This window comes from Allofrancisella heilbronnii, assembly GCF_000710735.2.
Taxonomy (GTDB): domain Bacteria; phylum Pseudomonadota; class Gammaproteobacteria; order Francisellales; family Francisellaceae; genus Francisella; species Francisella frigidaquae.
The window spans coordinates 115,343-173,013 of the sequence record NZ_CP144673.1 but is presented as its reverse complement, the minus strand read 5'-3'; the positions used below and the strand labels follow the sequence as shown (position 1 = coordinate 173,013).

Genomic DNA, 57,671 nt, shown 5'->3' with positions numbered 1-57,671 from the left:
AGCCTCTAAACCTTTACCAGATTCACGATAAATGGCAATTAAAGCATATAATGGCAATGACAATAATTCCAAACCAATATAAATAGTTATCAGATTATGTGCTGCAGTTAGAACCATTGATCCTAAAATAGCTAACATTAGCAATGTATAAAAATCGCCATCGGAAATTTTTCTATCTTTAACATACTCACGTGAGTATAAGGCAACAAACAAAGATAAAACCAAGATTACCAGCTGTAATGTATAGGCAAAACCATTAAAGACTACTCGTCCTTCAAAGGCACTTCCTGCTTGTAAGATATACTCTTTAGCAAAAGTAGCTATTAGTGCTAAGCTTACAAATACCTGAAAAAAGATATAATTAATATTTTTAATTTTACCATGTAAAAATAGCCCAGAGAACATTACAATCAAAACACCTACTGCTAACAATATTTCTGGTAAGATAAAAAGAACAGATAAATTCATAACACCACCTTATAGAGATAAACCAACAATATGCGCCGAAGCTGCTGCTGAAAGCTTAAGTATCGGCTCTGGATATAAACCAAACAATAATGTTGGTATCGCTAATAATATAAATACTAAAATTTCCATTTTATTTAAATCTTGTAAATTAGCTACTTGTGCTGAAACTACTTCACCAAAAAAAACTCGCTTATACATCCACAGTGTGTAGATTGGAGCAATAATCAAAGTTAGACCAGCTATCAAAGCCACAAGTGGAGAGTACTGAAAAACTGCCAACAATATCATAAATTCACCCACAAAACCACTAGTACCTGGTAAACCAACGTTAGCCATACAGAATAGTAAAAAGAACGTTGCAAATATTGGCATAGTTTTTGCCACTCCTGAAAATGATGAAATTTCTCTTGTATGCATTCTTAGATACAAGTAACCAATACCTATAAACATACCACCAGAAGAAAACGCATGAGCTATCATCTGAAACACTGCTCCTTGTATAGCAAGTTGCGCATGAGTTGCTCCTAAATTAGGGTCTATATTTTTTAGTATAAATATAGAAAATAATCCTAAAGTTACTAAACCCATATGGGAAATAGATGAGTAAGCTATAAGCCGCTTAACATCTGTTTGTGCAACAGCCACTATCCCGACATAAACAATTGCTATTAAAGATAAAATCACCAATACATATTCTAATGAGGTAGTAACCTCTGGTAACATTGGGATTGCAAACCTTAAAAAACCATATGCTCCTAACTTAAGCATAAGTGCTGCTAATATTACCGAACCTCCGGCAGGTGCTTCAGAATGGGCATCTGGTAACCATGAATGGAAAGGCCACATCGGAATTTTTACAGCAAATGCTAAGAAAAAAGCTCCAAACACTAGCCACTGTGCTGTAAGTGTAAACTTAACGGTATCAACTAAACCTTGTGACTGTGTGGCCCACGCTATAAAGTTTTGAATAGAGTAAGTATCAGCATTGATTAAAATATCTGTAGAAGAATTAGCTACTCTAGTCTGTAAATACAATATAGCCGCTAGTAAAAACACTGAACCAAAAAATGTATACATAAAATATTTAACAGCCGCATAAGCTTTACGCTTACCGCCCCAGATACCTATACCTAAACAAGTTGGAATAAGTAAAGCTTCCCAAAATACATAAAATAAAATTGAATCTGTTGCAGCAAAAACACCATTAGTTAAACCACAAGTTATCAAAAAGATAGCCATATACTGTCTAACTTTGACTTTAATAGAGGTCCAAGCAGCTAACACTATTACTAAAGTAGTAAAAGATGTTAATACAATAAATAAAACTGAAAAGCCATCAACACCTAAACTATAGTAAACATCGTGTAAACCAAATACTTTGAACCATTTTACACTTTCTTTGAATTGCATCGCTGAACTAGAAGGATCAAACGCGCCCACTAAAGAAATACATAAAGCTAGTGTTAAGCTACTAAAAACTAGTGCAACCCAACGTGCAGCATCTCCGTGCAACTCTTTTGTTCTAGTAGCTAAAACTACAAAACCGCCTACAATAGGTAGCCAAATTATCAAGCTTAATAAGTAATTTCCTAAATTCATAGTATAAATCTATCCCCTAACTGCCTAAACTATTATTAGCAACATCATAAATAACAATACACCTATAATCATGATAAACGCATAATCATACACATAACCACGTTGCACTTTTCTAAAGTTATCACCTGTTTGGTATATTAAATTAGATGTACCATGTACAATCGTTTTATCTATGATAAATATATCTACAACCTTCCATAAAAAGGCGCTGATACATAAAAATACTCTCACAAAAACCACATCATACAAAAAGTCTATAAAATACTTTCTAACCAAAATATAGTATATAACTCCTACACCTGAACTAGTTTTTGATAAAAACTCTGGTATACGAGGAAACCAAACGTATAAAACATAAGCTAATACTAATGCGCTTAACGCTAACCAAAAAGGCAAGGTATCTATAGAGTGCTCCATAAAAGCAAAAGCAGCAGTAGTAAACGGTTCACTAGCTAAATGTGCAGTTACAGATACACCATGTAAACCAGCTTGGCTATATGCACTTATTGTATCTCCAAACAACCCATGATTTTGAGATAAAATACTATCAAAAAAGTATTCACCAATAAAAGCTGATGGAATAGCTAGCAATATTAAAGGAATTAATATACTAATCGGAGATTCTTTAAGATGCGATTTTTCATCTTCAGACATTCTTTCTTTACCATGAAACACTAGAAAAAATGTTCTAAACATGTAAAACGAAGTTACAAAAGCGCATGCTAGAACCATGTAGTAAGCGAACTGATGACCAAATACAGTTGTACTTTGAGCAGCTTCGATAATTAAATCTTTTGAGAAAAATCCTGAAAATGGCGGTAATGCAGCTAAAGACCATGTTCCTATAAACATACATATATAAGTTACTGGCATATACTTTCTTAATCCACCCATTCTGCGAATATCTTGCTCATGATGCATTGCCACGATTACAGATCCTGCTGCTAAAAATAACAGTGCCTTAAACATCGCATGTGTCATAAGGTGGAACATCCCTATAGAAAAAGCTCCAGCACCTTGTGCTACCATCATATAACCTAATTGTGATAAGGTACAATAAGCAATAACCCTTTTTATATCTGTTTGAACTATTGCTATAAAACCCATAAACAAGCAAGTAATTGCTCCAATTATAAGCACAAAACTCAAAGCTGCTTCTGATAATACAAACATCGGTGATAATCTAGCAACCATAAATACACCGGCTGTAACCATCGTAGCAGCATGTATCAATGCTGAAATAGGAGTAGGACCTTCCATAGATCCCTCTAGCCATGAATGTAATGGAAATTGAGCTGATTTACCCATAGCCCCGATAAATAAAAGTACGCATATAAGCGTAACTGGACTAAAGCTCAAACCTAAGAAATGAACAACTTGAGTATTATCAATATTAGGCAAAGCTGCAAAGACGGTACTATAATCTACTGAACCTGTATATAAAATTACCGCACCAATACCTAATAAGAACCCTAAATCACCGACCCTGTTTACAATAAAAGCTCTCAAGCTAGCAACATTTGCTTTCTCTCTATTAAAATAAAAACCTATCAATAAGTAAGAGAAGAGTCCTACTCCTTCCCAACCAAAAAATAACAATAGGAAATTATTACCCATTACTAAGCATAACATGGTAAAAGTAAAACCGGAGATGTAAGCAAAAAATCTTGCATATCCATCTTCACCTTTCATATAGCCTATAGAATAAACATGCACCAAAGTAGATACAAATGTAACTATAAGCATCATGTAAACAGTTATTCTATTTACAGTAAACCCAACATCCAGAGAAAACTCTTTAGATATAGGTGCCCACCTATAAAAGCTTATATCATATACATGACCGTTAAAAACCCCATATGCTAAAACTGCGCTAAGCACAAAAGAGAGTCCACATAAACAAATGGTAAAAAAGCTAACTCCTTCATTTTTGACAGATCTACCAAAAAAACCTGCAATAACAGCACCTAATAAAGGTGATAAAACTATAACTGCAATTAATACGGCTGCTATTTGATTATTTATTATCATTATTGCCTAGCCTCTCAAAGTATTAAGTTTACTCAAATCAATTGTCTTGCGCTTTCTAAATATTGCAACAACTATCGCTAAACCTATAGCTGTTTCAGCTGCCGCTACTGCCATGATAAAAAACACAAAAACTCCACCTACTGCTTGTTGGTGCATATTAGCAAATATTAAAAAATTAGTATTAACAGCTAAAAGCATTAACTCTATAGACATTAGTAAAATTAAGATATTTCTTCTGTTTATAATGACCCCAGCAATACTTATAACAAATAAAATCGTACTAAAAATCAAACCATTTGTTACTGAAACTGATATTAAGTTACTCATTTGTCTTACCTTTATTACTTGGTATTTTTACCATTGTTAAACGATCTTTTGCTCTAACTTTAACTTGTTTAGCTGGATCAACAGATTTGTTATTTTTACGTTTAGACCTTAAAGTTAAAGTCACCGCTGCTACCATAGCTGCTAATAAAATAAAGTCAACTAGCTCAAAGACGTACAAATTGTTATCATTAAACATAGTAAAGCCTATAATTTTTAGACCACCCACACCAGCTTGCATCTGACTACCAGCAAACACATGTATAGCGGCATAACTTATAATAGTAGCAAATATAGTACAAACGATTATGGCGGCTAAAGCATAAAAAAACCTACCTACTCTACCTTGTTCTTCAACGTGTAAATCCAACATAAATACCACAAATAAAAACATTACAAGCACTGCACCAACATACACCACAATCAACAGTAAAGCTAAATATACTTGTTGTAATACAATCCATACACATGCTGTAAATATAAATGTAAAAATCATAGCTATCACAGAATTAACAGGGTTATTAGCCAACACTAATACCAAAGCAGAAACAATAGCCAACGACGCAAAAATATAAAATAAAATGTCTGTTAAAAACATATTTCTACCTAAAATCCTTATCTTGTAGTCTATCTGCTGCTATTTGAGATTCATACTTATCGCCTATTGCTAAAAGTTTAGCTTTAGTCATGATATTTTCACCACGCTCTTCAAAATGGTATTCTAATATATTTGTTTCTACTATAGAGTCAACTGGACAAGATTCTTCACAGAAACCACAGAAAATACATTTAAACAAGTCTATCTCATAGCTAGATGTTCTGCGCGAACCGTCTTCTCTTTCTGTGGACTGTATAGTAATAGCCAAAGCTGGACAAACTACTTCACAAAGCTTACATGCTATACACCTTTCTTCACCATTTTCATAGCGTCTAAGAGCATGTAAGCCCCTAAATCTACTTGATATTGGCGTTTTTTCATCCGGGTATTGTACTGTAACTTTACGGGTAAAGAAGTGCTTACCAGTAACCTTAAGACCTTTTAATAGCTCCCACAACAAAAAGGTCTTTAAAAAAGTCGTTATATTTCTCATAATACTATCCTTTTTACCACCAAGGTCCCACACCAAATCTGACCATGCATGCTACCACCACTACCCAAATAAATGTTAGTGGAATAAATATTTTCCATCCAAGACGCATGATTTGGTCATACCTATATCTAGGATATGTCGCTCTTATCCATAAGAACATAAACATAAATATACCAGTTTTACCGAATAACCAAACTGTTGCTGGGACAATGTCAAAGTAGCTTTCTAACGAAGTTCCTTGGAAAGGTGAATTCCAACCACCTAAAAACATAATTGCCGTTAGGATACTTATTAATATCATATTTGCGTATTCTGCCAAGAAAAATAACGCAAACCTAGATCCTGTATATTCTATATGGTGTCCAGCTACAATTTCAGATTCACCCTCCACAACATCAAAAGGCGCTCTATTAGTTTCTGCAATTCCTGATATAAAATAAACTATAAATAGCGGAAATAACGGAATAAAATACCAATGTAAAATACCACCTTGCTGGGACTCTATAATACCAGTTATCCCCATTGAACCTGATGCTATTACAACACCAACTATTGCAAAACCCATAGCTAATTCATATGAAATAACCTGAGCCCCTGCTCTTAAAGCACCAAATAAAGAATATTTACTATTTGAAGCCCAACCAGCTATCACAATCCCATAGATTGAAAAAGAAGTCATTGCTAAGATATATAATAACCCAAGATTCATATCTGATAGTACAACACCTTTTGCAAATGGTATAACTGCCCAAGCAGCATAAGCTGGTGCAAAAGCTAAAATAGGTGCTATAAAAAATAGATATCTATTAGAATTTGTTGGAATAATTATCTCTTTTAGAAAAAGTTTTAAAGCATCCATTATCGGTTGTAACAATCCAAAAGATCCAACCCTATTTGGACCTATTCTATCTTGCATATAGCCAATAACTTTTCTCTCAGCATAAGTATAATATGCAACCACTAAAATCAAAGGGACTATGATAAGCAAAACATAAAGTGAAGTCCAAAGAATATACTTTAACATGCCTATTCCCCTCCTTGAGCAACAATTTTAATATTTATATTATCGTTATGGATGAAAGCTTTATTTAAGCTTCTTGGTAGCATAAAGTTTTTAGAATGAAGACTTTTATCAATTATTACATCTAACTGCAACTCATTATTTATATCATAGATTTTTATACTTGCCTGAGTGTCTTGTAAACCTAGCTCACTTGCTAGAGCCTGAGATATTCTAACACCCTTGAATCTTTGTGCGTCTTGGGTCTGTTGGAGTGGCTTAGCTCTTCTAAGTAAGCTTGAAGAATCATACATAGAGTTAGAGGCTACAAAAGCTACGCTTTTTTCATAATCAAGGTCAGTATTAAGAATTTGTCTCACATGATTTGGAGTAACACGCGCTCGAAAACTATAAGTATCATCTGAAATTTCTGTAATAGTATTATACTCAAAACCTTCTAAACCTAATAAATTACCCAAGACTCTTAAGATTCTCCAAAGTTCTTTATTATCGGCATATGGTTTGACAGCTTGCTTGAACTCTTTTTTATTACCGAAAATATCAATAAAACTACCTTCAGTCTCGTAATGAGTAGCTACTGGAATGATTATATCTGAAACATCCTTAGTAAATTTGTCTGCAAAAGAGGTAAAGCTTACAACAACATCTATCTCATCTAGAGCCTGCTTAAGCTTATCTTCACCATATAAAGCATCCTTGGAAAGCTCTGTATGAGTAGTAAGTAGAAGCTTTGTCTTTGTTTGTCCATTCAAGCACTTATAAGTACTAAAATCAGCTTTAGATGAACTTAGAATTCTATCAGCTGCTACAGAGTTAACGTTACTAGCTAAAAAGCCTCCTCTTACATGTGTAACTTTTTCAAGTATCGCAAATATACTAAACACTGTTTCAAAACAGTTATTATTTACTATATCTTGGCCAATTATAACCTTAGGATTATTTGCAGCAATTATCCTATCTGCAACATCTCTAACCTCACCTGCGGGATCGACTTTCCTCAAAATATCATCTAGCTCACCATAAGCAATATTTGCTCTAACAAAGATAGCCTTTAAAAGAGATAAAGTTATATAGCGAATGTGATCAGCTGCTAATTTAACCTGATTTACGCTATAATTAAAATCATAATCACAAATATTCCATGCAACGGCTTTAGCCGAATTCTTCTCAACAGCTTCCTTGATAGCAATATTTATTAGTGGGTATTCTTTTCTAACATTAGAGCCCAAAACAAGAATAAAATCACTATTTTTAATATCATCATATGAGCAGCTAAGCCCTTTACCAGAACTAACTCCCGCAGAATTAGTAAACTGTCTAATCCTAGCATCTATATTAGAAGAGCCTAAAGCTTGAATTAGCTTTTTCATCAAAAACATTTCTTCAGATGTGGATGTTTCTGAGACAATAGCAGATATACTATCAGCTGTATATTTTTCTCTTGTATGTTCGATAGCAACTTTCACAAAGTCCAGAGCTTCTTCCCAAGAAACTTCAACCCAGCTACCAGATTTCTTAATCATTGGTTGCTGAATTCTATCTTCACTATATAATCCTGCATACTCAAATCTATCTCTATCAGCTATCCATGTACCTGTTATCTGATTCTCTGCTGGTACAACTCGTATGAGCCTATTTTGGTACACATGTGCATTAATGTCTATGGCTAAACCATCTCCAGCGGATACTGTTGGAAACTGTTTTAATTCCCAAGCTCTTGCCTTAAACCTAAATGGCTTGGATGTAAGAGCTCCAACTGGACAAAGGTCTATAACGTTACCAGAAACTTCTGAATTAACCATATCTCCAGATATGTAGGTACTGATTTCAGAATGATCTGCTCGGCCGATAACGCCTAATTCTTTAACCCCTGCAACCTCTTCACCGAAACGTACACAACGCGTACATAATATACACCTAGTCATGTCAGTCGCTATAAGTGGCCCAAGATTTGGATTAGCAACAGCTCTTTTAGATTCTTTATAATCAGAGGTTGTTTTACCATAACCCATGGCTATATCTTGTAGTTCACATTCACCACCTTGGTCACATATCGGGCAATCAAGAGGGTGGTTTATGAGTAGAAACTCCATCACATCTTTTTGCATCTTAAGAGCCGTTTCAGAACGAGTTTTAATTTTCATCCCATCGGCAACTGGTGTAGCACATGCTGGAGATGAACGTCTTGCGCCCTCTACATCAACCAAGCACATACGACAATTTGCTGCTACCGATAATTTTTTATGATAACAAAATCTAGGAATATAAATCCCGTTAGCATCAGCTATCTCAATTATAGATTGATTAGGTAAAGCTTCATAACTTTTACCATCAATCTCTATATTTATTTTTTTGGACTCTTTATTGTCTGACACAAAACCACTCCAATCAACTATTGATCCACAATACTTTTACCATTATTTTCAATCATATAAACAAATTCTTCTCTGAATTTGCGTATATAGCTCTGTACTGGCCATGCTGCTGCATCACCTAAACCACAGATAGTATTACCCTCTATATTTGTAGCTACCCTTACTAAAGTATCTATATCTTCAGGCTTTCCTTCGCCAGACATTATTCTATGTAATGTGCGTGACAACCACCCTGTACCTTCACGACATGGTGTACATTGACCACAAGACTCTTCATAATAAAAGTCTGCTAACCTAGCTAAGGTTTTAACCATACAAACAGTTTCATCCAATACCACTACTGCTCCTGATCCCAACATTGATCCAGCTGCAGAAATTGACTCATAGTCCATATTCACTTTCATCATTTCTTCACCAGTTAATATCTGAGATGAACTTCCTCCAGGAATCACTGCTTTTAGTTTCTTGCCATTTCGCACACCACCACACATATCCAAAAGTTCACTAAACGGTGTACCTAAGCCAATTTCAACAACTCTTTGTTGTTTCACATGCCCAGAAACACAAAAAAGCTTGGTACCACCACTTTTTTCTGTTCCTAAATTCTTAAACCACTCTCCTCCGTGCTGTAGTATAGCCGGTACTGAGGCATAGGTTTCGGTATTATTGATATTTGTTGGTTTACCATATAACCCTTTAAATGCTGGAAATGGTGGCTTAAACCTTGGACGCCCTTTTTTTCCTTCAAGCGACTCTAAAAGCGCTGTTTCTTCACCACAAATATATGCTCCTGCACCAACTGCTGAATAAAGATCAAAAGAAATACCTGAAGATTTAATATTAGAGCCTAACAAACCAGCCTGATACGCCTCTATAAGAGCGTCCTCAAATCTTGCGATAGGTTCATAAAACTCTCCTCGTGTGTAATTGTAACCTACTGTTGCACCTACAACATACCCAGCTATAGCCATTCCTTCTATAAGTTGGTGAGGATTATTTCTAAGTATCTCTCTATCCTTACAAGTACCTGGCTCACCTTCGTCAGAATTACAAACCACATACTTTTGACCTGGTAAACTACGAGGCATAAAGCTCCATTTTAAGCCAGTTGGGAATCCTGCACCACCCCTACCTCTTAATCCAGAGATCTTTAACTGTTCTATAATTTGTTCTGGCGGAATCTTTTCGGTTAAGATCTTGTTCCAATAAGAGTATCCTCCCACGGATAAGTAAGACTCCAAACTGTATGGCTTATCTAAATGCAGGGTACGAAAACAAACTTCATTAGCCATTTTTACTCCAAAGAATCAATTATCTGATTCACTTTATCTATAGTTAGATTTTCATAAAAAACCTTATCCACCTCTAGCATAGGTGAACCACAGCAAGCTCCTTGGCACTCAACTTCTTTTAGAGTTATCCTACCATCATTTGTTGTTTGACCAGGCTTAATTCCCAACCTTTTTTCAATATGAGCCAAAATATCATAAGCTCCATTTAACATACATGATACATTGGTGCATAAATTAAGCTTATGTCTACCAACTGGTTCTAGATCATACATACAATAAAATGTAGCAACCTCATAAACATCCACTTTACTAACTTGCAAATATTCTGCCAAAGCAGTCTGCAAATCATCAGTTAGGTAGCCACCATTACTATCTTGCAATATATGTAAACCTTCTAAAATAGCAGATCTTCTTTGATCTACAGGAAATTTACTTAAAACTCTTTCTAATTCTTCTCTCGCTTGTGGCGGTATTAGTTCTATTAAAGACATTATTTTCTACCTATCTACATCACCAAACACAACATCTATTGTCGAAATGATAGCTGGAGTATCAGCTAACATATGCCCAGACAACATTTCATCCATAGCACTAATATGAGCAAAACCAGGTGCTCTCATCTTTAGTCTGTATGGCTTATTTGCACCATCTGATTTAATATATACGCCAAATTCACCTTTTGGATGCTCAGTTCCAACATATACCTCACCCTCCGGAGTACAGTAACCTTCAGAAAAAAGCTTAAAATGATGGATTAACTCTTCCATACCATTTTTCATAGCGTTTCTGCTTGGGGGAGCAATCTTATGATTGTCGGATAAAACTGGACCTGAATTAGCTCTTAACCAATCTATACACTGTTTTATAATTTTGTTAGACTCTCGCATCTCTGCCATTCTGACTAGATACCTGTCGTAGCAGTCACCATTTTTTCCTATAGGAATATCAAAATCAAGCTGATCGTAAACTTCATATGGTTGCGATTTTCTAAGGTCCCAAGCCACACCACTACCTCTTAGCATCGGTCCTGTAAACCCAAGAGCTTTTGCTCTGTCTGCAGTTACAACACCTATATCAACGGTTCTTTGCTTCCAAAGCCTATTATCAGTAAGTAAAGTATCAATTTCATCAAGAGATTTCTCAAAATCCACAACAAAGTAGTCTAGAAAATCTAGCATGCTTCCTTGTCTTGGCTTGTTCATTTTTTTAGTTTTTCTTTTGCTAGAGAATCGACTTTTTTTATACTGTGGCATTTGGTTAGGTAAATCTCTTGCTACCCCACCAGGCCTAAAATAAGTTGCGTGCATTCTAGCACCTGAAACTGCCTCATAACAGTCAAAAAGATCCTCTCTGACTCTAAAAGCATACAGAAATACTGTCATTGCTCCTAAATCAATTCCACAGGCAGCAACCCATAAAAGATGATTTAAAATTCTTGTCATTTCAGCAAACATTACTCTGATATACTTTGCTCTTTCTGGAATTTCTAAAGTAAGTAATTTTTCTATAGCCATGACATAAGCATGCTCATTACACATCATCGATACATAATCTAACCTATCCATATAGCCTATACTGTGGTTATATGGTTTAAATTCGGCTAGTTTTTCCGTACCTCTATGTAATAGCCCCACATGTGGGTCAGCTCTAACTACAGTTTCACCATCAAGTTCTAATATAAGTCTTAATACACCATGTGCTGCAGGGTGAACAGGTCCGAAATTTAACGTATAGTTTTTATATTCTGCCATTATCACGAATCCATAAATTATTTGTCACGAATGACTCTAGGAGTATTAACCCTATCGTCAATCTCTACAGGTTCATAAACCACTTTACCAAGGTTTTCATCATATCGCATTTCAACGTAACCAGTTTGTGGAAAGTCTTTTCTTAATGGATGCCCCACAAAACCATAATCAGTAAGCACTCGTCTTAGATCTGGGTGGTTATTAAAGTAAATACCAAACATGTCGTAAACTTCTCTTTCAGCCCAGTTTGCTGAAGGCCATAAATCATTCACAGAATCCACAATGATAATTTGCGCATCTTTTAGTTTACATTTAACTCTAACACGCACATTATTTGTCATACTCAAAAGCTGGTAAATAACTTCAAACCTGTTATCAAAACCACTTTCCACAAATTCCTGTTGGCGGCCACGAGAAAACCCTGTTTGAGAAACTTCTTTTCCAACCTGCCAATCAGTTTGACCATATGTCAGATAATCCACAGCGGTTATGTCGCTTAACTGCTCGAAAGCGTACTCTTTTTTTAGTACTTGCAATACTTGATATATATCTTTTTGATGTTTTATAGCTACATTTATTTCTTTGTAAGCAATACAACAATAAGCATCAAATCCTTCTAGAACCTTTTTAATATTCTCTAAATGAGGATGTAAAGAAATACTCACACCTATTTCCTCGCTATAGTATTTGTTCTAATAATTTTATTCTGTAACTGAATAATCCCATAAACTAAAGCTTCAGCAGTAGGCGGGCAACCTGGAACATAAATATCAACTGGTACAATCCTATCACATCCCCTAACAACAGAATATGAGTAGTGGTAGTAGCCACCACCATTTGCACAAGAACCCATAGATATTACCCACTTAGGGTCTGGCATCTGGTCATAAACTTGTCTTAGTGCCGGAGCCATCTTATTACAGAGGGTACCAGCCACTATAAGAACATCTGATTGCCTTGGCGATGGTCTAAAAACAACCCCAAATCTATCTAAGTCATATCTAGCAGCACCAGCGTGCATCATCTCTACCGCACAACAAGCCAGACCTGTAGTTACTGGCCACATAGAACCTGTACGCACCCAATTTATAAGAGCATCTGCACTAGCGGTAATAAAACCTTTATTTTCGTTACTTATTCCCATTCTAAAGCCCCTTTCTTCCAACCATAAATCAAGCCTAAAAATAGCACTACTAAAAATATAATCATTGCAAAAAATGCATGGTTAGATATTGCTGGTGCTATAGCTGTTGCTCTTAGGTTTATTCCCCACGGAATAATAAAAGCTAACTCCAAATCAAAAACCAAAAATAATACTGCAACCAAGTAAAATCGGACGTCTAGCTTTTCTCTAGCATCCCCAAAAGTTGGAAAGCCACACTCAAACGTCTCATTTTTACTCTTACTTGGATTATTTGCACCCACAATAATAGAGATAACCTTACCAGCTATCGCAAAAGCAGCACCTACAGCAAAGGCTATAATCAAAAATATTAATATCGGAGCAAATTCTAAGTAAACATTTGTAGTCATAGAAAGAATTTTCATAAATAGATTAATCCCAATATAATACCACAATTGGAAATTAAGTACAAAATAACAGCAGCTGGATAAAGGGGAATATAAACATCAATCAATGAGAAGTCTAATAACAATTACGTTATACCATTTGCTTTATCTTAGATTGTACTCTCAATGTAATATTGATTTCGAAATATACCCGATTAAGAGTTAAATAATTTAAACATTTTGGGGTATATTATTTAAGATAAAGCTGAAATTAAGTCGGTGAATCTCATAATAAATCAAACATATTTGTATGAAAATCGCTAATAGGTTTTATAATACTTTTATAGTTATTATAAGCAGTTTCGCAGGACAGATTATAGATTGGAAAATCTATTAATTTTTCGCAAAGTTCTATAGTAATTTCCTCATTACATAATCGCCAATACAATAACTCAAGATCGCGCTGAGTGACATTCCTTAGTTGAGCTTCTTTTTCTATATTTACCTTATGATTTATGTATTCTTTATGTTCAGTATCAACTTGTCGATGAGTTTTAAGATATGAAAATTTTTTATCCAAATTTAAACTATTTTCCCAGTAATTATCTTCCCTAACCTTATTCCAAGCTCCCTCCTTATTAAATAGTAAAGTAGTTCCAGAATTACGGCGAACAAGCCCAAATTCAGGCCCTTGAACCTTTATATCAAACCTCAACTCAGATCTATCTTTTTTATGATTTGCAAAAGCAAGATTTCTAGTTTCATCGTATGATGGATGTGAATGAGCAATAATTTGACGGCTCCAAAAATGATTGCTTAAAAATCCTGATGTATTTATGGTTGCACCTAGATTTTGATTTTTATCTGCATCTTTATTACTTTGAACTTTCAGTCCCATAGTGGGAATAAGCATCTTTCTAGTTAAAGAATCAGGACGAAATGCTGGCGGGTATTTACCATTAAAAATTGATACGTGGTTACCAATATTATTGACAAGCTCGGGATTTATAGATGGTTTAGCATAGAAAATACCAGCTTCACAATCAGAGCGCCCCAGTAATTTTGGAAGTGAGGCCATAGTTTTAAGAGTAACCCCAAGCTCTGGAGTATTCCAGCATATAGTTTCTCCTTTAGCTAATGCTTCCAATATTTTAGCATTTAATTCTAATTCCACATTTAACTCCAGTTACTAACTAATACAGTATTTGTTTAATGAGAAAGGTTTAAAATTTACTCCAAAACTTTGCCTTAGTACTAAATATATTGATTGATTGCTGTAATACTAATTTCAAGGTTAGATTTGTGTTAGGTTTTGTAATTGCTGCTCTATATTTTTGTCATATCCTTCTTTAAATTTATGGGTTTGGTACCACTCTAAAGCATCTCTGTTTTTAAACCTCACAGAATTACTTAAACTAGAACTATAATTATTTAAAAGCCACGATATGCTTCTATTATTCATAAAATAGCATCCTTGTATTAAAGGAGTTAAAGGTTCTGTTTTAATACTGTCTATAGGCATATTCCATACTGTATTAATATTATACATTGGGAAATATTTTTTTAAACTTTCTAATACCTTGTTATTTGAAAATTTATCACACCCGCCAATGAAGTATTGACTAATCATTCCTACGGGATTTTTTAGTCTAGGATGTTGCAGTAGTAACTCGACTATCTCTACATGACCATTTTGGCAAGCAATATATAAAGGTGAAGAACCATCTGCTTTAAGCTTGGCCGGGTTAGCATTATTTTGTAATAATAAATTGACTATTTCTGTATATCCTTGTTCACAAGCAATATATAAAGGTGAAGAACCATCTGCTTTAAACTTGTTCGGGTTAGCATTATTTTGTAATAATAAATTGACTATCTCTATGTATCCTTGTTCACAAGCAATGTATAAAGGTGAAGAACTATCTGCTTTAAGCTTGGCCGGGTTAGCATTATTTTGTAATAATAAATTGACTATCTCTGTGTATCCTTGTTCGCAAGCAACGTGTAAAGGCGATGATCCATCTGGTGTAAGTTGGTTTGGGTTAGCATTATTTTGTAATAATAAATTGACTATGTCTGTATGACCACCTTGGCAGGCAACATATAATAGTTCACTATCTTTCCAAGATGGATTTTTTGTGATGGTTTCAATAAGGTATGGTTTATAACTCCCAAGACCTACGTATTCTTTGAAGGTTTTTTCGGTATATTTTATAATTTCATGAGCTATATCGTAATACTCAGGCTTTTCACCTAATTTTTTAGCGGTATTATTATAATCGTTATTATTTAGCTTTTGTTCATCTAACGCTAAAAGATTTTCTTTCTTAATATATGACAACATGTCACTTACGTTAGTAAAGCTCTTAAGTTTCTCTACTAGCTTATGACCATGGCATATACTGTTTTTATTATCTAAGATTAAATTACAAGCATACTTTTTTATACTTTGAAGCTGTAATCTTTCATATTCATTTCTATAAATAACTGAACTATAATTCTGCGGGCATTTCGGGTTCATATAGATTGATATATTTAAAGCTAATGCTTGAAAGTAATTTGAACCAAAACTAAAAGCATCAAATATTTCGTCGGCTAATTTTTTGTAATTTGCATTTAGTATGGTACTAGCTTTAAAGCTATTACGTTGCATTAGATTAGCATCATAAAATAACAGATTTGCACCGTCATGACTTATTGCCACAGCATGGTTAATGTTATTTAAGAAGAAGTAAAAATGAAATTTAGACTCTACACATTTAGTGATTAAAGATTCAAAAACGTCAGTGTAATCTGAAACCTTGCCATAGAATGGTTGGTTGTATACCTGTAACAAAGGTGAGTTTTCTGTGTAAGTTACATTAAGACTTTTATTATAAACTTTACTAAAGCTATGCGTTAATTCGCTATTTACAACATACGGAGATGTTTTTAATACATTTTGGTTTACTATTTTATAATCATTATTTAAGAGTGTGTTACTAGGCTTATGGTATGCTAATAATCCATCTAAAAATGCTCTTATTGATATGATGAGTTCGTATATAATCCTAGAATTTCCAAAATTCGGGTATAAATTAGCCTGACCAACTGATTTGTGCCTAGATAATTCTTTTTCAAATAAGCATACATCATTAATAAGATCAGTTAACTTGTTATATTCTTTACCGTTAAATGACATTTGCGGCATAGTTTTACTTGTAAGTATTCGTAATCTCTCATAGAATGTAACCACATCATTAGCTAAGATGGCTTGTCCCCACATGGCAGAAAGTCCAAAGCACAATCCACTTGGAAGACCTAAAGCATCATAATAGTTACCCCATTCACAGTTTTCTGATATGTTAAGTATATTTTTTTGAAGATTATTATAATAAGTCATTTAAAGCTATAGTCTCCTAAATCAAATAAACTAAAAGTAACTAAAAATGGCTAGCCATTTAACTCTTTCAGGTAGGTATTATATAGAAATTTACTTGAACTTGGATACATATAAGTGAAAATATATAGCAAAATATGGCTACAATCGTGTTAATTTTTGCTAAACCTTTTAGTTTTTTATAGTGTCTGGAAGCTGCTTTAATAGCTACCCATTGGCGCATTAATTCCTGCCCTTCATAAGCATGATACCCCATCTGGCTTTGTCCAGTAGACACATCTTTCATTATACTAGATTTAGCACCAGCTCCTCTACCTTAGTATGATCTTTGATGCCAGCATTGCCCGCTATCATATAACTAACTACTTGTAAAACGGCTATACTAGACGTAATCTAGCAAGGATGACTAGAAGGACAAAAGTTGTTTCTAAAAGTGAGAGAATGGTTAATAAAACCTTAAAATTTTGGCTCAACCTACTAAAACAAAAAGATTTTTTTGATAAATTCCAACAAATTGCTCTAGCTACCTTTTATGTTTACACTCTCACAATTTATTCCTAAAGGCGCCGATTTTGACGATATATCACCCCAACATCTTAGTAACTGAAGTTACTAAGTTACAAATCAACTTGAACAATAGACCTGAAAAATGTTTAAATTACTTACCCCCTAATGAGGTACATTTCGGAATTAATATAAACATTGAGAATACAATCTAGCTAATAAATCACCTTAGCAAAGGCAAATGTTTGCAATAACACTTACAATTATGTCAAAATTTATTAACAATTAGTTTTCAAAGAGAAAAAATGAACTCAAAAAATCTAGACCTGAAAGAATTTGGCTTTAAAATCACGCAGCCACGCTTAGAAATACTAAAATTATTTGAAAAAAATAAAGATAAACATCTAAGTCCTGATGATGTGTTTTCTAAACTTAAATCTCAAGGTAGTAGCATTGGTATTGCAACAGTGTATAGAGTTTTAGGACAATTTGAATCAGCCGGTATAATAAATCGACTTAAGCTTGATAATGAGCAAGTGATGTATGAGCTAAACCAAGGTGACCATCATGACCATATAATCTGTATCAAATGCAATAAGATACAAGAGTTTTATAGTGAAGAAATTGAAAAGCTTCAAAAACAAATAGTTGAGTCACTAGACGCGGAAATCATAGATCACAACCTTAATATATATGTCAAATGTAAAGCTTGTCGGAGGAAATAATTTTACAACAAAATTTTGGATACATAAATGCCTCAACAACCTAGCTTAGACAACTCTAAAAAAGGATAAATCTTAAATGTCAAAAGAAGAAATTTTAAAGAAAGTAATATCCAATATACAGAAAAATCTTTTATTTTTAAGTAATATAAAGCAGGGTTATAAGTATAAATTAGTTATTGAAAACTCTAGTGGGCTGATACAAAATGATACATCTTCAACCATAGGAAGGGCTTTTCATGGTCTTAAACATACAAAAATTTGTTATAGTGATAATTTCTGGCCTTTTTATAACATCTTATTTTATTTTAGGGTATCAAAAGAAGAAGAGTTAAAAAAGCCTATCTATAACGCAGGTATCGGGATATACTTTTTAGCTGAAAGTTTATATAGAAATGATACATCAAAATACTCGAAATTATATGAAATAGCATCTGATTTTCAATATTTCACTGCAGGTATTAATGAGGGTTTTTCTGAAGACATGATGCAACCAAAACTTAGAGCCATAGCCCCAAAAACTTTTTCATTCACATATGAAAAATACAAATTGACTTGAATAATAGACCTAAAAAATGTTTAAATTATTTAACACCTAATGAGGTACATTTCGGAATCAGTATAAACATTGAGAATACAATCTAGCATTTTAAACTTTATTTAAAAAAATCTAGCATTTCTGTTGTCACCAATACAAATTCATCATCAGAGCTAAAATCATTTCTATAATAATGCGAGCTTGTCCAATATGGAGTTAAGATTTTATAATTTGAGGTAGGAAGTAAATAAATATCACCGTAAATATCACCTTCCAAAGCCTCATGCAATATTCCTCTTGCATAACATAAGTTAGCTCCATGTCTGCATTTTGAGTAGTTTTTAGAAGAATCATCAAAACCATTTGTAATAAATGGTCTATCATATTGCTCATAAAAATAACCATTCATTAAAAGAAAAGCATGATAACGACTAACCATTCCTCCTAGATTATTATTTCCTAGTAAAATAAATTCATTAGCTTTTATAAAAGCTATTTTCTCTTTTAAAGCCATCTTATTAAACTTTTTGTTGGGCTCAAATAAAGTTATCTTTAGTCCAAAGGTTTGGTTTAATAGTGTTATAAAATCAGTTTTAAAGTTATTATCTGACATAGATATACCATCTTTGATATATTTTAAAAATTTTTCTTTGAAGACAAAATTTGAACTGTTAATCGCATTTCTCATTTGATTTAAAACTAAGTTTTTATGTAATCCTTTTTTTATTATTAAGAAATTTATAGCAGCAGCTAACCAACAGAACTTGCTCATTATTTCATCATGCTCATTATATTGAGTTATTAAATTCATTTTTTATCTCCCTTTTTGGTTATTTAATTATTTTATATTTTTTTAGGGAGAAACAAATATTCATAGATAATAACCTTAGATAATTATTGACAGGGGTATGCTTTCTAAAATATGAAATTAGATTTCAACAATCTTTATCCTTAGACCCCCCCCCTAAAATAGCGCCTTATACACTCTTTCCAAAACACGCTCACTATCTGTTAAAAAATATAAACTACTACCGTTAGCTCCATAACCAGACAGCTTTATATTAGAAACATTAGAAGCCTTTATGACCTTATTTAGAAGTTTTGGGAGTTTATCCAAATTGTTGCCTATAATAGCTGTTAGTGAAAGATTACGCTCTATCTCTATAATTATTTCATCTAATAAATTTAAATCTTTGATTATTAGCTGCTCAAGAGGCTCTCTAATTTGGGGAATAACAAAAGAAAGAGATGTTTCTGTTAGGTTAACTATATCCGGACTGATACTATATTTTTTTAAAACCAAGAATACACTATAAACTATACTTGAAACATCATTATTAGAAAATTTTACTTTTATTAGAGATTGACTTTTTCGCTCAGTAATAGCTCTGACTATACTTTTTTTACCTTTCGGTTCATTATCAATATATGTACCTCCTCTTTCTGGGAAAAAAGTGGAGCCTACAAATACTTTTGTACCACTTCGCATCACCGGCCAAAGTGTATCAGGGTGCAGAACCTTTGCCCCAAAATTTGTTAATTCAATAGCCTCATCAAAATTTATCTTTCTTATAACTTTTGATTTAGGTATTAACCTTGGATCTACCTGATGGATTCCAACAACATCTGTCCAAATATATAACAAATCGGCTTTAACAGCTTCGGCTATAAGTGCTGCAGAATAATCACTACCTCCTCTACCTAAAACTGTTGTCTCATTTTTTTCATTAGAACCAATAAACCCTTCTAATACCACTACTTCTTCATGATCTGGCATATAAAGTTTAGTCTGATCACTGATATCTTTTAGTAACGGTTTTGCCTTTGTATAATCACTATCTGTTTTAATAATTTTTCTTGCATCAATATGTAAAGATCTTACACCATTTTTTCTCAAAGCTTGATTAAAAAGCTTTGCCGACACTCTTTCACCAAAAGATAATATTTGCGCATGCAGTTTTCGATCTAAGGAGTAACCTTGGTATAATTGCTGACAAGAAATCTCAAGTTCTTTGAATAGGAAATCTATGTTGAACCTTTCATTATTACTCACATACTCAACTATAGGATCTATAATTTGATAAAGCTCAAAGAAAAGTCCTTTATAACTATCTACATTACTCACTATAAGTTTTTCAAGTAGATTAGTTACCCCAGCTTGAGCACTTACAACGATAATTTTTATATTTTTGTTGTTATTAATTATTTCTATGCATTTTTGAATAGCTGAAACACTACCTACACTAGTTCCACCAAATTTTGCCACACTAAATTGTTTTGTCATGAAAAGTTAAAAATATTTACTAATTAAGTATTGCATTAGAATATAATATAAATGATAATGATTATCAATATTAATTGTATAAAAAAGAAATAATGAATACCTCCATACAACAAGCTATGTTAAAAGATCAAGATAATTGGGAATCTAATGCTAGAAGTTACCCAAGAAAAAATCCTCTAGTGATAGAAAAAGCCCAAGGGATCTATCTAACAGATATTGAAGGAAAAGTATATATTGATTGCTTAGCTGGAGCTGGCACCATAGCTCTTGGGCATAATGATCCTGAAATTACAGATGCCTTATCCTCGACTTTAAGTAAAAAAGTGCCAATACACACTTTAGACTTACTTACTAAAGAAAAGCATACCTTTATGAATGATCTCCTAAATACATTACCTAAATCTTACCATGGAAATAGGAAAGTACAGTTTTGCAGCCCCAGTGGAGCTGATGCTGTTGAAGCTGCTATTAAACTATGTAAAACAGCAACAGGTAGAGAAACCATAATAGCTTTTCATGGCGCTTATCATGGTATGACACAAGGAACACTATCTTTAATGGGAAACCTAGGCCCAAAACAACATATTAATGGTCTAACTCCGTATGTGCATTTTTTACCTTATCCATATGCTTATCGCTGCCCTTTTGGATTAAAAGGTGAACAAAGCATTGATGTAAATATCCAAATGATTTCACGTTTATTGAAAGATCCAGAAAGTGGCATAAAAAAACCAGCTGCAATTATTTTAGAACCAGTACAAGGCGAAGGTGGAGCTATAGCTGCGCCATCCAAATGGTTAAAAGCTATTAGAGAAATTACTAAAGAGCTAGATATTCCTCTAATTGTTGATGAAGTTCAATGTGGTATAGGTAGAACAGGCTATTTATATGCCTTTGAAAAAGCTGGTATCGAGCCTGATGTAATAGTTTTATCAAAAGCTCTAGGAGGAGGCTTACCAATATCTGTAATTCTTTACAAAGAATACTTAGACACATGGAGTCCTGGAGCCCATACAGGAACTTTTAGAGGTAATGTGTTAGCCATGGTTGCCGGTAGCATTGTTTTAAATAGAGTTAACAAACCTGAATTTCTAGAACATGTAAAAGAAACTGGTAAATACCTACTTGATAAATTAAATGAATTAAAAAATAAATATAACATCATCGGAGATGTACGAGGTTCTGGCTTAATGATTGGTGTAGAAATTGTAGATACAACATCTAAACCAGACATTATAGGAAGTTACCCTGCAGATGGAGAAAAAGCCTTAAAAATCAAAAAAACCTGCTTCGATAAAGGCCTTATCATTGAATTAGGAGGACGCTTTGGAGCAACTCTTAGATTCCTACCTCCTCTTACCATAAAAACAAAGCAAATTGACCAAGTAATTAAAATATTAGAAAGCTCGATTAAGGAAAATATATGAGCCTAGAACTTGATAAATATTTTTTAAACAACTCGATTCAAAGTATCGACACATATACCTATAGCATGCAAAAAGCTTTGAAGATAATCTCCAATAATTTAAAAAATAATGAGATTTTTAGTGCCAAAGCAGCAAAAGATTTAGAAAAAATAGCTAATCAATTTAATATAGATGAAAACCCTAATGATATTAGTATAATTCTTGAAGAACAGTTAAATGATATTTTTAAACATTCTTTAAACGTAAACTCTCCAAAGTCGATGGCTCATCTACACTGCCCCGTAATGGTACCATCACTAGTTGCTGAAACCTTCATATCAGCTTTAAATCAATCTATGGATTCTTGGGATCAAAGCCCTATTGCCACATACATAGAGCAACACATTATTAACTGGTTAAGCTTATTAATCTACAAAAAGAGTAATTTATCTGATGGGGTATTTACTAGTGGAGGAACACAATCGAACTTAATGGGTTTACTTTTAGCTAGAGATCATTTCTGCAAAAGTACTCTCAACCATAAAGTAGCAGATAAAGGTTTGCCAGATATTGCTAACAAATTTCGCATTCTATGCACAGAAAAAACACACTTCTCCGTGCATAAGTCACTAGCCCTTTTAGGCTTAGGTAAAAACTCTATTGAGATTGTAAATACAGATGATAATTTACAACTAGATACGCAAGACTTGGTAGTTAGGATAAGTAACCTTAAAGCCCAAAACTTAATACCAATATGTATAGTTACTACTGTAGGAGATACTGATTTTGGATGTATTGATAATATTAAAGAGATAGCAGAAATTGCAAAAGATAATAATATCTGGCTTCATGCTGATGCTGCTGTTGGAGGAGCTTTACTCTTGTCAGATAAGCACAAATATCGACTTGATGGTTTAGAATTGGTTGATTCAGTAACTGTTGATTTTCACAAACTCTTCTTTCAGCCTATTAGCTGTGGAGCTTTCTTTTGTAAGGATAAATCAATATTAAAACTTCTTAGCTACCATGCTGACTACCTTAATCCAGATAAAGATGGCTTTGACACTATAAATCTAGTAGATAAATCGATTCAAACTACTAGAAGGTTTGATGCTCTTAAACTCTCTATTGCCTTAAAATGTAGTGGAACAAAATTATTTTCAGAATGGATTAATCATATTATTGAAACAACAACTAAAAGCATCCAATCATTTAGCAAAGATAAAAATCTACAATTAGCTTTTCATGAAACTCAACATCTTAACAATAGCCTTAACACTATTGTTTTTAGATATTTTGATGAAAATTTAAATCAAGAAATACTAAATGCGATTAATAGCAAGATTCATAAGGCTATCTTTCATAGTGGAAACTTTGCGATTGCACAAACAAAAGTAAATATGAATACGTACTTAAAGATTACCCTTGTCAATCCTATGGTTACATTGGAATTAGTAACTGAGTGTCTTAACCAAATAAAACTATATGGCAATTTATTTAAAAATCAAATAGGAGTAAATAATGATGATTAAATATGCCAATGAAATAACCCTTAAAAATTTTCTTAACTGCTATTATCGAGAATATGATAATTATAAATTACATAAGACCTCTAATGGTAATTACTGCTTTAGCATAGATCTAGATACCATTAAATCCAAGTTTGAGATTTCAGTAAAAGTCTCTCCGATTTTAAGATCACCAACATGGCAGCTACCTTGCTACATCATTAAGAATGAAAGAAAATCAGAGCTAGATCCTCTTGAGGCGGTATTTTTAATTACTAAAGAACTCGATAAGACTAATGATAATGAAATTATAAATAGAATATCAAATTCAGCAATAAATATAGCTAAGATATTACAAATTAGAAAACACAAACTAGATGAGGTTTTTGGCTATAAAAATCCTTTTATTACAAATGAGCAAAATCTTTTAAGAGGCCATAGATTACAACCCGATCCCAAAAGCAGAGAAGGTTTCTCAGATGCTGAATTTATTAAATACTCTCCCGAAACAAACGGACAATTGCAACTTTATTATATGTATGTTGATAAAAGCATTTTAGAAGCACAATCTTTACTTGACAAAACTACAAATGAACTATTTCTAAATTTTTTAGCAGAAAATGATCTGCCTAAAAAGATAAATGAGAATTATGAACTTTTTATACTCCACCCATGGCAAGCTGCGTACCTAGCTAAACAAAACGAAATTCAAAAATACAAATCAGACAATAAAATTATTGATATAGGTATTACTGGACCCTGGTTTTACCCAACAACTTCTGTCAGAACTGTATATTCCCCAGAAGCTAATATTATGCTGAAATTTTCGCTAAATATTGCTATCACAAACTCTGTAAGAGTAAATCTTGCTAAAGAGTGTAAAAGAAGCTTATCTGTACATAAGCTCTATACAAACCACCTTAAGCCTGTTTTAGACAATCTGTTTCCTTACTTTAACCTAATTACAGACCCAGCTTATTCAGCGATAAAGATAAATAACAAAATTTTTGACCCTAGTATATGTATTATTCGTAATGCTAATTTTAATCCACAAGATGATATAGCGTGTATTGCTAGCTTGACTGAACCAAACCCATTTAACGAAAGAACTCGTATCAGCTCATTAATTCAATATTTTAGTGTTCATAATAATTCTAACACCCATGATGCAGCACTTTGCTGGTTTGAAACATACCTTTGTGTAGCTATAGCTCCTGTACTTTGGTTATATTCAAAGTATGGCATTGCTCTAGAAGCTCATCAGCAGAATTTACTAATCAAATTAGAAGATGGTTTACCAGTAGAAAGCTTTTACCGCGATAGCCAAGGATACTATTACATAAAAGACCACGAAGGATTAAGAGAAGCTGACTTTGGTGATATTAAAGATCTCTGTGAAGGTTCACAAGACTTTATCGACCACCATTTTTGTTACTATTTTATAGTTAATCAACTAATTTCTGTGATAGAAGCTATAGCCAATACTGGTTTTATTAGTGAGCTAGATCTAGTAAAAATGACTATCGACTTTTTTAAGAACTTTCCTAATAAATATCAAATTTGCGATGAATTTATAAAAAAACTTCTAAGTCTAGATCAACTACCGTTAAAAGCTAACCTTCTTACGAGACTAAATGGTCTTGATGAGTTACAGGCCCCATTAGAAAGACAATCAATCTATGTTGATACAAAAAACCCATTTAAGGAAAACTATGAAAATTTATGATGTTATTGGAATAGGGATAGGACCATTTAACTTAGGGCTATCTGCTTTATTAAATGATAAACCTATAAATAGTATTTTCTTTGAAAAAAAAGATAGCTTTAGCTGGCATCCAGGTTTAATGATGGATTGGACAACATTACAAGTACCATTTCTTGCAGATTTAGTAACTATGACTGACCCGACTAATAAATTTAGTTTTTTAAATTATTTACAGCAAAAAAATCGTCTTTATAAGTTCTACTTTAAAGAAAATTTCTTTATCACTAGACAAGAATATAATGATTATTGCTTGTGGGTGGCTGAGAACTGTCAATCATGTAAATTTGGTTATGAAGTTACACATATAAAGCATACAAGAATTTCAGGGGATGAAACTTGGGTTGTCACAGTTAAAAACATTAATAATAAAGAGCAACAATACCTAACAAAAAATATTGTATTAGGTCTAGGGACAAAACCTCACCTTCCATCTTACCTTTCTGACACGGAAAATGTACACCACAGTAGTGAGTATCTCGATATAAAAGCCCAAGCATTAAAAGGTCAACATATAACGTTAATAGGTTCTGGGCAAAGTGCTGGGGAGATATTCTTAGATTTAATGAAATCAAAAAATGACTCTACCCAAATTAGCTGGGTAACAAGAAGTAAAGGATTTTTCCCTATGGAATACTCCAAACTTGGTTTAGAGCACTTCTCACCTGAGTATATTGATTATTTTTATAACCTTCCACAAACTAAGAAACCTAAGCTTTTAATGGAACAAGATTTACTCTATAAAGGGATTAGTGCAGAAACCATATCTAATATTTATGAGGTTCTTTATCAAGAAACAGTTCAAAATAAAAATAATGCTGAACTTATTTCAAACAGTGAGTTACGTAATACAGATTATAATAACGATAAACTTAACTGCTTTTTTTATCATAATCAACAAAATGAAGAGTTCTTAATTAAGACAGACAGAGTTATTGCAGCAACTGGCTATAAATCAGATATTACTCACTCACTTGCAAATATAGAGAAATTTATTACCAAAGACGAAAATGGTAATCTACTTATAACTAGAGATTATAAGTTAGTAACTCAAGACACAAATCTAAATATTTTCGTGCAAAATGCTGAAATGCACACTCATGGTGTAGGAACACCTGATTTAGGCTTAGGAGCATATAGAAATGCTGTAATAGCAAATAAATTACTTCAGAAAGAGATTTACAAAATTTCATCGAATAATATCTTTTCTACATTTGGAGTACCAAAGAAATATTTAACTCAAAAATCCAGTATCAAAGCTGCATAAACATGCAAAAATTAGGAGATAATTACTATGAATACTAAAATAAATTACTATAAATTAGCAAGCACACGACTTCTAGAAAAAATAATTTCCGAATTTAGTTATGAAGGAATTTTTGCTCCAGTTCAAAACGATGCTGATCAAGAGATCTATACCATAAAAATAACACCAGCTATATATTATAAATTTAAAGCTACTAAAAGAATTTATGGTAATTTGATCGTTCACCAAAACTCCACCATAAGACACGAAAATGACTGCTCAGAAGTTGCTGATGATGCTATAAAACTTATTATAGATACTTTACCTATAACTAAAATCAATCCTGTAACAACTGCTCATTTTATAAAAGAATTAAATAATACTATATATGCAGATATTGCTATCTTACAAAAAGATAAGGTCTCTGCTAGCGAGGTCTATAAGCTCCCTTATGCTTATATAGAAGGTAATATGACAGGACATCCATGGTTTGTTATTAACAAAGGTCGTATTGGTTTTAATTCTTCTGATCATGCCAATTATGCTCCAGAAATGCAAAAAGTTATAAACCTACCCTGGGTTGCGATAAATAAAGATCTAATAACATTCTCATGTATTTCCAATCTAAGCTATTCAAAAATAACGCAAAAAGAGATACACCCTGATATTTTAGAAAGTTTTAATAAAACTATTATGACAAATAATAAAAATCCTGATGATTACTTTGTTTTACCAGTTCATCCATGGCAATGGGAAAATATCCTAAAACAACAATTTACCAAATACATAGCTGATGGTGAAATCATATTTCTAGGCGAATCTACAGATCAGCATTTAGCTATGCAATCTATAAGGACTCTTTCAAACATATCTCACCCAGAAAAGCACAGTATAAAGCTCCCTCTTAATATATTAAACACTGCTGTTTATAGAGGATTACCTAAAAACCAAACCATCAATGCTCCGATGCTTACAGAATGGGTTAAAACGATAGCCAAAGAAGATGACCTTCTATCTACATGTAACTTTATTTTATTAGGTGAATTGGCAAGTGCATACTGCAAACATCCTTATTACTCAGACATATCAGAATCTCCTTACTACTTTACTGAGCAACTAGGAGCAATATGGCGAGAAAGCATTCATTCTAGGCTTAAAAACAATGAAAAAGCTATAACTATGGCAGCTTTAACTTACATTGACCCTGATGGTAAAAGTGTACTATGTGAAATGATAAAAGAGTCCTCTCTTAATGTAAGTCAATGGTTAGATATATTTTTTGAGAATACTATTCCTGCTTTGCTTCACTTTTTATATAAATATGGCATGGTATTTTCACCACATGGTGAGAATAGTATATTAATTATTGAAAATAATCTTCCCGTTGGTCTGGCTATGAAAGATTTCGTTGACGATATTAATATATGTAAAAACCCAGTTGAAGAATTAGCTACATTACCACAAGAAGTAAAAGATGCCATCCCTCAAGTAGATGATGACTATTTACTGCAATTTATTCATACTGGTCTCTTTGTGGTCCATTACAGATACATATCAACAATACTTGCTGATAAGCTTAACTTTCCAGAATTATATTTCTATCAAAAACTACACGAATGTGTTGAACGCTACCAGACTAGTAATCCAGAATTAAAAGCTCGTTTTAAACGTTTTGATTTATATAAAAAAAGCTTTGAGAAACTTTGCTTAAACAGATTAAGAATATTTGAGGTTGGATATGGGGATTATTCTTCTAGACCTAAAGTTATCTCAACAGGTCAACTTGAAAATCCTCTTTACCTTGGCAAACGTTTCAAAGAAATAAATACCCAAGAGTTCTACTACAACAAAGTATCATTTAGGCCTTTTTGCCTTGAGAAAGACTTAGACACTATTCATAAATGGATGAATAAACCACATGTGGCTAAATTCTGGAATCTTGATAAGCCTAAAGAACACCTAAAGAAACATTTTTGTAACATGTTATCAAACACCAATCAAAATCTATTTATGTTGTCAATAGATGGTAGAGAAATTGCATATGCAGAAATTTACAATGCTAAAAAAGATCGAATCGCTGAATATTTTCTTGCTAATGATAATGACTACGGTTGGCATCTTTTAATAGGCCCTGAAGATGCTATTGGCAGAGGGTATTCAAAACTACTCGTTGAAGCTCTTAGTAAATATTGCTTTTCTGAATTAGGCGCTGATAAGGTGGTTTTTGAACCTGATGTTAGAGTTATACCATTTCAGAAAATAGCACCTAAAATAGGCTATAAGAACCAAGGCCAAATAAATCTGCCAGAAAAACAAGCGTATTTATTTATTTGCTCAAAAGACTCTTTTAATGTTGGGAAAGAATTATGATTGAATGTGATACAACAAAGTGGCCTATTGTTAATATGCATTTTGGTAGCTACCCAACTTATAAGGACGCTCTTGATTGGCTTGATAATTGTAGTGAAATTCTTAGAAGGCAACAAAAGTTTCTAATAATCAGCACTTTCTCTGAAAACTATCAGTTTGAACATAAAGCTAGAATAAAGCAAGCAAAGTGGTTTAAACAGGCAAAATCAGAGCTTGCCAAATGGTGCCTTGGTATGATTAGAGTTACTCAAGACCCTATTATGATAAAAAAGATCAATACTCCCGCTATGGATAAAGGCATGCCTTTTAATTGTATAGCAGTCAAAGATATCTCTTCTGCAAAAGAAAAAGCTTATCAAATACTTATAGAAGGTAACTTAATATGAAAAAACAAAGTTTTGACCTTATAGTATTATACCTAGCTCAAGCTATTTCTTTATATTTTTGTACTTTTGGGTTGCCTACCATTTTAAGGTCTGAAGGAGTTTCTTTAGAAAGAATCGGGCTTTTCAGTATTTTATTATTACCATGGGTTATAAAATTTTTATGGGCTCCATTTGTAGATAGAAAATACATACATAAAATAGGTAGAAGAAGAAGTTGGTTTTTAATAATGCAATTTTTTACTATATTACTATTTCTAATATTTTTCATTTATAATCCTAAAGATTATACAAACTATATTTTCTTATTTGCTTTTATACTGTCGACTATTGCAGCAACTCAAGATATTGCTGTTGACGGATTTTCAATTGAACAAACTAAAGCTAAAAACTTACAATGGAGTAATTTCTATAGAGTAATTGGCACAACCTTAGGTAGTTTAGTAGGAGGTGCATCCTTAATTGCTTTATATAATATACTTGGTTGGCATGAGATAATTTTATATTTAGCTATTCTAAGCATTGGTATTTGCTTATATATGTTCTCTATCAAAGAAAAAAATGAAAATGTCCAATATCAACATAATATACCCTCTATAAAATCCTTTTTTAAAAGAACTGAAACAAGAACTCTTTTAATAATTTGCCTAAGCTACAGAGCCTGTGAAGGACTGGTAATGGGTATGCAATCATCGTTTTTGGTAGACTTGCATATTCCTTTAAGCACAATAGGTGTGGTAATGGGAACTGGTAGTGCTATTATAGGAATCTTTGGTGCTGCTGTAATTAGCTATCTATTTAATTTTTATAAGGAAACAGCATTATTAACTTTATTAGCTATAATACGCGGTTTTTGCTATTTTTCTCTTGGTTTTATTAGCTTTAGTGGAATCGACAACTCTACAATAATATTTAGTATAGTATTACTAAATATGACTTCTCGTCTTATGGAAATGATTGTTCTATATACTATATTTATGAAATTTAGTTCAAAAAACCAAGCTGGAACAGACTTTACGATCTTAATTTGTTTTGAACTTCTAATATATATATTAGGAATGTCTGTAAGTGGCTTCTTAGCTGCAAATATAGGTTATAGCATGCTTTTCACGTTAGGTGGAGCTATTTCCATCCCAGGTTTTTTAATAGCTTATTTCTTTTTAAAAAAACTAAGCTACAAACGATTGTAAGATCCTAAACTAGGAACTCTAAAACTAGTACTTATAGTTAATAAAGCCTATAAACCCTTAAATTCAAAACCAATTTTTTGTTTTTTACAATAGAGTATTCCTTCTTCGTATTTTTCATTCAGTAGGTCGCAATTGCCATAGAACATTGGAACATCATGATTGCTTTTTAACGAATTTACAATCTCTTCAATCTCCCTACTGTGTTTATTTTCAATATTATGCATACCATTTTTTATACCTTCAGTTGCTAATTTTGAGTATGAACCTAACATTCTTTTTTCAGTTACTCCCCCTAAAATTTTAATAGCTAACTCTGGTGTCAGATTTACTTTGCCATTATAAACTTTAAGGAAAAATAAGTCATCAGAACCAAACAGTCCAGCTGAACCTTTCGATAATTCAGAACTTAGAATATCAGTTTTTTTATCCTTCCTTTTATCCACAATAGATTCAAAAAGGTTATAATAAATACTATGTTCTAATTTTATAGAATATGGTTCTGATTCAGTTATCCATGGGTCTATTACAATATGCTCGTAATTCTCAAAAGCATCCTTACGTCCATTTTCAGTTCTCCAGTCTATTGAGTCTCCTATTGGCACAAAACGTGTAAATGAATTATCTTCACGTTGATATTTTTTAAAACTAAGAATAGTATAATAATGGTTCATACAGTGGTTATAGGCCCAAGAAACATTAACATGGCCTTTAACAAATATCCTTCTCATTAACGCATAGCAGGCAGAAGAAAATTCTTGACACATACCTGAAGTTGTTTTACTTGGATTTTCTTCTGCAGATGTAAAAACAGCCATAGCAATTCGTAAAGGTCTAGTTGGCATCGATTGATATGACCCTTCTAAAGGAGTTTTCACCTCCTTACCATAGGTAAAGAAAGTATCACGATCCATATTAAAATATGTTCTTGACATATCAGAATCAAACTTTTTAAGTTTTTCCTTTTCTCCTGGCATAAGTTGCTCTACGCCAAACCTTTCTCGACGATGCTCAAATATTTTGTTAAGTTGCTCCTCCTCAACTTTGCTAATTTTTCCATTTTCCTTTCGGCTTATCAAGCCATCAAGCCTATTTAAAGACTGTAAATCATCTCCAAGCATACGCTTATCACTTCCAAATTGGATACGACGAAGGTTACTGTATTTTTTTGCGTTTTGGCTCTGCTGCTCATTTAATCGCGTTGCATTTGACCAATAATACTTAACTCTCTCATATTCTTGTAATTTTTTAATCATTACAGCTTTATCTAAGTCTTTAAGTTGGGTCTTATTAACAGCCACACCTAAAATATTCTTAACCCCTTTAGCTATATGATTGGACGCTTTAATTGCGACATACTCTGCTTCACTTATTTGTATTTTTTGCATATCTAGTTTCCCTTTTCGTTGGTACTTTATATCTCTTAACTTTAGTATCGACAATTTCCTAGTACTGGATATGTAGTCTATATGAACCGATTTGGCTCTACTTTACCGAACCAGTTTTTTCAATTTTTGGTTATGAAGATATATTATCAATTAAAAGAATTATTTCATATATAGTAAAATTAACAGTTAATAACTATTTTTAACAAGAAGTGGTGTTATTTTTGTTTATTTTTTGTTGGTAATTATACTAAGACTTATATAAGCTTTATTTATTAAATATAACTTCACGCCTTATGGAAATGATTGTTCTATATACTATATTTATGAAGTTTAGTTCAAAAAAACAAGCTGGAACAGACTTTACGATCTTAATTTGTTTTGAACTTCTAATATATATATTAGGAATGTCTGTAAGTGGCTTCTTAGCTGCAAATATAGGCTATAGCATGCTTTTCAGTTAGGTGTGGCTATTTCCATCCCAGGTTTTTTAATAGCTTATTTCTTTTTAAAGAAACTAAATAATCAAAAAACCTCACACAACGTTTAAAATAATTTTTAACGCTCTTCTAAGCGGTTCTGCAGCACCCCATAGTAGCTGGTCTCCAACGGTAAAAAGCTGTATGTGTTTATTTGATAAGTTTGTCTTTTTGAGCCTTCCTACAGCGATGTCTAAAGTATCGGTTACAGCTAGAGGGGTTAAATATTTAGCTGTTGCTTGTGGTGTATTTTCTATTAGTTTAACCCAGGGGTTAGCAGATGAAATAATATCTTCTAAAACTTCTATAGAACATTCTCTTTCAAGTTCAATCGTAAGAGCTTGACTATGCGCTCTAAAAACTGGTACTCGTACACAAATGCCATCTACTAATATAGGTTTATTTCTATTGAGAATTTTATTTAATTCGGCTTGAGCCTTCCATTCTTCTCTACTTTGACCATTCTCTAATTTTGAATCAATAAAAGGAATTAAGTTAAATGCTATTGGCGCGAAATATTCTGAACAAGGAAATCCTTTTTGGTTAACAGTTTCATAAAAAGATAATTCTTTTGGATCTTTAATACTTTTAATTATCAGGTTACTTTGCTGGATCAATTCATTAATAGCTTTTGCTCCAGATCCTGATACAGCTTGATAACTCATACTGGAGATAGATCTAATCAAATTAGATTTAATTAATCCATGAATCCCTAGCATCATTAAACTTACAGTACAATTTCCGCCTATAAAATTTTTTATCCCTTTTTCTATAGACTCATAAATAACTTCATGATTTACAGGATCTAAGACTATGGTACTATCATCGTTCATACGTTTCTCAGAAGCTGCATCCAACCAAAAACCTTGCCAACCTTTTTGATTTAATTTATGCAATATTTTTTGGGTATATTCACTGCCTTGGCAAGTTACAATAATATCCATATCTAAGAGTTTACCTAGATCATAAGCATTTTCTATAGTTCTAGCAAGGTTATTAATCTCTGGAGCTTTTTGACCATATAAACTAGTGCTAAAAAATACAGACTTTATAGAATTAAAATCACCTTCTTCTAACATTCTTCTTACAAGGGTTGAGCCTACCATACCGCGCCAACCAATAAATCCTACCTGTTTCACATAAATCCTATTTTAAAAAATATCTTACCATTATACAATAATGATAATCATTATCAAGTAAAGGGAGAATAATCTTAAAATACTAAATGCTTATATATCTCTAGCGGCCTTGGATGGTTTTTAGATTAAATTTATGAAATTGTTTTAAACTTCGTTGTACCTTAAAATGGAATCTGGGTATTAAAATTTAGTTCCAATAACCACTAACTTCAAAACGATCGATAAAATGTTGACTAAAGTGGGTCTTGTTAAGCTGTAAATTATCTAAAAGCGCTTTGTATTGACCAGACTGAAAAATATAATGTAAAACATAAAAAACATTACCTTTACCGACAATTTTTTCGACTTTCTGTTCAAATCCAGTAAAGTCAGCTTTCTCATCGACATAATCATCAAGAAGCTCGCATAGCTTATCCATATCTTTTTCATCAACTCTGTCAAAAAATTTAGCGACTTCATAATGAAATTCATACTTACTATCATGAAAAAAAGGGTAAACGTTGCCTTCCCAAGCTACTTTATAACTATCTTCAACGTAGTTACTACTTAAAATATTAAGCTTCATAAGGTCATAATAAAATTTATTTGTATTCACAGATTTCACCTATTTATTTAATTCTTCTTGGACAATTTGATTAACTTGCTTAGGGTTTGCCTTGCCTTTACTAACTTTCATAGCCTGACCGACAAAAAAACTCATAAGTTTAGTTTTACCCGCTTTAAAATCATCAGCCTGCTGCGGGTTTGCTTTGATTATCTCCCGCACCAATTCACGGATTGCACCCTCATCTGAAACTTGTTTTAGTCCAAGATCTTCTATTATTGTCTCAATATTTCTTGGACTCTCGATGTAGCTAGACATTACCTGCTTAGCTGCCTTTTGGGAAATAGCATCCTTCTGCACAGACTCTATAATTTGACCTAAAATATCAGCTGGCAGAACAGCTGCACTAAACTCTTTTTCCAGTCTATTTAATATAGATATCAAATCAACCGTTAACCAATTATATGCAAGCTTATAATCAAACTTTGGGATAAGCTTATCATAGTAGTCCGCCAGCTCCAAATTAGAAAGTAAAAACTCAACCTCTTGGTCCCCTAAATGCTTATGGTACAACTCTTCACGCTGCTCTAGTTTTAAAGGCATCTGGCTTTTTATTTCTTCGATATACTCATCTGTTATCTTTAGTGGTAATAAATCAGGATCTGGAAAATAACGATAATCAAAAGCATCTTCTTTTGCACGCATAGAGCGAGTTTCATTAGCATCAGCATCATAAAGTCTAGTCTCTTGGATAACTACCCCGCCTGACTCCAATACTGCCACCTGACGAGCATATTCATACTCAATAGCTTTATCTATAAATCTAAATGAATTTATATTTTTTAATTCTGCTCGAGTACCAAATTCTGCTTGACCTTGTGGTCTAATAGAAAGGTTAACATCACATCTAAATGATCCTTCCTGCATATTACCATCACAGATATTCAAATGCTTAACCAATTGATGTAATTTTTTTAGATATACTACAACCTCTTCAGCTGACCTAAAATCAGGATAGGTTACTATTTCTAAAAGAGGTGTACCTGCACGATTATAATCTAGCCCCGTTTCGCCGGCCACATAACCATGTATGGATTTACCAGCATCCTCTTCAATATGAGCTCTTTCTATACGGATAACTTTGTCACCTTTTGATGTTTGAATATCAAGTTTACCGTCTTGTACTATAGGATTATTAGACTGACTAATCTGATAGCCTTTTGGAAGATCCGGATAAAAATAATTTTTACGCGCAAAAAAGCTATCTTTTGAAATCTTTGCATCAACTGCTAAACCAAAAATTATCGCTTTACGAATAGCTTCTTTATTAACCACAGGTAAAGTTCCTGGCAATCCTAAATCTAAAAATGAAGCTTGTGAATTTTGATGCTGCCCATATTTCGTTGCAGATGATGAAAATAGCTTAGATTTAGTATTTAATTGAATATGGACTTCTAGTCCTATTACCATTTCCCAATTCACAATTAAACCCTCGCTTGTTGTAAAATAAAGTCATCAACGCCAGTTTGCTTTTGATACTGTGTTACTAACTGCGTCAACACACCATCATTAAAAGCTCTCCCTATAAGCTGACCACCTATCGGTAACTTATTAACAAAACCTATAGGAAATGAAATAGCTGGCAAACCAGAAATATTTGCTGGAATAGTATAAATATCTGACAAATAAGCTGATACAGGGTCTAACTTTTCGCCTTTTTTAAAAGCTTCTGATGGTGATGTTGGCATAAAGATAGCATCAACTTTAGAAAATATTTCATTCATCTGATTTGTCATTATTCTACGTAGTTGCTGAGCCTTATTATAATAAGAGTCATATTGGCTAGAAGCCAACACATAATTACCTATCATAATCCTACGCTTAACCTCTTGACCAAAACCTTCTGTTCTTGATAGTTTATATAATTCTTCCAAATCTCTAGCTTTGTCATTACGATAACCGTATCTTACCCCATCGTACCTAGCTAAGTTCGCCGCAGCTTCAGCCGGAGTAATAATATAATAAGTTGACAAAGCTTCTTTTAAACTAGGTACTTTAATTGACCTAATTTCAACACCCATTTTTCTAAAATTATCTATAGAATTTTGTATCACAGACTGAAATTCACCAGCAAGACCTTCTAATAGACTTTCATCGACTCCTATTATCTTACCAGCAATATCTTTCTCTAAATCTTTAGTAAAATGGTTTTCTGGAACACCTACACACGTAGAGTCAAACTCACAATCTCCAGAAATAGTATCTAACATAATAGCAACGTCTTCAGCATAATGACCAAATATACCAGCTTGGTCAAAAGAAGATGAAAAAGCCACCATGCCGAACCTTGAAGTACTTCCGTAGGTGGGTTTCATAGCCGTTAGCCCACAAAAACTTGCTGGTTGCCTGACAGACCCACCCGTATCAGAACCAGTACTAACAGGGGCAAATCCTGCAGCAACAGCTGCCGCTGATCCACCTGATGAACCACCTGGAACTCGATCTAAATCCCAAGGATTACTGACGCTTCCGTAATAACTATACTCGTTTGCTGAACCCATAGCAAACTCATCCATATTAAGCTTACCTAAAGTTACCATCCCTTGGTCTTTACATTTTTTAGTAACTGTAGAATCATAAGGAGATATAAAATTACTTAACATCTTTGAAGCAGCTGTAGTTTTAATACCCTTGGTACAAAAAAGGTCCTTGTGCAATATAGGAATACCCGTAAGTAGTTTTTGCTCACCTCTAGATATTGCACTATCAGCCTCTTGAGCTTCTTTTAAAGCTTCGTTCTCACATAATGTTATAACAGAATTTATATCTCTGTCGAAAACCTTTATCTTTTCTAAATAACTTTTAGCTAAATCTGCTGCGCTTACTTCTTTATTATCTAATCTTTTTCTTAACTTTTTAATGTATGACATTATTTATCCTACTTAACAACTTGTGGCACCATAAAATAATCATCTACGATTTCGCAAGCGAATTTCTCAAAACTTGCTCTATTATCTTGGTCTTGTGGAACATCTTGACGAAATTTAAAGTTCTTTTCTATAGGTGACACCATTGGTTCAACTCCCTTAGCGTCAAAATCTTTAACCGTATCTAGAATCTCACAGATATTTGTAAGATCTTTTGTGTAATGCTCTAGCTGTTGCTCATTTAACTCGAAATTAGATAGCTTAGCTATATGCTTGACCATGTTTTTATCCATACAAAGCACCCTATAAGTTTTTAATAAAATAAATTACTTGTAAAATTATAGTGCACTATAAAGTATAAAAAAAGATCATTAGCTTAAAATCAGTCTAAACCTACAAATTAACCTAAGTGTAACTAGTTATATCCTTATACTTTTTTAGTCTCTTGCTCCTCGTACATATTAATATATAACTCACTACTGTTAAGATTTATAGGAAAACCATTATATCTACGCCATAGTTCATAACCAAGACTAACATCTCCCAGTAAAACCCAACCATGGACCTTTGTGCCCAAACGTAAAACATTTGGCGATGGCCAGTCTCGTTTTCCACTTTGTTTTATAAAAACTTTAAATTGACCGCGAAAGTTGTCTTGAGGAGATATAAAGATAACCTCTCCTTCAAAAGTTCCTATAGCAACCTGAGGCCAGCCACTAAACTGTATAGCTGGCCACCCTTCAAACTGGAGCATCACTTTATCACCAATACTAATAAGCGGAATATCCATGCTATTTACCCATAGTTGGACAATCCTTGAGGCGCTCTCTGGGACAATAGTTGCTAGAGTATCAGTTTCTTTGACTATAACCCCTCCAAACCCATGCATACGGTCAACGATTACTCCATCAGCGTGTGCTGTGACAAGGCGGCTTTTTTGCCTAGCAATTTGAACCTTGATTTTTGCCAGATCAACATTAGCATTAGCAAGATCTTTAGTATAATTAACCATCTCCATTTGAGCTTGCTCATATATCCTCTGTGTACTGGCACCCTTTTCAACTAAATATTCATGTCTTTTTATATTTTTCTTAGTATTTTCAATAGCAAGCTTAATTGATTTAATACCTAACTCTATAGCCTCTTTTTCTTCTTCAAGTCTAGATACAACTTCTGGGTCCAAATCCAGAACTTCTACGATAGGATCTCCTTTTTTGACAACATCTCCTTCAACAACATACCATGTTCCTAGCCTACCACCAATTGGTGCTGAAATATTTTGTTGCCTATCAGATGGTGAACGTGTTGTCACCTCACCATAGCCATCAACTGTTTGTTGCCAAGGTATCATAGCTAAAGTCATGACCGTTCCAAAAATACATAATACAACTAAAAATATTACTCTCTTTAAGCTAGGATCTCTTTTTAGCATTTTGCTTGATTCTAATTGCATAAAAACACCTTTTTACTCTATAGATATGATTAACGTAGGTACCATAAGGTTTTCAAGAATCTGAACTACCGTCTTATCCTTACACCTATTAGTTAAACCATATGAATCGATCAGTATCAAAAGCTTTGGTTGTTTTAAAATTGCTCTTATGATATTTACCTTTAGTAATACCAGAGTGTCAAACTCAAGGTTATATTTCACTATCTGGGAGTCTATTTTCTGCTCAAAATACTGTTCAAGAAAACTTATATCAAAAATTTCCAATAACTCACTTAAATACCTTAACTTAGCTTGCGAATAACCAGACTCACATAAGTTGTCTAAAACTGTCCCTGAAACAACTTCAACACCACTAGCGATATGTAAAAATTTACCTAATTGCTCCTTTTTATAGTTTCTAATACAAACTTTATCTATTTTGATAACCTCTTTAGCTGTATCATCAAAAAAACTATTTAAAAGAGTCTGCGCGTTTACTGTAGGTAATGACAAAGTATTAATAATATTACTTTTAAAATCTAGAAGATAGTTATGTTCATTTAGTTTAATTTCAACATCCGTAATCTTAGCTGCTAAAACTGCTGCTTGATGCTCTTGTGGTATCTCTTCTTTTTTAGCTATTTCTAACAGATCTAAAACCTTTCTGACTCCAACTAAAAATCCATAACAATCATATAAGTACTGACTAAATTTAAGGAGTCCTAAAAGCATAATATTAACTAATAACTCAGCTGCTATAAGCTGGCCTATTGATAACTGCCCATTGATAATAAGATAGCTTCCTATACCCAACAACAAAATATTAATCAATATGTATGTCAGTCCTATGTATATATGTTGCCTAAGTATCACACTAAAAAACTTTGATCTAGAATCCAAATAATCACATAATTTCGTATCAATTTTCTGGACAGACATTTCAATCGGCCTTTGTCTAAAAGATAAAAATTCTGCTGTTTTCTCCTCAAACCATTCCACTACGTTATAAACTGCTGTAGACTCAGAAAGCCCAGCTTCATAACCAGCCTTCATTGGCAAAAATATGGCTAAAACTATACATAACACAAGTAAAATATCAAAAACCAAAAACATGGGATGATAAAAAGCCAAAATAATTACACAAAATAGTGTTTGAAGGAAAATATCCAGTAAGATTATAAAAATAACTGCTATAGATTTTTGTAAGAATTTAAGCTCAAATATTCTATTTAGTTTCTCTCTTACATTTATTTTCATCAAATCGTTAAAATCAACTTTATAAATGCAAGAAATTATTCTAAGTAGCGTATTCACAAACACCTTTCTTTGAAGGTCTTCTACTAGCTTTAACTGAAAAATCCTTACAAAAAAAGATGCTGTAAGTAAGATAAATAAAATTGTTATCAATGAAATTACAGGCCTAACAGACAAACTAACGCCAACCAAATTTACTAGAGTTTGTACAGATATAGGAACTGCAAGAGAAAGAAACCCTAACAATAAACTATATATAATCAGGATATATACTGTTTGTCTTGGTATGTTAAGCACATATTTTATTTGTCTATATAGCACGATAAAAAGGTAAAATTTATTATAAAAAACTTATACTAAGTTAGTATAATCTAGATTTTCTTAAAGTCCACTTGTATAAAACTAATATGAGTAAAGATAGAAATTTAGATTAAGCTTTTACAGCTCTCTCAAATACATGTTCTATCTCTTTTAGATACGTTTTTTTGATACCTTCAAAATCCATTTCTGGTATATCAAGAGTAATATTATGCCCATCTTGCATAACTTTTTGTAAATTTATAGAGAAAGATTCTCCTGATTTCAGATCAAACGCTACTTGCTGCACGATCTTGTAGCAATCTTCACGCATAAATGGAGTATTTGCAACCAAGAAGTGAAGATAAAAGCTTGATAAATATGCGCTTGTACTTCTTACCCTACCTTCAATAATGTCCTTTTGTACTACAAGATTATCTATAGTACTTTTCATTCTACGTAGTGCATAAACCATAATACCAAAATTATCAGGCAGGTAAAAACGCTCTGCTGAAGAGTGTGAAATGTCTCTTTCATGCCATAACACACAATTTTCTAAAGCAATAGATACATGTGATCTAAGCATTCTAGCCATACCTGTTAAGTTTTCTGTAGAGATTGGATTTTTCTTATGCGGCATAGTAGAAGAACCTTTCTGCCCTTTTGAAAAACCTTCATAAACTTCAAAAACATCACTTCTATGCAAATGTCTAATCTCAACTGCTAGTCTCTCAATAGCTGAAGCTATAAGCCCATGAATTGATATTAATTTAGCAATTCTATCTCTAGGAATAACTTGCGTAGAAACTTCCTCGACTGGCAAGCCTAGTATATCAGCAGCTTTTTTCTCATCTTCCGTAGTTAAAATACAATAGTTACCAACAGCACCTGAGAACTGTACGGTAAGCCCATCTTTTTGAAACTCTTTAAGATCTTTTAGTCTGCGTTTAAATTCCACATAAGCACCTAAGAATTTTTGACCAAAACTCATGGGTTCTGCAAACATACCATGACTTCTACCCATAGTGATAATTTCTTTCGTCTGTTGAGCTTTTGCAAGTAATGAATCACAAAGAGCTTCTAAGTCCTTGGTAACATACTCCATAGATTCACGAATTTGTAAACTAAGAGCTGAATCAATAATATCTGATGATGTAACACCAAAGTGAAAAAATTTGCCTGTTTCAGCTGTAAACTGCTCAGCTATAGAAGTACAAAAAGCGATAATATCATGCTTTGTTACCTTCTCAATCTCATCAACTCTTTCTGGTCTAATTGCTGCTTTAGCTCTAATTTCAGCAGCTGTACCTTTTGGTACCATTTTATCTTCTAAAGCTTCTAATATAGCTAACTCAACCTCAAGCATCTTAGCGTATTTATTTTCATCTGCCCAAATTTTTGAGATCTCTGCTACATCATATCTTTTTATCATTTCACTACCCTATTCGATAAACATGTATAAGTACCCCGATACATCAGACACAAAAAGCATATGGCTAAAAATACGCAGTACCTGTATACAATGATTTACTTGATTCAACATAAATATATTTTAATTCTCTCAAATGGAGTCATATTGTCAACATTTTTATAAAAGCTAGATTGTATTCTGAAAGTTTTAAAATAGTTGAAAGAGAGTTTCAGAAGTAGTTTATTAGGTTTGTGAAGGTTAAATAAATGAAAAGGAACTAAAAATGTCCCATAGACATTTATGCTTGAATTAGGATACTCAGAAGCAGCAATAGCTAATTATGTTAAACAAATTAAGCCATAAAATTTAATACGTATTATCAATTACTATAATGTTTTTTGTTAAAAATTTTTAATAAAATAATAATACTAAGATTTTAATTAAGGCTTCAAATGAAACTGTCTACTCTTGATTTACAAAAAATGCTTGGTTATAAAATAAACCAGAATGGAATGTGCTATGGAATAGCTTTTATGGCCATACAAGCAATCCTTAGAAATGATTTTAAAACGTACAGAGACCGTTTAGACCTAATTGATTCTTATTATTCTAAAATTAAATATATAAAAGAAGTGGATGATATAAGCAAAGCTAAGGACCCTAAATATGAAGGCTTAGTAATTAGAACACCGTATTCTTTCAAAATACGAGTAGACAATGACATTATTGAATATAACTATGAAAACGTTGCTGATGACCCTCAAAAAAATATAGCTTTATATTGGTTAAAGCACGACATAGAAAAAGCCCAAGAAAAAAGATGTAACAAAAATACAAGAAATTATCTAACTTATAATGATCATCAATTACTAGATATCTTAAGCTGGTTTGACGGAGTTCAAGTATATTATGGGTTAGACACAAAATCCCTTGACAAAGATAACAAATATCGCTTCGGCATCCAAAACTACCAGAAATCTATAGACTTTTTCAAAGCTAATGATAGTAGTAATATATATCTTCACTCTAGTAATTTGACAATTTTTACATTAGAAGTAGCTAAACAATTATACAGAAAAATAATTCTAAGCAATACACCAATAGCTTTTTCTCTATCTAATGGTCGCCATATCATAACAATAGGTGGCAGTAAAAAAGAAGGGGTGCATCTAATTAATCATGATTATAACGTGAAACTTTTGCCTATTTCTTATCAGCTAATATATACAGATATTTATACAAATCTTTATGATAAGTTACCTTCTAATGTAAATGACGAGGCTATTTATATTAGCGAATTTAAAAATGTTCAAGCTCAAACTTATAATGCAGCTTACTTTAGCATAGATGAAAAACATACAATATTCCCACAACAACAAGTAAATAACTTATTATCTTTAGCGCTCATTGAAGGGCATGCTGAGGCTGTTAAAGCATACATTGGAAGTATTAAAGACATACCTATGGCTCCCATGATCAACAAAGAAATGCTTTTAGCTGCGAAAAGTAATAAGGGTTATCCCGGGTTGTACATGGCTTTACAAAACGGTCACGCCGAGACAGTTAAAGTGTATATTGAGGGTGTTAAAAACATACCAGGGATTAATAAAGATATGCTTTTAGCTGCGAAAAGTAGTAATGGCACACCAGGATTGTACATGGCCTTACAAGAAGGGCATGCTGAGACAGTTAAAGTGTATGTCGAGGGGGTTAAAAACATACCAGGGATTAATAAAGAAATGCTTCTAGCTGCGAAATGTAGTAATGGCACACCAGGATTGTGCGTAGCCTTACATCAAGATCATGCTGAGACAGTTAAAGTGTATGTCGAGGGGGTTAAAAATATCCCTGAGGTCAATAAAGACAATCTTCTAGCTGCGATAAATAGTAAAGGCGCACCTGAACTATCTATAGTTTCACTTCCAGACCCTCTAGAAATCAGGAGAAAAGAATGCTTTATATGGTTTAATGATCAGATAAATAATATAGTGAAAGGCCCGTTAGAACAATCAACTATAAAAGACCTTGCTGTATTAATGAAAGAAATAGAGCAGGGCAAAATCATAAAACATAAGTGGATTACATTTTTTCTCGTCAACGAAAAACAATGCATGTGGGTCAGTAAATTACGTGATAGATTCTACGTATTACTAAATGCCCTATCAAACCATGATCCCTTAGAATTTGGGAAAAAAACCACCTTTATCTGGTTTAATGATCAAGTAAATGATATAGTGAAAGGCCCGTTAGAACAATCAACTATAAAAGACCTTGCTGTATTAATGAAAGAACTAGAGCAGGACAAAATCATAAAACATAAGTGGATTACATTTTTTCTCGTCAACGAAAAACAATACATGTGGGTCAGTAAATTACGTGACAAATTCTATATATTACTAAACTCTCTATCAAAGTAACTTAACTCAAAGTCACGGTAGCCGTGTCTAAAAATTAAACAGCTTGTAAAATAATGAATCTCCTTCATATAGATTATAGTTACAGACCCAATTCAAAGACAAATTGATCTATATATTTTGAAATCTTGATCGATTTGGGTGATTTAAGATTAATGTTTTAATGCTGAGCATCTCGAGCAACTATTCTAAAGTTTTTCTTTATGTTTTATTAATATTGTTGATATTTGGATATACTACTCCCTAGTAAGGCAAAAATTTGGTGGGTCAAGTACTACAAGACATTTAAGATTGAAGCAAATAGATTTCAAATAACTTTTACTATACATATTCTATGTAGTAGCTCAAACTTGATCTGACAGTCACCAATTAATTTGAGACTGAATTTATTTCTAAACTAGTGTCAGATTTATCAAACATATTACCTAAATTTTTCTCTTTTGCCAAAGGTTTTGAGTCAATAAAAGTTTTCATAGGCGTTTTTCCATAACAGTGCTTACCAGAATGTGGTCTATCGTTATTGTAATAATCCAGCCATATATCAACATCTTGCTGAATCTCCTCAATCGTTGAATAAACCTTTTTTCTAAACATTGTCTCATAACATTCATTTTTCATAGTTTTATGAAATCTTTCACAGATACCATTAGTTTGAGGGGAGTTAGCTTTTGTTTTAGTATGGTCAATGTCTTCTATGCTTAAGTACATCTGGTAGGAATGATTCTCCAGCTTTCCACAATATTCCGTGCCTCTATCTGTTAATACTCTTAATAGATCTATTCCATGTTCCTCAAAGAATGGTAATACCTTATCATTAAGCATATCAGCAGCTACTATTGCATTTTTTTCTGTATATAACTTAGCAAATCCTACTCTAGTATACGTATCTACAAATGTCTGTTGATATATCTTACCTATACCTTTTATATACCCTACATAATAGCTATCTTGAGATCCTAAGTAACCTGGATGATGCGTTTCAATCTCACCAGTAGCAACCTTTTTAGCTTTTTCTTTTTCTAAAGCTTGTAATTGAGCTTCTGTAAGTATAAAGCCATCTTGAGCTACTTTGGTCTCTAGTGCTGTTAATCGCTTCTTAAAATTCTCTAAGTCATGTCTAAGCCAAATAGATCTAACTCCACTTCCTGAGACTAATATTCCTTGCTTTGCTAATTCATTTGATACTCTATGTTGTCCATACGCCGGATATTCATAAGCCATATTAACTACTGCTTGCTCAATATGTGCCTCAACTCTATTTTTCTCTAATGGCTTCTTACGGGATATTTCTTGTAAAGCTAATTCTCCACCATTATCGTATAACTCTTTAAAGCGATAGTAGCTGTCTCTTGAGTAACCCATCACTTTACAAGCTTGCTTGACATTACCTAATTGTTTTGCTAATTCTAACAGACCTAATTTGGGTTTGATTATCTTTTGAGATGCATTCATTTTATTCTTCCTTAATTTGACATCTTATTTTATACACAATGTCAGATTAAGTCAAAGCTATTACATATTCTAACAAAATTTGGGCTTGTCAACATTAGATTTCAACAGGCCCATAATCTCAAAAAATCAACTATTTATTCAACAGTCTTTACAATCTCATTTAGTACTAGGATATTTGGTATACTTCTAAATGCTATTTTTAGTGGTCTTACCTTAACTGATTAACTATTCTCTCAGATGTACTTATAAACTCTTTTAATACAGCTTCGCATGCCTCCTGATTATTTATATTTTTATTGTTAATCCTTCGTAAGTTTTTTTCCAAAAAATTTCCTTCAATTTCGAGGAATTTAACAGCATTCTCTTTAGAAAACCTCCTGAGGTTATTTACATTATGGTTTGTTAAAAGGTGATGTAAAGGAAAATGTTTTTCCATTCTATCTTGATTGGTTTCATTAGAGTAGTCTAATTTTCGGGATATTCCCTCAAAAAATCCTACTATACGAAAATTGTGTTTGTTTGTAGTAAAACAAGCTTTTTTTTGAGAAGATCTTTTAAATAGATAATCTAAATCTGCATATCTTTGACCTCCATAAACCCCTTTACAGTCTAATATGGCGTGTCCAAAATCAAAGGCTTTGATATTAAAAAAAGCTTGATTCCCATAATTAAACTTAATCCATTTAATATTTTTCATATGCATGTCGCCATGTTTTATCCCATTTATAAATAAGATAAAGTGTATGAATAATAGCTGATGGATGCAGCTAAAAAGCTGTTGTCTTTCGATTATTTCATTGTATCCTTTAGTTATCATATCTTCATATAAAGATACTTTGCGAAAATCTTCTTTTTGCCGTCCATAGAGCTCGCCAACGTCTTCATCTAATTCATTTTGAAACGAAATAAAACTGTTAAAATATTCTTTTTGGATTCCTCTTTCTGCAAGGAATTTTGGAATATAAGTACTATTATTGAGGATATTTTTTACTGAGCTTTCTTTATCATAATCACTTCTTCCACTGTCCTTCATTGTTATAACATAACCTCTATATGGATCAAATTTTTTATTCACACCTCCTTGAAGATCTTTAAAATCAATACTTTTGACTTTATTTGATTCTTTCTTTGTAAGGTTGTTTTGGTTTTTTATGATAAAATATATATACTCTTCAAAAGCTGCCATCACGTCTCTCCTTATATTTAAACCAAATTAGATAACAAAAAACATAATAGATAATATAACGCAAAAGCTATACGACCACCATATAGTCTATATGATAGACATGATTAATTATTAATAGAAGCTGTCCAATATTTTAATTAACCTCAGTTCGGAATTAAAAGAGTTGTAAATTAAAGGTTTGAGAGTATTTTTAGGTTAAAATAAGCGAAAAACCTTTAAATTTCGACAATAATGATAGATCAACTTATTTCAACCTTTTGTCGTATAGACAACTTTTGTATTATTTACCCATAAAGAATTACAAATGTAATAGCTTTGACTTAATCTGACATTATGAGTAAGATAAGATGCCCCACATTCTAAACCTAAGTACGACACATATTTAATTCTTTTTTTTAAACCTCATCAAGCTACCCAACCCATTTCCTAGCATTTCTAAACATTCTCATCCATACAGAATATTCATCATACTCTGCTGGAATATATGAGTTTGTTATTGCTCTATAAACACGTTCAGGATGTGGCATCATCGCAAGCACACGACCATCTAGGGCTGTTACAGCTGTTAAGCCATCTATTGCACCGTTTGGATTATAAGGGTACATTTCTGTAACTTTACCTTGTCCATCAACATACTTAAGCGCTACTTGTGAACTGGCTAACATAGCCTGTCGCTGCAAATCATTTTCAAAAAGTGGTCGACCCTCTCCGTGTGCTATAGCAATCGGTGATTTTGTACCAGCCATATCAGCAAACCAAATAGAATCAGACTCTTGGATTTCGACCATAGAAGTTCTTGCTTCAAACTGTTCAGATTTGTTTTTAACAAATATTGGCCAGTTTTCAGCGCCTTTGATTAGTGATTTAAGTTGTGCAAGCATTTGACAACCATTGCATACGCCAAGAGCTAAAGTATCATTTCTACTAAAAAATCTACTAAACTCATCTCTCAACCTTCCTGTAAACAAGATATTTTTAGCCCAACCACCACCAGCACCTAAAACGTCACCATATGAAAACCCACCACAAGCTACTAGCACCTTGAAATCATCCAAAATTACACGCCCAGCATGCAAATCTGACATATGCACATCATATGCTTCAAAGCCAGCTGTAGTAAATGCTGCTGCCATTTCAACATGACCATTTACACCTTGCTCTCTTAGGATTGCAACTTTTGGCTTCTCTACGTTGATGAACTTCGCTGTAAGATCCTCTTCAATATCAAAAGTAGCCTTGACATGGATACCCTTATCATCAGTATTTAGAATACTATCAAATTCCTGCTTTGCACACTCACTGTTATCACGAAGTGACTGGATATTGTAAGAAGTTTCTGCCCACCATCTTTGTAGGTTTACACGCGTATTTGAGTATATTCTTTCAGCATTTGCAAAGATGTTTATCTCATCGCTAGAATTTAACTTAGCTATTGCACACAAATGAATTTGAGAATCTTTAAATAACTCTTCAACTAGTGCTACATCACTATTTCCCACTTGGATTACAACGCCAACCTCTTCAGCAAAAAGTTTAGTTAGTATTGAATTATCAAGCATAACCATTTGAGATTCCGGATCGGAGTCCGAAATGACAGACGTTTTTTGAGTTTGTAGCTTGATATCTAAGCCTTTACGTCCAGCAAAAGACATCTCTGCTAAAGTAGCAAATACGCCACCATCCGAAACATCATGATATGCTAAGACTTTATTTTCAGCTTTTAGTTTAGTGATGTTTTCAAATAATACCTTTAGCTTACTTGCCTCTACATCAGGGGCAACATTGCCAACCTGATTATAAGCTTGTGCAAGAGATGAAGCACCTAGCCTACCAGCTTCATTTGATAAATCGATATGTAACAAAGTAGTATCTTTGTCATCAGCTAAAACCGGAGTAAGAGTTTTACCTGCGTTAACTACAGGTGAAAAACCTGAAATTACTAATGATAATGGTGATGTTACAGATTTTTCTTTGCCATTGTCAGACCATTTAGTTTTCATAGACATTGAATCTTTACCAACTGGTATTGCAATGCCAAGCTCTGGAGCAAATTCCATACCAACCGCTTTAACAGTCTCATATAATTTTTGGTTTTCATCGCCTTGATTTGCAGCAACCATCCAGTTTGCTGACAACCTAATATCACTTAGCTTTTTAATATCAGCTGCTAATAGGTTTGTTACAGCTTCGGCAATTGCTAACCTACCTGAAGCAGCGGCATTTATCGTAGCTACTGGAGTTCTCTCACCCATTGCCATAGCCTCACCTGCTTGACTATCTACAGTTGCTGTAGTAACTGCACAATCTGCAACCGGTACCTGCCATGGACCAACCATCTGATCACGTGCAACCATACCTGTAATACTCCTATCACCTATAGTGATAAGAAAAGATTTAGAAGCTACAGCTGGTACTTTTAGCACTCGCTCAATCGCATCATCAAGCTTGATAGCACTTGTATCAAAAGCATCTTGCTCAACTTTTACAGTTTTAACATCAATATGCATTTGTGGTGTATTACCAAATAATAGCCCCATTGGTAAATCAACAGGCTTATTATTAAAATGCTCATCATTTAACGTAATATGTTTTTCTGAAATAGCTTCACCAACAACAGCAAATGGGCACCTCTCACGCTTACATAATTTTTCAAAAAATTCCAAGTTTTGTGGATCTACTGATAACACATATCTTTCTTGAGATTCATTTGACCAAATCTCTAAGGGTGACAATCCTTCTTCACCCACTAAAACTCTTCTCAGCTCAAAGTGACCGCCAACATTACCATCTTTTACAAGTTCCGGAAAAGCGTTTGAGATACCACCAGCACCGACATCATGGATAAACGTAATAGGGTTTTTTTCACCCATCTGCCAACACTTATCAATCACCTCTTGGCAACGACGTTCCATTTCAGCATTATCACGTTGAACAGAAGCAAAATCTAACTCAGAATTAGCACCAGAGGATACCACGGAAGAGGCAGCTCCTCCACCTAAACCAATACGCATAGCTGGACCGCCTAAACAGATTAGCTTAGCTCCTAATTTGATATCACCTTTTTCAACATGCATTCTTTTTATATTGCCCATACCACCAGCAATCATAATTGGCTTATGGTAACCAAACATCTCTTTACCACTTGAAGTATTTGCTAACTGCTCATAAGTACGAAAATAACCACATAAATTTGGACGACCAAATTCATTTGAATAATGAGCACCTCCAACGGGTGCTTCTAACATAATTTGCAAAGGTGTAACTATATGGTCTGGCTTACCGTATTTAGTAGTTTCCCAAGGTTGCTCAAAATTAGCTATATTAAGGTTTGAAACGCAAAAACCCGTTAAACCTGCTTTTGGTTTTGCCCCAAGGCCAGTTGCACCTTCATCACGTATCTCACCACCAACACCGGTTGCCGAACCACTAAATGGTGCAATAGCTGTAGGATGATTATGAGTTTCTACTTTCATCAGGATATCTACTTCTTCTTGCTTAAAGCTATATACACCTGTCTCTGTATTTGTATAAAATCTCTGAGCCGTTGCACCTTCTATCACAGCTGCGTTATCTTTGTAAGCTGATAGCACCCCTTCAGATGCATTTTGTGTAGTATTTTTAATCATTTTAAATAAAGATTTATCTTGCTCTTGGCCATCTATAGTCCATCTTGCATTAAAGATTTTATGCCTACAATGCTCTGAATTAGCTTGAGCAAACATATAAAGTTCCGTATCTGTAGGGTTTCTATTTAGTTTGATATACTCTGAAGTTAAGTAATTTATTTCTTGCTCACTTAATGCTAACCCTAATTTTTTATTAGCGTCTTTAATAGCGTGCTGGCCACTTTCTAAGACATTGATAAATTCTAATTCTTTAGGTGTTGTTGTTTTAAATAAACACTGCAAATTCTGCTCACAAGCAAAAACCTCTTCAACCATGCGATCATGTAAAAGGTTTTGAATATCTTTTAACTCTTGTGCGGAAATATTACCCTCTATACCATAGAGTATTGCTCTCTCAACTCTTTTTACAGCCACAATCCCAGTATTATGTATTATATCTGTAGCTTTAGATGACCACGGAGAAATTGTTCCACTTCTTGGTGCCACTATAAATGTTGTACCACAAGGTTTTGAAGCACCATACTCTTTATTATAATCTAATAGTGATCTAATAATTCCCTCTTGAGCTTGACTTAGCTGGCTTTCTAGCTCCAAAATATGTAAAAATTTAGCTTCTAGTGATTCTATATTTTTTGAAATAGCCTTAGCTTCTGCCAAAAGTTTGTCTTTTCTAAATTGGGATAATGCACTTAAACCTTCGAAAATCTTAATCATACTTGATACCTTTTTATACTTTGACACTTCACTCTATTGTCACTCTTTAAACTACTGATTTAAACTTGTTGATATTCTTAATGTGTCTTTAACACATACATCTATTTAGTAATTTTTATTTATATCTCTATAGACTATTTGCAACAGGTCCGTCTAGTCAAATCCTCTATATTTTTGTGCCTCTCTTTTTAAAGAAACTCTTTCACTTTCAAGCTTATCCAAATAGCTTTCATCAACGTCACCAGTAATATAATTGCCAGAAAAAACGCTATCTTCAAACTCAACTATACTTGGATTTTGTTTTTGAATCACTTCTTTTAAGTCCGATAAAGGTAAGTATATAAGCCCGTCTACCCCAATCCATTGACGGATTTCCTCTAAAGATCTACCATGAGCAATTAGCTCTGATTTGGTGGGCATGTCTATACCATAAACATTTGGGTAACATACAGCAGGTGACACAGAAGCCAAATAAACAGACTTTGCCCCTAGATCTCTAATCATCTCTATAATACGCTTAGACGTTGTACCACGGACTATAGAATCATCGACAAGTAAGACATTTTTGTCTTTGAATTCTGCTGGGATTGGATTTAGTTTTCTTCTGACATAGTTTTTTCTATCAGCTGATTCTGGCATTATAAAAGTTCTGCCAACGTATCTGTTTTTAACAAATCCTTCTCTATATTCAACGCCCAATGCTGTGGCTATTTCTTGAGCAGAAGCACGGCCTGTTTCTGGAACGGGGATTACAATATCTATATCACTACCTTTCCAAGCTTCTAAAATTCTTTTACTTAACATTTTTCCAGCGTCTACTCTTGCTTGATAGACACTGACTCCATTCATGATACTATCTGGTCGAGCAAAATATACATACTCAAATAAACAAGGTGCTAAAACAGGTTTTTTAGCGCAGACTTTTGAATGAACCTTTCTATCTTCTGTTATAACAATAACCTCACCAGGTTCAACGTCACGTAAAACTCTAAAACCAGAAATATCTAGCGAGACACTCTCACTAGCCACCATATATGCTTTTTCACCATTCTCATACTCTTTAACACCAAACACTAAAGGACGAATACCAAAAGGATCTCTAAATGCTATTAAACCAAAATCAGCTATCATAGCTGTACAAGCATAACCGCCTTTTGCGTGTTTAAAAACAAATTCAACTGCTTTAAAAACGGCTTGAGGTGTTGGACAACCCCGCGACTTATTCATACCACAAGCAAAAAAGTTTAATAAAAGCTCTGAGTCTGAAGTCGTATTAAGATGACGTCTTTCTATATCGTGCAATACTGTAGCAAGCTCTCTAACATTAGTTAAGTTACCATTATGAGCAAAGACTATTCCATGAGGATTATTAACATAAAAAGGTTGACTATCTGCTGCTCCTAAACTTCCAGCTGTTGGATACCTTACATGACCTATACCGATTTTACCTCTAGACTTCTCTAGCTTCTCATCAGTAAAAACTTCATTTACCAATCCTGTATTTTTACGAATAAAAAAACGCCCTTTGTCCATAGTTGCAATGCCAGCAGCATCTTGACCCCTATGTTGCAAAAGGCTTAAACCATCAAACAATAAATAACTAACCTGACTAGGACCAGCAACCCCTATTATTCCACACATAAGATTTCTCTGTTCTCTAAAGAATTACCAACTGGATCATTATACCAATATTTGTATCAATAAAAATCTATTTTTAAGCTAGTAACTATACCCTAGCTAACTTTAAAATCCTAATTAGCTTAATCTAAAACCGCGCTACCGTGAACTCTTGAAAACTAAAATCTTTCATAATTTTAAAAATGCTTATATCCTTATTTACTACATCTTTACTGCAAACTGAAAAAATATTCTCATTCTTTTCAAATGAGAAAAAATCATTAGGATAGTTATTACTACACCAATTTTTATTATTTCTGCTAAATTTAGCCTCAGCAAAGCCATAAGCTATTCCTAGCCCATTTCTTTTAACTTGAGCTTCTTTTAAAGTCCAAAGGGTGTAAAAATCTTTATCTAGGTTACTACTTTTTCTTAATATTTGTAATTCACCTTGACTAAAATACCGCTCCGCCACATTAAGAAATTTTCTTTTTCTTTTTATATTTTCAACATCTATTCCTATATCATTACTTGCTACTGCAATAACTACTGTTTCTAAAGTGTGGCTAATACTAAACTTTAAACTTTCAGAATTTTCTAAAAAAGGCTTGTTATTATTATCTACGTAAAAAACGGGGTTACTAATATCAAAAAATTCGCCAAAAACCCAATACCTAAGGAAATTAGAAAATAATTTCTGATTAGAACTAACTTCAATGCTAAATCTATTCTTTAAAAGTTCAGCTACATCTGTAGCTATAAAATCTTTAATCGTTAAGATAAAAACGTAGATATTTTGCATATACGATAAGATTTACTCAATAGCGATTTGTGAAATAATGTTAGTCTTACCTAATAGTGAATTTATATACTCCACATCTTTATATGTCAAACTACCTTGCAATTGCTTTAATTGGGCGTAATGCTCAACGTAATTAAATATAGAATCAGCAAATGAAAGCTGCGCTTGTACAAGTATCGTCTGGCGGTTTAATAAGTCAACTATAGTTTGTGTACCTGCCTCAAAGCCTTCTAAAATAGCTTTAACAGAAGCTAAACCAGAGTAGACAGACTTTTTAAAAGCTTCTATCCTAACTGAATCCAAAACCACAGTCTGAAAAGCTTCAACAGTACCAGCGTAAACTTCTCGTTTAGTTTGAAGTAAAGCATAATTAGCCGCCTGATTATCATAACTTGCCTGCTTAAGCTGGGCAAAGTCAGATCCACCTTTTAGAAGATTCCAATTAACGTTACCTGAAATGTTTGCTACATCATATTTTGTGGGGATAAGAGCTATTTGTTGAGGATTACCTGAAAGGTTATTTCTGGACATACGGATTCCACCAGTCAAATTAGCTTTTGGAAAAAAGTTACCCCACTGTATACCTACACCCTCTTGTGCGGCTTGGTATTCAAATTCTTTTTGTGCAATATCCAAATTATACTGCTCAGCTGTCTTTAACCAGTAATTAATATCATTTGGCGTAGGAGGCTCAAATTCTGTTGACTTAGAAATATATAAAATAGAGCTTATTCTACTACCTATAAGTTTTGCCATTGTGGCTTTTGCTGCTATTAAACTTTTTTGAGCGTCTACTCTATCAGCTATTGCTTGGCGGTATTGAGCATCTGTAGTTTTTAAATCCGCGTACGAAACTGCACCTGCTTTATATTGATACTCCTGTGTTTTATATAATTTTTTGTTCCATGCCTCATTTGCAAGCTGAAACTGTAGTGCTTGTTCGGCTCTTAAAAGTTCAAAATATGCCGTTACAGTATTTATAATAAGAGTTTGTTCTGCTTTTGCATAAATCATAGCGTATGATTTTTGTAAGTAAGTAGCTTGTGTGAAAGTTTTCCATTTACTCCAATCAAAAAGCACCTGCTCACCACTGAAGTTGAAATTGTTTGCAGTGTCTCCAACTTGGCCTCCAAACTCATCATAAATATCTCTTCTGAGGTTATATTGAAAGTCTATCTTTGGGAGTAACCCACCAAGAGCTTTAGGGACTGTCTCTATATTAGAAGCAAAAGTTGATCTAGCTGCTAGGTACTCAGCATTATGTTCAGCTGCTAAATTATAAATATCTATTAAACTATAAAATTGTTCCTTAGTAGAACTAACCATAGCAACTTCATCAGCTTTTTTAAGATCATAAAATCGATTATCTTGCTTAATTTGATCAGCTTTAGCATACTGTTTAGCGACACTATATGGGTTTTCAAAAATATCCGTACCTATAGGTCTACCAGCAGAATTATATTTCGACTCAGCATCTTCTGACATTATATCTGCTGCAAAAATCAAATTAGCACTAAGAAAACATGCTAAACATAATAAACTCTTTTGCATATTAACTCTTATTTATTATATATATCGAAAAGAAAGCTTTTCTCATATACTTCATTATCCACCCTAATTGCCAAATAGGCTTTATCACAGACATCCTCTCGGACTACAAACACGAACCTTCCTGATATTTTTAGCAAACCCAATAGTGACTCATCAATCTCATCTGCTTTTACTGGATTCAAACTATATATACAACTATACTTTTTTTGACTATCAATAATAGATTGTAGTTGCTCTAACGTATTAAAATCAATATTTTGGATGTGTTGAGTTACAAGACACCTTTTAACAGAGCCCATCACCTTCTCATCATAGTCTAAAACATCTACATGCTGACTAATTTTCGCTAAAATAGCCGTTGTATAGCCACAGTCTAACCCAAGCTGCAAAACATTATCACCATGCTCAACATCAAGAGCATTTATCAGCTTTGCTGTTAGCATAAGGCTTCTTACTTCTCTACCATTAATTACAAAACCAGTATCACAATATGCTAAACTTTGGTATTCTTGTGGTAGAAATTTCTCACGAGAAATATTTGCCATAGCATCAACAAGAGCGCCAATAGGGATCCCCTCAGGCAAAACTTGCTGTTTGATCATATTTTCTCTAGCAAATTCAAAGTTCATTATAAGACCCTATAGTTTAAGAAATAAATTTTTAACTAGTTTAGTCTTGAGATAATATCACAATAGCCTACTAAAGAAAACTATACTAAAATTTTAGAATTGGAAAATAGCCCAAGAAAAGTTAAAATTCACATCAACAAAATAAACAATAAAATAAAAATCTAAGATGTTACTTAGATCTTCTTTAAAGACCACTCTTTAATTAATAAGGTATCATATGAAAAGACCAGAATTACTTTCCCCTGCTGGGACACTTAAAGCAATGCGTTATGCTTTTGCATATGGAGCAGATGCTGTTTATATCGGACAACCAAGATATAGTTTAAGAGCTCGTAATAATGAATTTTCAAAATTGGAGATTCTTGAAACAGCTATAAATGAAGCGCATGCTATAGGTAAGAAAATCATGCTAGCAAACAATATAGCTCCTCATAACGCAAAAATTAAAACATATATAAAAGATATAACTCCTGTCATAGCACTCAAACCTGATGCTATGATAATGTCTGATCCAGGCATGATTATGCTAATTAGAGAACATTTTCCTGACCAAGAAATACATCTATCAGTACAAGCAAATGCCGTAAATTATGAAACTGTAAGATTCTGGCAGAAATTTGGTATAAAGAGAGTTGTACTTTCTAGAGAATTATCATTAAAAGAAATTGCTGAAATCAAAGAAAACTGTCCAGGTATGGAAATAGAAACTTTCGTGCATGGATCACTTTGTATGGCATACTCTGGCAGATGTCTACTATCAGCTACTACAGCCATAGAGACCCTAACCAAGGAGTTTGTAATAACGCTTGTAGAAATAATTATAAGGTTGCTGAAGCTAAGCAAAATGAGTGGGGGGATATTGTACCCACAACAATCAACCCAACCCTAGGAATTGGGCAACCATCAGAAAAAGTTGTTTTAATAGAAAATGATAAAGAACCTGGACAATTTAATCCCATGTTTGAAGATGAACATGGCACGTATATAATGAACTCAAAAGACTTACGAGCTATCCAGCATGTAGAATACCTAACAAAAATGGGGGTTGATTGTTTTAAAATAGAAGGTCGAACTAAATCTTTCTTTTATGCTGCTAGAACTGCTCAGTTATATGATCAAGCTATCAAAGACGCTCTAGCAGGAAAACCTTTCGATATGACTTTAATGGACAAACTAGAAGGGTTGGCACATCGAGGATATACAGAAGGTTTTTATCGCCGCCATGTGCATGATGAATACCAAAAATATGATAATTCAGACTCTCGCAGCTCTACTCAGCAATTCGTTGGTGAAATTACACATTTTGATGAGCATACTGGTTATGCCGATATTAATGTCCGTAACAAAATTCAAATAGGTGATAGTATTGAGCTAATGCTACCATCAGGAAGCAGACAAATGGTATTAGATAACATGCTTGATAAAGATGGTAACCACATGGAAGAAGCAAAAGGTAGTGGTTATCAGGCTAAAATAAAATTTGATAATGTATCACCCGAAGATATGAAATTTGCCCTAATGATTAAAAATTTATAATCAGAACTTCTATTTAATCTATGCATGAGACTGTTGCAAACTAAAATTATATGTTTCTAACTAGCCTTTGCAATTAAATGTTAAATCGTTAATTTTCTAAATCTCTACAACTTTATTAAACCACATCTCACTGAGGTTTATTTATAACTAGCCATAGATCACAATTGCATATAACGTTGTGTTATAATTTAATATAAATCCTATCAAAATTTTGTAGAAGATGTCAATAAAAAGCCGTATCCTTATCAAAAATAGCAGAATAGAAAAGTAAATGATAAAAACATGGGGTAATTATGGAACTAAATATAATGAAGGATTATTTTAAGGGTAAGTGGAGATTTAAATCGCAAGGTATTGAAGAGTTACAAATAAACATATCAGCCTCTCAACTGGGAAGCCAGAAAAATATGGATGTTTGCTTTACCGCCATTAGAACCAAAAAGAATGAGATTACCTGTCATGTAGGAACATCTAAAGATGCTAATTATGACTTTAATACGGCCGCATTTATAAATGAAGAACAACA

General features: G+C 33.2%; 46 protein-coding genes and 3 pseudogenes (2 of these 49 running past the window's edge). 14 read left to right on the top strand and 35 right to left on the bottom strand.

What is annotated here, in order from left to right:
* From FRA_RS00760 to FRA_RS00680, 17 genes are all read right to left on the bottom strand, one after another.
* Nucleotides 1-468, bottom strand: partial view of an NADH-quinone oxidoreductase subunit N gene (locus FRA_RS00760; RefSeq protein WP_035720818.1) — the 5' end (the start) only. It extends 981 nt beyond the left edge of the window; only the first 468 of its 1,449 coding nucleotides appear in the window; the start codon lies at nt 466-468; the stop codon falls past the left edge of the window.
* A 9-nt stretch (nt 469-477) separates the two neighbouring features.
* Nucleotides 478-2,067 (bottom strand): complex I subunit 4 family protein, encoded by a 1,590-nt coding sequence (locus FRA_RS00755; protein ID WP_035720816.1) that lies wholly within the window; start codon nt 2,065-2,067, stop codon nt 478-480.
* 24 nt (nt 2,068-2,091) lie between these two features.
* Nucleotides 2,092-4,098: an NADH-quinone oxidoreductase subunit L gene (nuoL, locus tag FRA_RS00750; protein ID WP_035720813.1), complete on the bottom strand. Its 2,007-nt coding sequence runs from the start codon at nt 4,096-4,098 to the stop codon at nt 2,092-2,094.
* A 6-nt stretch (nt 4,099-4,104) separates the two neighbouring features.
* Nucleotides 4,105-4,425 (bottom strand): NADH-quinone oxidoreductase subunit NuoK, encoded by a 321-nt coding sequence (gene nuoK / locus FRA_RS00745; protein ID WP_035720810.1) that lies wholly within the window; start codon nt 4,423-4,425, stop codon nt 4,105-4,107.
* Complete coding sequence (locus tag FRA_RS00740) at nt 4,418-5,020, bottom strand: NADH-quinone oxidoreductase subunit J (RefSeq protein WP_035720808.1); 603 nt, start codon at nt 5,018-5,020, stop codon at nt 4,418-4,420. The genes nuoK and FRA_RS00740 overlap by 8 nt, the downstream gene beginning before the upstream one ends.
* A 4-nt stretch (nt 5,021-5,024) precedes the next feature.
* Nucleotides 5,025-5,513 carry an NADH-quinone oxidoreductase subunit NuoI gene (gene nuoI, locus FRA_RS00735; RefSeq protein ID WP_035720807.1) on the bottom strand — a complete coding sequence of 163 codons (489 nt, stop codon included), beginning with the start codon at nt 5,511-5,513 and terminating at the stop codon, nt 5,025-5,027.
* 13 nt (nt 5,514-5,526) lie between these two features.
* Nucleotides 5,527-6,537 carry an NADH-quinone oxidoreductase subunit NuoH gene (gene nuoH / locus FRA_RS00730; protein ID WP_035720805.1) on the bottom strand — a complete coding sequence of 337 codons (1,011 nt, stop codon included), beginning with the start codon at nt 6,535-6,537 and terminating at the stop codon, nt 5,527-5,529.
* Nucleotides 6,538-6,539: 2 nt separating this feature from the next.
* Nucleotides 6,540-8,909, bottom strand: coding sequence for an NADH-quinone oxidoreductase subunit NuoG (gene nuoG, locus FRA_RS00725; protein WP_035720802.1), 2,370 nt, complete (start codon nt 8,907-8,909; stop codon nt 6,540-6,542).
* Nucleotides 8,910-8,926: 17 nt separating this feature from the next.
* Entirely contained in the window at nt 8,927-10,201 is a 1,275-nt protein-coding gene (gene nuoF / locus FRA_RS00720; RefSeq protein WP_035720799.1) for an NADH-quinone oxidoreductase subunit NuoF, read from the bottom strand.
* Between the two features lie 2 nt (nt 10,202-10,203).
* The gene (locus tag FRA_RS00715; protein ID WP_035720797.1) at nt 10,204-10,692 is read right to left on the bottom strand and encodes an NADH-quinone oxidoreductase subunit NuoE family protein; all 489 of its coding nucleotides are present in this window, start codon (nt 10,690-10,692) and stop codon (nt 10,204-10,206) included.
* A 6-nt stretch (nt 10,693-10,698) separates the two neighbouring features.
* Complete coding sequence (locus tag FRA_RS00710) at nt 10,699-11,952, bottom strand: NADH-quinone oxidoreductase subunit D (RefSeq protein WP_035720795.1); 1,254 nt, start codon at nt 11,950-11,952, stop codon at nt 10,699-10,701.
* A gap of 17 nt (nt 11,953-11,969) precedes the next feature.
* The gene (locus FRA_RS00705) at nt 11,970-12,623 is read right to left on the bottom strand and encodes an NADH-quinone oxidoreductase subunit C (protein WP_459382050.1); all 654 of its coding nucleotides are present in this window, start codon (nt 12,621-12,623) and stop codon (nt 11,970-11,972) included.
* The gene (locus FRA_RS00700; protein ID WP_035720791.1) at nt 12,620-13,096 is read right to left on the bottom strand and encodes a NuoB/complex I 20 kDa subunit family protein; all 477 of its coding nucleotides are present in this window, start codon (nt 13,094-13,096) and stop codon (nt 12,620-12,622) included. Before FRA_RS00700 ends, FRA_RS00705 begins: the two co-directional genes overlap by 4 nt.
* The gene (gene ndhC, locus FRA_RS00695; RefSeq protein ID WP_035720999.1) at nt 13,087-13,485 is read right to left on the bottom strand and encodes an NADH-quinone oxidoreductase subunit A; all 399 of its coding nucleotides are present in this window, start codon (nt 13,483-13,485) and stop codon (nt 13,087-13,089) included. The genes FRA_RS00700 and ndhC overlap by 10 nt, the downstream gene beginning before the upstream one ends.
* A 262-nt stretch (nt 13,486-13,747) precedes the next feature.
* Nucleotides 13,748-14,635: a hypothetical protein gene (locus FRA_RS00690; RefSeq protein WP_035720788.1), complete on the bottom strand. Its 888-nt coding sequence runs from the start codon at nt 14,633-14,635 to the stop codon at nt 13,748-13,750.
* A 120-nt stretch (nt 14,636-14,755) separates the two neighbouring features.
* Nucleotides 14,756-16,843, bottom strand: coding sequence for an ankyrin repeat domain-containing protein (locus FRA_RS00685; RefSeq protein ID WP_035720785.1), 2,088 nt, complete (start codon nt 16,841-16,843; stop codon nt 14,756-14,758).
* Nucleotides 16,844-16,910: 67 nt separating this feature from the next.
* Nucleotides 16,911-17,126: a hypothetical protein gene (locus FRA_RS00680; protein ID WP_035720782.1), complete on the bottom strand. Its 216-nt coding sequence runs from the start codon at nt 17,124-17,126 to the stop codon at nt 16,911-16,913.
* 261 nt (nt 17,127-17,387) lie between these two features.
* On the opposite strand from FRA_RS00680, the pseudogene FRA_RS00675 reads away from it, so the two are divergent.
* The 4 genes and pseudogenes from FRA_RS00675 to FRA_RS00660 form a co-directional block, all read left to right on the top strand.
* A pseudogene (locus FRA_RS00675) lies at nt 17,388-17,559 on the top strand (IS30 family transposase); the annotation flags it as partial.
* 90 nt (nt 17,560-17,649) lie between these two features.
* The gene (locus FRA_RS00670; RefSeq protein ID WP_035720779.1) at nt 17,650-18,069 is read left to right on the top strand and encodes a Fur family transcriptional regulator; all 420 of its coding nucleotides are present in this window, start codon (nt 17,650-17,652) and stop codon (nt 18,067-18,069) included.
* Between the two features lie 76 nt (nt 18,070-18,145).
* On the top strand, nt 18,146-18,625 hold the full coding sequence (locus FRA_RS00665) for a hypothetical protein (RefSeq protein WP_035720776.1): 480 nt from the start codon (nt 18,146-18,148) through the stop codon (nt 18,623-18,625).
* Nucleotides 18,607-18,711, top strand: a pseudogene (locus FRA_RS00660) (IS30 family transposase); the annotation flags it as partial. The gene FRA_RS00665 and the pseudogene FRA_RS00660, both read left to right, overlap by 19 nt.
* 11 nt (nt 18,712-18,722) lie before the next feature.
* Here the strand turns inward: FRA_RS00660 and FRA_RS00655 are convergent.
* Nucleotides 18,723-19,415, bottom strand: coding sequence for a hypothetical protein (locus FRA_RS00655; RefSeq protein WP_035720773.1), 693 nt, complete (start codon nt 19,413-19,415; stop codon nt 18,723-18,725).
* 153 nt (nt 19,416-19,568) lie between these two features.
* On the bottom strand, nt 19,569-20,888 hold the full coding sequence (locus FRA_RS00650) for an aspartate kinase (RefSeq protein ID WP_035720770.1): 1,320 nt from the start codon (nt 20,886-20,888) through the stop codon (nt 19,569-19,571).
* Between the two features lie 92 nt (nt 20,889-20,980).
* On the opposite strand from FRA_RS00650, the gene FRA_RS00645 reads away from it, so the two are divergent.
* From FRA_RS00645 to FRA_RS00615, 7 genes are read left to right on the top strand one after another with little or no spacing between them, the layout of a single operon-like run.
* Nucleotides 20,981-22,315, top strand: a complete 1,335-nt coding sequence (locus FRA_RS00645) for a diaminobutyrate--2-oxoglutarate transaminase family protein (RefSeq protein ID WP_035720767.1) — start codon at nt 20,981-20,983, stop codon at nt 22,313-22,315.
* A complete protein-coding gene (locus tag FRA_RS00640) occupies nt 22,312-23,826 on the top strand; it encodes a pyridoxal phosphate-dependent decarboxylase family protein (RefSeq protein ID WP_035720764.1) in 1,515 nt (504 codons plus the stop codon). The genes FRA_RS00645 and FRA_RS00640 overlap by 4 nt, the downstream gene beginning before the upstream one ends.
* Nucleotides 23,816-25,528: an IucA/IucC family protein gene (locus FRA_RS00635; RefSeq protein WP_321174130.1), complete on the top strand. Its 1,713-nt coding sequence runs from the start codon at nt 23,816-23,818 to the stop codon at nt 25,526-25,528. Before FRA_RS00640 ends, FRA_RS00635 begins: the two co-directional genes overlap by 11 nt.
* Entirely contained in the window at nt 25,515-26,831 is a 1,317-nt protein-coding gene (locus tag FRA_RS00630; protein WP_035720761.1) for a lysine N(6)-hydroxylase/L-ornithine N(5)-oxygenase family protein, read from the top strand. The genes FRA_RS00635 and FRA_RS00630 overlap by 14 nt, the downstream gene beginning before the upstream one ends.
* A 27-nt stretch (nt 26,832-26,858) precedes the next feature.
* The gene (locus FRA_RS00625) at nt 26,859-29,180 is read left to right on the top strand and encodes a GNAT family N-acetyltransferase (protein WP_035720759.1); all 2,322 of its coding nucleotides are present in this window, start codon (nt 26,859-26,861) and stop codon (nt 29,178-29,180) included.
* On the top strand, nt 29,177-29,566 hold the full coding sequence (locus tag FRA_RS00620; RefSeq protein ID WP_035720756.1) for a hypothetical protein: 390 nt from the start codon (nt 29,177-29,179) through the stop codon (nt 29,564-29,566). Before FRA_RS00625 ends, FRA_RS00620 begins: the two co-directional genes overlap by 4 nt.
* A complete protein-coding gene (locus FRA_RS00615) occupies nt 29,563-30,753 on the top strand; it encodes an MFS transporter (RefSeq protein ID WP_035720753.1) in 1,191 nt (396 codons plus the stop codon). Before FRA_RS00620 ends, FRA_RS00615 begins: the two co-directional genes overlap by 4 nt.
* Nucleotides 30,754-30,800: 47 nt before the next feature.
* Here FRA_RS00615 and FRA_RS00610 read toward each other — a convergent pair whose 3' ends face one another.
* From FRA_RS00610 to purB, 9 genes are all read right to left on the bottom strand, one after another.
* Nucleotides 30,801-32,138: a hypothetical protein gene (locus FRA_RS00610; RefSeq protein ID WP_035720751.1), complete on the bottom strand. Its 1,338-nt coding sequence runs from the start codon at nt 32,136-32,138 to the stop codon at nt 30,801-30,803.
* 532 nt (nt 32,139-32,670) lie between these two features.
* Entirely contained in the window at nt 32,671-33,753 is a 1,083-nt protein-coding gene (gene asd, locus FRA_RS00605) for an aspartate-semialdehyde dehydrogenase (RefSeq protein ID WP_035720748.1), read from the bottom strand.
* A 187-nt stretch (nt 33,754-33,940) separates the two neighbouring features.
* Nucleotides 33,941-34,348 (bottom strand): hypothetical protein, encoded by a 408-nt coding sequence (locus FRA_RS00600; RefSeq protein WP_035720746.1) that lies wholly within the window; start codon nt 34,346-34,348, stop codon nt 33,941-33,943.
* A gap of 9 nt (nt 34,349-34,357) precedes the next feature.
* The gene (gene gatB, locus FRA_RS00595; RefSeq protein ID WP_035720743.1) at nt 34,358-35,779 is read right to left on the bottom strand and encodes an Asp-tRNA(Asn)/Glu-tRNA(Gln) amidotransferase subunit GatB; all 1,422 of its coding nucleotides are present in this window, start codon (nt 35,777-35,779) and stop codon (nt 34,358-34,360) included.
* A gap of 2 nt (nt 35,780-35,781) precedes the next feature.
* The gene (gatA, locus tag FRA_RS00590) at nt 35,782-37,227 is read right to left on the bottom strand and encodes an Asp-tRNA(Asn)/Glu-tRNA(Gln) amidotransferase subunit GatA (RefSeq protein WP_035720740.1); all 1,446 of its coding nucleotides are present in this window, start codon (nt 37,225-37,227) and stop codon (nt 35,782-35,784) included.
* 8 nt (nt 37,228-37,235) lie between these two features.
* Entirely contained in the window at nt 37,236-37,517 is a 282-nt protein-coding gene (gene gatC / locus FRA_RS00585; RefSeq protein WP_035720737.1) for an Asp-tRNA(Asn)/Glu-tRNA(Gln) amidotransferase subunit GatC, read from the bottom strand.
* A 134-nt stretch (nt 37,518-37,651) separates the two neighbouring features.
* Nucleotides 37,652-38,677 (bottom strand): HlyD family secretion protein, encoded by a 1,026-nt coding sequence (locus tag FRA_RS00580; protein WP_051686790.1) that lies wholly within the window; start codon nt 38,675-38,677, stop codon nt 37,652-37,654.
* Between the two features lie 12 nt (nt 38,678-38,689).
* Nucleotides 38,690-40,231, bottom strand: coding sequence for an ATP-binding cassette domain-containing protein (locus FRA_RS00575; RefSeq protein ID WP_035720734.1), 1,542 nt, complete (start codon nt 40,229-40,231; stop codon nt 38,690-38,692).
* A gap of 109 nt (nt 40,232-40,340) precedes the next feature.
* Nucleotides 40,341-41,639, bottom strand: coding sequence for an adenylosuccinate lyase (gene purB / locus FRA_RS00570; RefSeq protein ID WP_035720731.1), 1,299 nt, complete (start codon nt 41,637-41,639; stop codon nt 40,341-40,343).
* Between the two features lie 431 nt (nt 41,640-42,070).
* Here purB and FRA_RS00565 point away from each other — a divergent pair, with 431 nt between their 5' ends.
* Nucleotides 42,071-44,035 (top strand): ankyrin repeat domain-containing protein, encoded by a 1,965-nt coding sequence (locus tag FRA_RS00565; RefSeq protein ID WP_051686789.1) that lies wholly within the window; start codon nt 42,071-42,073, stop codon nt 44,033-44,035.
* Nucleotides 44,036-44,401: 366 nt separating this feature from the next.
* On the opposite strand, the gene FRA_RS00560 is transcribed toward FRA_RS00565, so the two are convergent.
* The 7 genes from FRA_RS00560 to FRA_RS00530 form a co-directional block, all read right to left on the bottom strand.
* The gene (locus tag FRA_RS00560) at nt 44,402-45,484 is read right to left on the bottom strand and encodes an IS481-like element ISFw3 family transposase (protein ID WP_035719039.1); all 1,083 of its coding nucleotides are present in this window, start codon (nt 45,482-45,484) and stop codon (nt 44,402-44,404) included.
* 208 nt (nt 45,485-45,692) lie between these two features.
* On the bottom strand, nt 45,693-46,670 hold the full coding sequence (locus FRA_RS00555) for a hypothetical protein (RefSeq protein ID WP_035720729.1): 978 nt from the start codon (nt 46,668-46,670) through the stop codon (nt 45,693-45,695).
* 410 nt (nt 46,671-47,080) lie between these two features.
* Nucleotides 47,081-51,010 (bottom strand): phosphoribosylformylglycinamidine synthase, encoded by a 3,930-nt coding sequence (purL, locus tag FRA_RS00550; protein WP_035720726.1) that lies wholly within the window; start codon nt 51,008-51,010, stop codon nt 47,081-47,083.
* A 153-nt stretch (nt 51,011-51,163) separates the two neighbouring features.
* Nucleotides 51,164-52,651, bottom strand: a complete 1,488-nt coding sequence (purF, locus tag FRA_RS00545; protein ID WP_035720723.1) for an amidophosphoribosyltransferase — start codon at nt 52,649-52,651, stop codon at nt 51,164-51,166.
* A gap of 124 nt (nt 52,652-52,775) precedes the next feature.
* Nucleotides 52,776-53,429 (bottom strand): 4'-phosphopantetheinyl transferase family protein, encoded by a 654-nt coding sequence (locus tag FRA_RS00540; protein WP_035720720.1) that lies wholly within the window; start codon nt 53,427-53,429, stop codon nt 52,776-52,778.
* A 12-nt stretch (nt 53,430-53,441) separates the two neighbouring features.
* Nucleotides 53,442-54,980 (bottom strand): TolC family protein, encoded by a 1,539-nt coding sequence (locus tag FRA_RS00535; protein ID WP_035720717.1) that lies wholly within the window; start codon nt 54,978-54,980, stop codon nt 53,442-53,444.
* Between the two features lie 8 nt (nt 54,981-54,988).
* Complete coding sequence (locus tag FRA_RS00530) at nt 54,989-55,609, bottom strand: protein-L-isoaspartate O-methyltransferase family protein (RefSeq protein WP_035720714.1); 621 nt, start codon at nt 55,607-55,609, stop codon at nt 54,989-54,991.
* Between the two features lie 217 nt (nt 55,610-55,826).
* Between FRA_RS00530 and trhP the strand changes: the two are divergent.
* Nucleotides 55,827-57,145: pseudogene (trhP, locus tag FRA_RS00525) on the top strand (prephenate-dependent tRNA uridine(34) hydroxylase TrhP).
* 293 nt (nt 57,146-57,438) lie between these two features.
* Nucleotides 57,439-57,671 carry the start of a phosphodiester glycosidase family protein gene (locus FRA_RS00520; RefSeq protein WP_035720711.1) on the top strand. It continues 1,279 nt past the right edge of the window, so 233 of the gene's 1,512 nt are visible here — the first part of the coding sequence; it begins with the start codon at nt 57,439-57,441; its stop codon lies beyond the right edge, outside the window.

Bases quoted from the DNA above. Each gene is read 5' to 3' on its own strand.
- FRA_RS00755 (WP_035720816.1), bottom strand. From the start codon at position 2,067: ATGAATTTAGGAAATTACTTATTAAGCTTGATAATTTGGCTACCTATT.
- nuoL (WP_035720813.1), bottom strand. From the start codon at position 4,098: ATGATAATAAATAATCAAATAGCAGCCGTATTAATTGCAGTTATAGTT.
- nuoK (WP_035720810.1), bottom strand. From the start codon at position 4,425: ATGAGTAACTTAATATCAGTTTCAGTAACAAATGGTTTGATTTTTAGT.
- FRA_RS00740 (WP_035720808.1), bottom strand. From the start codon at position 5,020: ATGTTTTTAACAGACATTTTATTTTATATTTTTGCGTCGTTGGCTATT.
- nuoI (WP_035720807.1), bottom strand. From the start codon at position 5,513: ATGAGAAATATAACGACTTTTTTAAAGACCTTTTTGTTGTGGGAGCTA.
- nuoH (WP_035720805.1), bottom strand. From the start codon at position 6,537: ATGTTAAAGTATATTCTTTGGACTTCACTTTATGTTTTGCTTATCATA.
- nuoF (WP_035720799.1), bottom strand. From the start codon at position 10,201: ATGGCTAATGAAGTTTGTTTTCGTACCCTGCATTTAGATAAGCCATAC.
- FRA_RS00715 (WP_035720797.1), bottom strand. From the start codon at position 10,692: ATGTCTTTAATAGAACTAATACCGCCACAAGCGAGAGAAGAATTAGAA.
- FRA_RS00710 (WP_035720795.1), bottom strand. From the start codon at position 11,952: ATGGCAGAATATAAAAACTATACGTTAAATTTCGGACCTGTTCACCCT.
- FRA_RS00700 (WP_035720791.1), bottom strand. From the start codon at position 13,096: ATGGGAATAAGTAACGAAAATAAAGGTTTTATTACCGCTAGTGCAGAT.
- ndhC (WP_035720999.1), bottom strand. From the start codon at position 13,485: ATGACTACAAATGTTTACTTAGAATTTGCTCCGATATTAATATTTTTG.
- FRA_RS00685 (WP_035720785.1), bottom strand. From the start codon at position 16,843: ATGACTTATTATAATAATCTTCAAAAAAATATACTTAACATATCAGAA.
- FRA_RS00680 (WP_035720782.1), bottom strand. From the start codon at position 17,126: ATGAAAGATGTGTCTACTGGACAAAGCCAGATGGGGTATCATGCTTAT.
- FRA_RS00670 (WP_035720779.1), top strand. From the start codon at position 17,650: ATGAACTCAAAAAATCTAGACCTGAAAGAATTTGGCTTTAAAATCACG.
- FRA_RS00665 (WP_035720776.1), top strand. From the start codon at position 18,146: ATGTCAAAAGAAGAAATTTTAAAGAAAGTAATATCCAATATACAGAAA.
- FRA_RS00655 (WP_035720773.1), bottom strand. From the start codon at position 19,415: ATGAATTTAATAACTCAATATAATGAGCATGATGAAATAATGAGCAAG.
- FRA_RS00650 (WP_035720770.1), bottom strand. From the start codon at position 20,888: ATGACAAAACAATTTAGTGTGGCAAAATTTGGTGGAACTAGTGTAGGT.
- FRA_RS00645 (WP_035720767.1), top strand. From the start codon at position 20,981: ATGAATACCTCCATACAACAAGCTATGTTAAAAGATCAAGATAATTGG.
- FRA_RS00640 (WP_035720764.1), top strand. From the start codon at position 22,312: ATGAGCCTAGAACTTGATAAATATTTTTTAAACAACTCGATTCAAAGT.
- FRA_RS00635 (WP_321174130.1), top strand. From the start codon at position 23,816: ATGATGATTAAATATGCCAATGAAATAACCCTTAAAAATTTTCTTAAC.
- FRA_RS00630 (WP_035720761.1), top strand. From the start codon at position 25,515: ATGAAAATTTATGATGTTATTGGAATAGGGATAGGACCATTTAACTTA.
- FRA_RS00625 (WP_035720759.1), top strand. From the start codon at position 26,859: ATGAATACTAAAATAAATTACTATAAATTAGCAAGCACACGACTTCTA.
- FRA_RS00620 (WP_035720756.1), top strand. From the start codon at position 29,177: ATGATTGAATGTGATACAACAAAGTGGCCTATTGTTAATATGCATTTT.
- FRA_RS00615 (WP_035720753.1), top strand. From the start codon at position 29,563: ATGAAAAAACAAAGTTTTGACCTTATAGTATTATACCTAGCTCAAGCT.
- FRA_RS00610 (WP_035720751.1), bottom strand. From the start codon at position 32,138: ATGCAAAAAATACAAATAAGTGAAGCAGAGTATGTCGCAATTAAAGCG.
- gatA (WP_035720740.1), bottom strand. From the start codon at position 37,227: ATGTCATACATTAAAAAGTTAAGAAAAAGATTAGATAATAAAGAAGTA.
- gatC (WP_035720737.1), bottom strand. From the start codon at position 37,517: ATGGATAAAAACATGGTCAAGCATATAGCTAAGCTATCTAATTTCGAG.
- FRA_RS00580 (WP_051686790.1), bottom strand. From the start codon at position 38,677: ATGCAATTAGAATCAAGCAAAATGCTAAAAAGAGATCCTAGCTTAAAG.
- purB (WP_035720731.1), bottom strand. From the start codon at position 41,639: ATGATAAAAAGATATGATGTAGCAGAGATCTCAAAAATTTGGGCAGAT.
- FRA_RS00565 (WP_051686789.1), top strand. From the start codon at position 42,071: ATGAAACTGTCTACTCTTGATTTACAAAAAATGCTTGGTTATAAAATA.
- FRA_RS00560 (WP_035719039.1), bottom strand. From the start codon at position 45,484: ATGAATGCATCTCAAAAGATAATCAAACCCAAATTAGGTCTGTTAGAA.
- FRA_RS00555 (WP_035720729.1), bottom strand. From the start codon at position 46,670: ATGGCAGCTTTTGAAGAGTATATATATTTTATCATAAAAAACCAAAAC.
- purL (WP_035720726.1), bottom strand. From the start codon at position 51,010: ATGATTAAGATTTTCGAAGGTTTAAGTGCATTATCCCAATTTAGAAAA.
- purF (WP_035720723.1), bottom strand. From the start codon at position 52,651: ATGTGTGGAATAATAGGGGTTGCTGGTCCTAGTCAGGTTAGTTATTTA.
- FRA_RS00540 (WP_035720720.1), bottom strand. From the start codon at position 53,429: ATGCAAAATATCTACGTTTTTATCTTAACGATTAAAGATTTTATAGCT.
- FRA_RS00535 (WP_035720717.1), bottom strand. From the start codon at position 54,980: ATGCAAAAGAGTTTATTATGTTTAGCATGTTTTCTTAGTGCTAATTTG.
- FRA_RS00530 (WP_035720714.1), bottom strand. From the start codon at position 55,609: ATGAACTTTGAATTTGCTAGAGAAAATATGATCAAACAGCAAGTTTTG.